The organism is Pseudoalteromonas sp. SG44-17 (assembly GCF_014164235.1).
In the GTDB taxonomy this organism is placed as follows: Bacteria; Pseudomonadota; Gammaproteobacteria; order Enterobacterales; family Alteromonadaceae; genus Pseudoalteromonas; species Pseudoalteromonas rhizosphaerae.
In genome coordinates this window covers 1-57,671 of record NZ_JACJEV010000010.1, presented here as the reverse complement: position 1 = coordinate 57,671, position 57,671 = coordinate 1, and the positions used below count along the sequence as shown (strand labels likewise).

The window sequence follows — 57,671 nt, the reverse complement described above, 5'->3', positions numbered from 1 at the left end:
TCATGGTTATACCAATTAGCTTAAAAGCATGATCTCTATTTAATGCAATTGGAATTATTATCTAATTCAAAGGGTTTAATTTAAAGCCCTAAATGTAGCTTAATTTTTTGTAATTCAGCTTTTAGCTCATCAATTTCAGCAAGTAACTCATTCAACTCGTCAGCTTTGAGTGCTGGCAATTCAGGTGGTTCTACTGCAACAGCACTTTGTGGATCAGCAAATAAATGGCTGTAACGGCTTTCACGTTTGCCGGGTTCTCGCGGGTGTTTAGTCACATGTTCGGCAGTCATCAAGGCATTTAATGCCGACTCAACTTCAGCAACATTATTAAACTCAGCGAGCCGATTACTTCGGGTTCTTAATTCACCAGGGGTTTGTGGGCCACGTAGCAGCATTAAACAAATAATAGCGCGCTGTTGCTCCGTTAACTGTAAATTACCAAATTCAGTATTGCAAAAGCGATGTGCGAACTTAGTTACGCGTCCAGATAACCCTTCATCTAATGTAACTAACCGCTGGGAAACTAGCGAGTCTAGCGCCTCTTGTACTTCAGTTTCGCTGAGCGTGAGCACTGGCTCTCGGTTCGATTTTTGATTGCACGCATTGGTCAATGCATTTAGTGACAGCGGGTAATGCTCTGGTGTGGTGCTTTGTTTTTCAAGTAGGCAGCCGATCACACGTTGTTCAATAGCAGTGAGTTGCATAATAAATCCTTCTTTTTGTTATGCCTTAGCTTACACCTTTATTGTTTACCAAGCCATTGTTGCAGTTTCGGATTAAGCGCATCAAAATCGAGTGGTTTGGTTAGGTAATCAGTCATTCCTGCACTGAGGCATTTATCTCTATCGCCTTGCATAGCATTTGCGGTTAACGCAATAATAGTTACGTTTTTGTAGTATTCACCCGCATCCCCATTACGGATAGCCTTAGTTGCTTGGTAACCATCCATTTCTGGCATCTGGCAGTCCATTAACAATAGCTTGTATGGTTCTGTGGTTTTGTTTTTTAGTTTTTCAATAGCTTCCAGACCATTTTCAGCGATATCAAAACTTATGCCTGCTTGTTTTAGTAATGCACAGGCAACGACTTGATTTACTTTATTGTCTTCTACCAGCAGGATTTTGTCTTGATTTACAAAGTGTGTATTGTTGATTGCAATACTTGCTGGTAGTGCATTGTTATTTTGTTGTTGCTCGATAAATTTTTCATTCGCCAAAGAATCAAACAAGTCCGAAGGCGTCAGTGGTTTAAAAATCATGCAATCGGCTTCGATTGGCAAGTTTGCATGTGCTTCTTGTGAGAAACTCATTGGTGCCATAAGGATCAGTTTTACGTGATGCTCGCTTAGGTAAGTTTTCAATGCATTAATTGCAGCGGCGCCGGCTTGCTGAAAAAAGCTATAATCAAGCAGCACAGCATCAATCAATTCATCGCTCGAATTGAGATAGTAACTCAAGGCTAGGTAGTTTTTGAGGATATGCGCACGTGCCCCCCACACATTCAGTTGTTTTTGCGCAATTGAGCTATTTAACGGACAAGTATCGACAATTAAAATATGTTTGTTTGTAATTAAATGACTCGGTAAGTCTTGTTCTTTACCCAGTAGCGGCTGTACTTTAATGGAAAAAGTAAATGTACTGCCTTGGCCATAAACACTCGTGACATTGATTTCTCCATCCATCAAATTACACAGCTGCTTAACAATCGCCAGGCCCAAGCCTGTGCCGCCATATTGGCGAGTAGTTGAGGTATCGGCTTGAGTGAAAGAATCAAATAACGAAGCTTGTTTGTCGGCTTTAATACCAATACCGGTATCAATAATTGAGCAATCTAAAAAAGTCCCGTTAGTGGTATTTTTTAAGTTTGCGCTCACGATAATTTCACCATTATGAGTAAATTTAACGGCATTACCGAGTAAATTATTAATAATTTGGCGAAGCCTATTTGGGTCACTAACAATCTTATTTACATTAATTTTAGTGGCATCTAAAATCAGTTTAGTATTATGTTGCTCTACTTTAAGGGCAAATGACTCGACCACTTCACCGAGTAATTTCGGTAAATTAAAGGCAATCTCTTCGATATCTAATTTACCAGCTTCAATTTTTGAAAAATCCAGAATATCGTTAATTATATTAAGCAGCGATTGCGCTGATGATTGTGCTAATTCAATATGATGCGCTTGCTGAGGATCTAACTTAGTCTGTTGCACAATATTAAGCATCCCGAGCACACCGTTCATCGGGGTGCGAATTTCGTGGCTCATGCTCGCTAAAAACTCACCTTTAGCGGTTACAGCTTGTTCCGCTGCTTCTTTTGCTGTGACTAATTGTTGCTCGGTTTCTATACGTTGCTCGCTAGAATATAAACTGCCAATTAAAGCGGCAACGGCAATTAAAAAGCTTTCTTCGTTACGCGACCATACCCGCGGATACTGACAATGCTCAGCACAAACAATACCAATCGCCCCGCTTCCTGTAGGGATAGATACACAAAGCATTGATTTTATGTCGAAAGGAGCTAAATAGAGCGCTGTAAGCGGGGCTGTAAATTTATTGCTCAGTGCATTTGAAGCGCGGATCACAGCTTGGTTATCAATGGCTGTAAAAAAATTATTTAACTCAGTTTGCTGCCATGCTGGTAACACGGTGTTATCTGGGCCGTGTTTACCATGATTGGCAAATGATTGCAGTTGATCTCTTGCATCATTGAACAGCCATATACTGGCACGTTCAACATTAAATGCATCGCAAATTGATTGTGTAATAATATCTTTTGCTTGTTTTAAATTACCAGTCAACACAGCGTTATTAACGGTAAGTGAGGCGAGTACCTCATTGTGCAAAGCGGTTTTACTGCTTTCTAATTCAATGCATTTACGGACGTTTATATCTTGTAAAGAGCCAAAAATCTTAATACAGCGGCCATTACGGATTTCGGCCTCACCATGCACTAACACCCATAAAGCATTACCTTTAGAATCGATAACTTCGAGCTCAACTTCGTAACTTTCACCATATTTAATTGCTCGCTCAACGAGCTTTTTTATCGTGTCACGGCTTTCGCCTTCTTTAAAGTAAGAAAAGTTCGTTGGCCAATCAGGTTGTTCGTCTAGTGGATATTTGAAAATGTTTTTGGTCATATCTGACCAATATACTTGTTGTGTTTCAAGGTTAAATGACCAAGCGCCAATTTTTGCAAGACTACTCATTGTCACTAGCATTTTTTCATTTCTTAGCTGGCGATTGAGCATTTTTAAGAATAATAGAAAGGCTAAAATTAATAGCCCGCAAATAGTAAATATTGCTAATCTCAGCGGCCAAATCGCAGAATTTGGAGGTTCCCAACCAACTTTAGGAGTAACAAAAATTTCCCACTCGCCACCTTGAAAGGTTAAAGTAAATTCCAGAGGGTTTCGCTCTAAAATATCCGCTTTACCGCGGAAAAACTCTCCTTTTAGACCCAAGCCATTGCGTCCTTGAATGGCAACATCATAGTCTTCTTCTAGTTCGTAGATACCCGCTTTTTTATATATTTTGTCTATGTCGAGTACTACCGAGAGCAGTCCCCAAAAATGCTTGTCAGGGGGAAGGTACACAGGGACTCGGGCAATTAATGCCTCACCACCTTGCACTAATGTAAGTGGGCCTGCCATAACTATTTCATTGTTATCACGCGCACGAATTGCATCTGCACGTTGTGCTTTGTTCTCTAAAAAGTTTAGCCCTATGGCTTTTTCATTGCCTGCCAATGGGTAAGTCATGCGGATCACCATATTAGGTGCACCACCGATATTGCGTAATTCAGATGAGGTGTCGAATAATGGCGCGGCAATTTGGGCAAAACGTTGTTGATCTAAATTAGGCTCTGCAGCAACTGCAACAGCTAAACCACGCACCAATTGAATATTCGATACTAATGTTGATTCAAGTTGAGTACGGTAGCTACTTACTTCAGATAAAATTAATAGTCGATGAGATTCTTGGGCACGTTTATAACTGATCTGATCAAGCACTAAACTGATTAATAAAATAAAAACGAGCGAGCACCAAAATATCAGTTTAAATTTGTAGACTTGTTTGTGATCATCTGTTTTTAACAATGGCATTAGCGACTTGTGCTTTTAATATTTGGCTGTTCAACTATAGTCAATTTATCACGGAAATAAAAATAGTCCGATCAATTGAGCTATTTGTTTTTTATTTAAATAACCGCACGTTATGTGGGGAAAGTATTAAGAATAACTTCATATAAGCTGGTTGTTGCTACAGTGATTTATTTTATCTAAAAACGAACTAAGCGCATTATTTTTCATAAAACTATGGTTATGATAGAGCTAATTAAGAGTGAAAGGACTGGTTCATGTTTAAAATTATCAAGTGGTTGGTGTTAGCAATCGTAATTTTAGGATTGGCTGCAACAGCAGTTATTTATGGTGTACTGTCAATTAGCTTACCGGCGCTTGATGGTAATGGGCGTAGTAACCACGTCAGCCAAGCGGTAAAAATCTCCCGAGACCAACTGGGTCAAGCAGTTATTTCAGCTGAGAACCGCCTTGATGCTGCGTATGGTTTAGGTTTCGCACATGGTCAAGACCGATTTTTTCAAATGGATTTGTTGCGCCGTAATGCTGCAGGTGAGTTGAGTGAACTGTTTGGTAAAGCAGCATTAGGTTTGGATAAAAAAATGCGCTTCCACCAGTTACGAAAACGCAGCGCTGCGATTGTTGAGCAATTGCCTCAAGCAGATCAAGCATTATTAACAAGTTATGCCGCTGGCGTTAACGAAGGCTTAGCACAGGTAGGTTTTAGCAGTTTTGAATATTTACTAACAGGCGCTGAGCAAAAGCCTTGGCGCAGTGAAGACAGTTTGTTAGTGATTTACAGTATGTACTTAGATTTACAAACGGCGACCTTTGAACGTGACCAAGCGTTAATTCAAATTGCCGATATTTATGGCCCAGAAATGGTCAGTTTTTTAACTCAACCCAGTCAATATCAAGCGGCTTTAGATGGCAGCACACTCGCACCTTATAATTTAACTATTCCTGAATTTCCTAAGCAAACCTTACAAGCTTTACTCAGGATTGATGTAAATCAAGAACGTGGTAGTAATAACTGGGCGGTGACTGGGCAGTTAACTACCACAGGTGCTGGGATGCTGTCGGATGATATGCACTTGTCGATGGCGGTGCCGGTTATTTGGTATCGTGCGCAACTTAACTATGCAATGTCAGGAAAAGTGAGCCAAGTGACAGGGGTTTCCTTGCCTGGCGCACCAGCAATTGTGGTGGGAACTAATAACAATATTGCGTGGGGATTTACTAATGGTTACCTCGATACTGCCGATTGGGTAGCATTAACTGATAACAGTAAAACATGGCAAGAAGTTGAGCAAATAGCACTACCCGATGGGTCAATTGAAGAATATAAGCTGACATTGAGTGAGTATGGTCCAGTGCGAGAAATAAATGGCAAGCCTTATGCGCTTAGCTGGGTTGGCCATCAACCTTATGCAGTCGATATGGATTTATTGAAATTAGAACAAGCAACCACTGTCGATGACGCGCTGCTGATTGCCAGTGAAGTGGGTATTCCAGTACAAAACTTAATGGTGGTAGATAGCCAAGGCAATGCGGGTTGGAAAAATATGGGAGCCATTCCAGGGCGTATTAAGCCCAGTGAACTAGCTGTTCAGGAAAATGACTACTCAACACTTTGGCAGCATAATGAACAGCAAAGGCCGGAAGTTAAAAATCCTGTTGATGGCCGTTTATGGACTGGGAACTCTCGCGTTGTATCGGCTTTGGATGACCAGCGTTTTGGTAATGGTGGTTATGCCTTGGGAGCACGATCTAGTCAAATTCGTGATAGATTGTATGAAAAGCAACATTTTAATGAAGCTAATTTTAACCAGTTGCAGCATGATAATCAGGCGCGCTTTTTACAACCGTGGCATAGCTTATTGCTGCAACAGCTTAATAGAAATAGTTCGGCTAATCAGCAGTACATAAAAGAGTTAGAGAACTGGCAAGGTTGCGCCTGTGCAACGTCAATAGGCTACACGCTGGTTAGGCGTTATCGTGATGAAGTTATCAATAGTGTATTTACGGCTATGCAAGCAAATTTACAGGCTCAGGGCGGTTCATTAAAGTATGTTAAACGTGATTTAGAGCCGGCAATATGGCAGCTTATTGAACAGCAACCAGATAGCTGGTTAAATCCACAATTTGCTGATTGGGATGCACAATTAACTGATTCATTTAGTCAAGTTGTCAGTAATTTAAGTAAAGAGTTTGGCAGTAACTTAAAAGGTTGGCAGTGGGGGACAGTTAATGAATTGGTTATTGAGCATCCATTCGCACAGCAAATACCACAACTAAGTAAATTATTAAATATGCCGACAGCGCCAGGATTTGGCGACAGTTATATGCCAGCAGTGCAGGGGCGTAGTTTTGGTGCGTCACAGCGATTTATTGCTCAACCTGGGCATTTAGAAAACGCCATAATGGCCATTCCCGGTGGCCAGTCAGGTCATCCACTATCGCCATTTTATCGCGCAGGATTTGATGACTACGTAGCTGCAAAACCAACGCCGCTATTACCGCAAACACTAATGCATGAGATCACAATATTACCTGCAAATGAGCTTTAAATGAGTAAAGCCACCTTGTTTTGAGGTAGTGGCCGCTTGATTTCGGCCATTACTTTTACTCTTATAAAGTGCAATTAACCTAAGCTTTAGGTCGAAAACCGCTAAACCAGCGTTAATGTTAGCTGAGCAAAGAGGTGTAAAACTAAAAATTTATACCTACTTATACTTACTTCAACACTGTTGTTGGTGCTATCTTAAAAATAAACCAGCGCTAGGTATGCTGCACTAAGCAAGCGTTCAGAGCTGATCACGTATTATGCGCGTATTGAACTATCAAATTTAATGTCCTACGCCTAAAGGAGTTGTGTATGTCGGCAGAAAAAACCCATCTTGAGATTTGTAATTTAACTAAAGAGCAGTATCCACAAGTAAAAACTTTGATGGATCAGGCTTATCCAGATTTAGGTGGTGCATGGCCAAGCCATACTATATTTAGACTGATTGACCAGTTCCCTGAAGGGCAGTTGGGCATGGTGGATGATGGCGTGCTGGTAGGGATTGCGTTGAGTGTGCAAGTTGATTACACGCGCTTTTCTAATCCGCACACCTATGAAGATATTGTTGACGGCCATGACCGGGTATTTAGTGACCCCGATGGTGATGCGCTGTATGGGTTAGATGTGGTTATTTCGCCTACTCATCGTGGTATGCGTTTAGGGCGCAGGCTTTATGATGCGCGTAAAGAATTATGTCGTCAGTATAATCTGCGGGCTATTTTGGCGGGCGGACGTATTCCGCGTTATTACAATCATAGCAGTGACATGAGTCCAACAGAATATATTGCCAAAGTCGATCATAAAGAGCTGTATGATCCAATTTTAAGTTTTCAATTGTCGAATGATTTCCAGGTTAAACGCTTACTTAAAAAGTATTTACCGGAAGATCAAAATTCGGTGGGTTATGCCACGCTACTTGAGTGGAATAACATTATGTTTGAACCGACCGACACGGTACTTGAATCAACGAAGTCGATAGTGCGAGTAGGCGCAGTGCAATGGCAAATGCGCAGTGTTGAGTCGGTTGAAGAAATGCTCACGCAGGTCGAATATTTTGTAGACACAGTGTCTGATTACAAAAGTGATTTTATTCTTTTTCCGGAGTTTTTTAATGCGCCACTAATGGGGCTTACAGAGCAAAGAAATCAGACCGAGGCTATTCGTTATTTAGCCGAATACACGGAGACTTTTCGTGATGCGATGTCGCGTATGGCGATTGAGTATAATGCGAATATTATCACCGGCTCAATGCCGCTTGCTGAAGGCGATAAAATCTATAATGTCAGTTATTTATGCCATCGCAGTGGTAAAATTGACGAACAACGTAAAATTCATATCACGCCTCATGAACAAAATGACTGGGTGATTCAAGGTGGTGACAAAATTGCGGTATTTGATACTGATGCTGGACGCGTGGGTATTCAAATTTGTTACGATGTTGAATTTCCTGAATTGTCACGTATTTTAGCAAAACAAGGTCTCGATATTCTGTTTGTGCCATTTTGGACCGACACCAAAAATAGTTATTTACGAGTACGCCACTGCGCGCAGGCGCGGGCCATTGAAAACGAATGCTACGTGGTTATTGCCGGATCGGTAGGTAACTTACCAGAAGTTGAAAGTCTTGATGTGCAGTATTCACAATCAGCGGTATTAACACCGTCTGATTTTTCGTTCCCTCATGATGCTACGCTTAATGAAGCAACCCCCAATACTGAAATGCTGTTATTTAGTGATTTAGATATGGATAAATTAAAAGTTCTGCACAGTGAAGGCACGGTGCGTAACTTAAAAGATCGTCGTGAAGATCTGTACGATGTAATATTGAAAAAGAGAGAAAATTAATGGCGTGGATTTATTTAATTATTGCAGGCTTGCTGGAAATTGGCTGGCCTGTAGGATTAAAAATGTCGCAAGAGGGTGAACATCGCTGGTTAGGTATTGGCATTGCAGTGGCGTTTATGGTCGCCAGTGGTTTTATGTTATGGCTGGCACAGCGTGATATTTCGATGGGGACTTCCTACGCAGTGTGGACAGGCATTGGCGCGGCAGGAACATTTTTAGTAGGGATACTATTTTATAATGATGCAGCAACATTCGGCCGTATTGCCGGTGTATTAATGATTATTAGCGGCGTTATCACATTGAAAATCAGCCATTAATTCAGTGAATTAAAAAATCGAAAGGCGGCCACGTTGCAGTGAGCCGCCTTTGTTGTTTATATCGAAGGTAACATGACTAATACTGCGGCTATAGCAATTAACACCAGCCCTGCGGTATCTTGACGTTTTAAAGGCTGCTTGAGCCATAAAACTGAGATCAAGATTGTAAAAAATACTTCTACTTGCCCTAAGGTTTTGACATAGGCAACATGCTGTAAACTCATCGCACTAAACCAACCAATCGAGCCTATGCAGCTAAAAAAACTCACCGCACTGGTGGTTTTTTTATGGTTCCACATAGCGCGAAATGTTGAGCGTTCCCTTACTGTAATATAACCACATAGCATGATAGTTTGCAGGCTGATAATAAGCAGTAAAACCCATGCTGCGGAATAAGGAAACGACAGACCTGAGTTTAGGCTTGCTTCGCGTATCCATGATGAGGAAAGTGCAAATGCTGTCCCACAGGCCAAGCCTAGTAAGGCTGTTTTTAAGCTAAAGTGCTTAATGTTAGCAATTCCACTTAATAGTAATACTGCAATTGAGCCAATAAACACGCCAAGCCAGCCTAATAAAGATAGCGTTGCGCCAAAAAATAATACTCCTAGTATAGCCGCAACGAGAGCTTCACTTTTTGCAAGACCAGCACCAACAGCAAAGTTATTCATTTTAAATAACGTCACCATTAATCCTGTTGCAATAATTTGCACTATGCTCGCGCCGACAATGTAGCTAATAAAAGCTAGGTTGAAGGTGGGTAAGGGAGCATCTTGATAGAGATATAATGAAATGAGATATGCCAAAGCAAGTGGGCTTGCAAGTATAAAGCGCGCTAAGGTGACGCCTGCAACACTCACATGCGCACTTAGTTTACTTTGTAAAGCGTTGCGCCACGACTGCATAAAAGCGGCTAAAATAGTTAAAAAGATCCAAGTCATAATGAAAAAACAGCAATTCACAGAGGCGGATAAGTTACCAGTGCCAGGGCTCTAAAGCGAACTAAGATTCCATAAAATGAAAATATCTTTGCTGCGACAATATGCCACAGCTGCAAATCCAACTTTTTGGGCTATAGTTATCGCGATGTTATTGTTAGTCGCAATGCCTTGTATTTATTCATATAAGTCATTGCGGCTTTTTTATTACTCAAGTCAATTACGCGATCAGTTTAGCTGTGCTAAGTTAATGAAAACTATGATTAGGAGTAACGATGACGATATTACTTATTTGCGCACTACTTGCTGTACTGATGCCTTACTTTGCCAAGGCCCCCGTGGCATTTGCAATGAACAAGCTCGATGGCTACGATAATAAGCACCCAAGAGAGCAACAGTCTAAGCTCACCGGATTTGGCGCAAGGGCGCTGGCGGCACATCAAAATTGTTTTGAATCATTGGCCGTGTTTGCTGTAGCGTTAGCCACCGTGCTGGGCACCAATAATGTTCACCAAGTTACTGAGCTATTAGCCATTACTCATATTATTGCCCGCGTTCTATATTGTGCTTTTTACTATCTAAATTTAGACGTACTGCGTTCTTTATCATGGCTGGTTGGTTTAGCTGCTGCAGTCGCTATGATTGTTGTGTGCTTGTAATACCAATCGTGTTAAGTTACTGACCATTTATAGCGACAGATAAATACAGTGATAACAAGGCGTAAATTTTGACATGTAGTTGTTCTACTTGAAAAAATTATAACGCAGTTAGTGCTTTATTTAGCTCGCTAGAATGGTTAAATATTTAAGTCGATTGGTATAAGCTTTGTTTTTTAAAACGCTAAAGCAAGCGGCTTCAATAAGGCGCTTGCTTTAGGGTCTTGGTTGTTAAAATTTACTTAGCCGCAACAGTCACCTTTTCAATCAGTTCTTCTGATTTGTAATTACTGTCAATTGCAAAGTCTAACTGTACCAATACATCTTTAAAGCCTGAATTTGAAGGCTTATATTGCCATTGCATTAGCGCTTTTTTTGCCTCTTTATCGAATACTCTTTCAGGTTTGGCATTCACAACCGACACATTTTGTGTCTTTCCGGCTGGGCTAATATCGTATTTTAATACTACTGAACCGCTGATACCTTGTTCAGCTGCCTGTATCGGGTAAATAGGCTCAATACGCATGATGGGTGAAATAGCTTGCACCTTACTTATTGCTTCAGGTTGTTTTGCGATAGCAAAGCTGCTGATCATACCCGCTGCAAAAATAAGTAAAGCGCCTTTGGCAATCATTGAGCTATTGCCGGTGTGTTTGATTTGATTGAGTCGTTGTAACATCGTGTTTTTATCTCCATAGTGTGAGTAAGCTATTAACCCTGCACGGCTATTTGCTGCACAGTTGATCAGAGCTTTACTGTATAAAATGCGTTGTTGAGTAGTTTTATTGGTCAGTACTTTTTCGTCGCACGACAGCTCTTGCAAGCGTCTAAAGTTCATGTAGCCAAGCCAAGCCAGTGGATTAAACCAAATCAGCAATGTGGCCATTAATGCCAGCGTATTAAATAAATTATCGGCGCGTTTTATATGTACTTTTTCATGTTCAATGATCAGCGTTAACGCAGTGCTATCAATGTGTTGTGTATAGGCGGTTGGTAGGACTAGCTGATTACTGAATAGCCCTATAACCATTGGTGTACTAACGGCGCTACTTTGTAATAGTTGCATGTCGGGATGTGCGTCAATCAGCACTTTATCATCAAGATTGGTTAATCGTAATTGGTTGATAAACCGCAGGTGTACCACGATGGCAGTTAACGCCAGTATGCTAAATATAGCGCTATAAACTAGTACCCAACTAATACTAATCGTTGTTGAAAAACCTTGCTTGGGGCTGATCAGCATAGTGCTAATGACGTTGTTTGGCAGCGGCTTAAAATGCTCTGGCATATTTGCTAGCAGTAATGTGATTGGTAACATTAGCCATAACTTATAGACAAAGTTAGCATTGAGCCATTTTAGTGAATAGCGTTCTAAAACGAGCAAACTGAGTATCAGTAAGCTGATTAATAGTTGCTGCTCAAGAAGCCAGTTAAAGGTGTTTTCTAACATATTAAGCCCTTACTTTTGCTGTTTTTCCCAGTCATCAATCACCTTTTTAAGTTCGTTGATGTCTTGTTGAGAAAGTTGCTCAGATTTAGCAAAACCGCTGACTAACGGCGCGATACGGCCACTAAAAAAACGCTCAATAAAATTTTGACTTTCTTTTAGCGTGTATTCAGCGCGTTCCATGCAAGGAGTGTAAATATACTGGCGGCCATCTTTTTCAAAGCTGAGTGCGCCTTTTTTTACTAACCGACCGAGTAAGGTTTTAATGGTTTTTTCGTGCCATTGTTTATCATCGCTTAAACGCTCGATAATTTGGCTTGCTGTAGCAGGGTAGTTCAGCCAAAGTGCATCGAGCACTTCAAATTCTGCTTTTGATAATTCAATCATATATATATTGCCTACAGGTGTAATCTTTAACTTAAGATTACACCTGTAATCAAACTTTGCAACTATTTTATATAAAAATAATTAGTTTTTTAAAATGTCAGATTTATTTATTTTACGATAGGTATTTTCTGGCAGGCTTAGGGTGGCCAAATTAAGCTCGGCAATTTGTTCTCGGTAAAGATCAATCACTTTATAGCCACAGTAATGGGCCATTTTTCGGATTTGGCGATTCAGCCCTTGCTTTAAAATAATACTAAATTGGCAGTCGGCTACTTTCTCCACGGTGCATGGCAGTGTGATATGTTTATCAACAGGCACACCATTTGCCATTTTTTGGCTAAAGCCATCATTAAGCGGTTTATCAACAGTGACTAAATAACGTTTTGGCTGGTGGAAGTCAGGATGGATCAGCTGATTACAAAATTCACCATCATTAGTCAGTATTAACAGACCACGAGAATCTTTATCTAGCCTGCCAATGGGGTATACGCGGGTGTCTGTTGGTAGATGGTGAATTAAGCTGCTAGGGTCATGTTGATTGAGTTTACAATCAATTCCTACCGGTTTGTGATAGGCATAATAAACGCGCGTTGCTTTACCTTGTACGCGCGTGTTATTGACGCGTATATCGTCGTTATCATCAACGTGATCAATATGATTGGCTGGGCGGTTATTTACGCTCACCACACCTTCATCAATCAGCCGCGAGGCTTGTTTACGAGAACAAACGCCAGCATGGGCAAGGTATTTAGCTAGACGAGTTTTCTCGCTCATAAATTAAGTCGCTTCGGTTTAAATTGATCAAAGTATATCAAAGCAACGTACAGATAACTTAATCCACTGTAAAAAGGGTTTCACCATGGCGATAAAATTATCAGAACTTAAAAACCATCAGCCTTTGCAAAAAGTTATTGTTCACTCATTGGAAATGGCTTTATACCAAGTGTCGGTGATGATCAACAATGTTGAGTATTATGTAACGGATGAGCAGGGGGAGTTTATTCGTGGCTTAAGCCCATTGCATATTCAAAAACGACTCGACCACCTTAGTTATGCGCAAATGGTATTGCGTCATACCAGCGCATACGATGAAATGTGTGGCCAGCCTGAAAAAGTGGGCAGTAATATGCTTGAGGTGCCTTACGGTAAAAATCATTTATATTAACTTATTAGTCATTTAAACTGACCTTTTAACTTGGTAAAAAAGCGACCATGTATCAGTTTGAAAATGATGATTCACAGGTATTAGAACAGTTATTGCGTGAGCAAATAGTTGCTTATAATCAAGCTCACTTTGATGCACAAAGACTGCCATTGGGGTGTAAATTTGTTGATGAAAATCAGCAAGTCGTGGCGGCTGTAGCTGCTCAATTATTTGGTAACTGGTTACAAATAAATTGGCTTTGGTGTGATGAAAAAGCACGCGGTCAAGGCCTAGCTAGTAAGTTACTTAGCGCGATCGAATTAAAGGGTAAGCAGTTAGGTGCGCTGCAAGTTCAGCTTGATACTTTAGATTTTCAAGCTAAACCATTTTATGAACATCGTGGTTATGAAGTTAAATATCAACTCGATAATTATCCTCGCTCTGGCACCCGCTACTTTATGGAAAAATCACTTAGTTAGCTGTTAATGGTTCGCCATCAAAAGTAATGCCCAAGAAGGGGGTTACTTCTGGTGCTAACATAAATGTGCGAATGTTCATGTGATCGTGCTCATTAGGATTGCCAAGTACATCATCACGATAAAACGCGCCAAAGCAATCTAGAGTATTTTGTTTACTTAGTTGGTTTAGTTTAGCAAAAGCAAAAATTTTACATGAGCCATTATTTTCACCAACGGCACTTTTTAAGCCGTGGTTATTGAATGCGCAGGCTGTAAAAGTATAGTTTGCTTCAATCACTGCCATCGTATCGGCAAATGCAATGGTGTGTGGCTCATTAGCCAGACGGCTTAAAAAATCGTTGAGTGTCATAGTCATCCTTATTTAGCTAACTCTAGCTGATTAGTTTGTTGATTAATATTAAATTTAAACAACTGTAAAAAATTCATGCCGAGTAATCCATACCCACTATGGTTATCAATTACTAACACTTCAAAGTTTTCAATATATTGCTGGCCAATTAAAATTGAATCAAGTTGGTAACGTTTTGCGATTACTTGGCCGTTGGCGGTATTGATGCTTAAGCTATCAATATAGTCGGGTATTGGCCGTAATGCTTGAAATACGTTATTTGGTAATACGGTAAAGCTTGCCCCGGTATCTATCATTAGTTGGGTGTTGAGCGCATCGTTGATTTGCATATCTAATAAATAGTGTGCGCCGTATGGACGTAATGGCACCAGATCAATACCGCTTTGCGCTTGTGCTATGCGTGTTTGTAATTCAGCAACTTTCGCTTGTAATGGATGCTCCAAAGGAAAGCGATCTAATGTTGCTTGCGCGCTTAGCAGGTCACCGAGATGGTAATACGCATTAGCGAGTGCGAATAAGTAATTAGGATTTTCGTTATCATAATCAAGCCACACTAAGGTTTGATTAATGGTTTTTTGCCACGCGTGCTGCTCTGTAAGCGTTTTTATTTGTGCCATGGTCAATTGTATTAAACGCATATTAATGGCTGCTTGCTGGCTTTCATTGGCAAGTGATTGCAATGATAATAACGCAACAATAGCTTGGTGTAGCTGCTGGTTTTTCACTAAACGTTCGGCATCAAGCTGTAACATATTTATATCGTATGGATAGCTATTTAAAAATAATTGCAAAAAAGTCTCAGCAACTGTGAGCTCATTATTTTTTAACCAGTTATCGAGTTTATCTAACCATAAAAAGTAAAGTTGTTCAGCTTGTAATGGCTGGCTTGTAGTTAATGCTTGGTAGCTGGCTAAGGCAGCCGTAAACTGTCGCTGATTAAATTGCTGTAGAGCTTGCTGATAGAGTGATTGCTGATTGTTTTCAACGATAACTGATGGCGACAATTTAACGGCTGCTTGTGGGGCTGTTGCTTGCTGTTGTGGCCACAATAAATAGCCATTAAGTGCCACTGATAGCAGTAGCAGCAGCGTGATAAATTTAGTAACAGCAGTCCCTTTCATTGCTCGCTCCTAGAATATTATGGCTGGCTTAAAAAGTGTTTAAGCGCTTGAATATCAGTTATTTCAATATCGGCTAAGCCTTTGTAGGCATATTTAGCTGGTTGGTCATTTAACCAAAGTGACTGACAACCCGCATTATGCGCACCTTGTACATCGGTGTCTAAACTATCACCAATGTGCAAAATGTGCTGGGTTGGGACGCCAAGCGCGGCGGCGGCCTGTTCAAACATCGTGGTATGAGGTTTAGCTTTACCGTGAATACCTGCTTGTAAAACCAGTTCAAATACACCATTTAAGTTAAAACGTTCAATTTCTACATTACCATTGGTAATAGCAATTAAGCGATAGCGTTTACTCAGTTGTGAAAGTAAATCGAGCACTTTATCATCCACTACAATTTGGCTGCGGGCATCAGCAAATGCTTGATAAGCATTATTAGCATGGTGTTCGAGCTCTGCGTTTTGATAACCGAGCTTTGCCAGTGCTGTACGCAGAGTGCTTTTGCGCCACTGCGTAACATTGTCGACTAACTCGGGGTTATCAAGTAGCGCCTGCTCACGGCACTGTTGCCAATAGTCTTTACCTTGTGCTTGCCAGTTTGGCAATGCATTTAGATAATTTATCTGTGCTTGAACGGCTGCTGTAATTATCGGATGGTTATTGTATAAGGTGTCGTCTAAGTCAAAACTCAATACGGTAAAAGGTGAAATGGCACGATTAAAGCGGATCATATAAGCTCCTTGCTAGTCGGTATTTGAACGTTTTTTAGCGCGAGGGTGCGTGTTGTCATACACTTTAGCTAAATGCTGAAAATCTAAATGGGTATACACTTGGGTGGCCGATAAACTGCTGTGACCCAGTAACTCTTGTACTGCTCGCAAGTCACCCGATGATTCTAAAATATGTGATGCAAATGAATGGCGTAATTTATGTGGGTGTACTTGGCTGCTAATACCTTGTTTTATTCCCCACTCTTGCATGCGAAGTCGAACGTGACGTGCTGAAATACGGCACTTTTTGCTACTGACAAATACTGCAATTTCTTCTGGATGAGCAAATTGAGGGCGTAGTTTAAGCCATTTATTTAATGATTCTAGCGCTTTGCCTCCCACTGGTAACAGGCGTTCTTTGTTGCCCTTACCGCGGACTAATATTTCCCCCGCACTGCGATTTATATCTTGTATATTGGCACCAACTAACTCACTAATTCGTAAGCCAGACGAATACATCAGCTCCATCATCGCCTGATCGCGAACTGCAAGAGGATCATCATCGTGAATATCAAGTAACCGTGCCATTTGGTCTACATCAAGGTTTTTAGGCAGGGGTTTGGCAAACTTGGGGCCTTTGATTGCTTCTGCCGGATTATGATAATGGTTTTGTTGACTGTTATCTTTGGTCTTTAAAAACTTATACAAACTGCGAATGCAGCTGAGCTTTAAACTAATCGTACGGCCACTTAGTTGCTTGCTTCTAAGCTGCATGCTGTAACGGCGTATATGCTCACCCTGTACGCTTGACCAATCATTACACAGTTTGCTGAAATACAATGCAGCGAAGTTAAGTTGGCTGGTGTACTGGCTGATAGTGTGTGGTGAGTATTGTCTTTCGAAGCGCAGATAATCACTAAATAATAGGATTGGCGTGCGCCACTTATCGCTTAGTTTGTCACATAATTGATCAACATTTGGCGGCTGCTGCTCGCTCATGCCCGCTCTAGTTCCAATTCCAACAGTCTAAGTTGCAGTGAGCGAACAAACTCAAGTACAAATAAACTATCTTTTGCCGGTTCGAAGTGGTTTGCATCATCACTGCCAAAGGCCAAAATAGCGATAGGGTGCTGACTGTTACCAATTAAATAGAGCGCAGTTGATTGTGTAGCAGGGCTGAACAGTAAATCTCGCTCTTGCTGATTTACGCGACCTAGATAAACGCCATTATGCTCTAAGCGGTGTTCAATTAGTTGCGCAAACTTTTTATCATACTTAAGCAAGTGGCATTCATTAATCGCCGGATTAGTACAAATAATATTGCGTAAGTTTATTGCTAAAGTTTTAAAGTCGTAGTTAGTCCAAAGCTGGCGATGACACTCGCTGAACAAGCTATAAATTAGCTCATTTTCTTTTGCGTGCTTAATTAAGCTGTCAATTTTGCTTTTCAACATGGTGTTGTGTTCACGCAATTGACGCTGTTGAATATGCACTAATGAGGTTGCGCCTTGCGCTTGCTGCAGCTCAAGTTGGGCTAATAGTGCTGGATTTTGAGCTAAAAACAATGGGTTTTGTTGTAAAAACTCACTCACTTGCTCACTAGTTACTTTGTCGTTTGAGTTACTCATAAAGCGACCTGCCCATCAAATACATGCTCTGCAGGGCCAGTCATTCGCACTGGATGGCCTTCACCTTGCCAGCGAATTTGCAAACTACCGCCCGGTAAATCGACCTGTACTGTGGTGGATAATTTACTTTGAATTTGGCCAATTACCATTGCTGCACATGCGCCTGTACCGCAGGCGAGCGTTTCGTTAACGCCACGTTCCCAAACTCGCAATTTAATATGCTCAGAATTAATCACTTGCATAAAGCCCACGTTAACGCGCTGTGGAAAACGTTCATGATTTTCAAGTAGCGGGCCTAAAGTGCTGACGTCAGCTGTCTCTATATCATCAACTTCAAGTACACAATGTGGGTTACCCATTGATACTGCACCACTAAATACGGTGTGTTCTTCTGCTCGAATAATATAAGTCAGTTCACGCTTAGTCGCTTTGAGTGGAATTTTGCTCGGTTCGAAATTAGGGTGACCCATGTTGACGGTGACTTGGCCATCTTTTTCGATGTATAAGGTTAAATTACCTGATTTGGTAGATACGGTGACTTTATGTTTATTAGTAAGGCCTTTCATCCGTACAAAACGGGCAAAACACCGAGCACCATTGCCGCATTGTTCTACTTCGTTACCGTCAGCATTAAAAATACGATAATGGAAATCAAGATCGGGAGAATAAGGCGCTTCAACCATTAATAGTTGGTCAAAGCCGATGCCGAAATGGCGATCTGCCAGTTTTTTTATTTGGTCTCGTGACAAGAAAACGTTTTGTGTAATGTTATCAATTACAACAAAATCGTTGCCCAGGCCGTGCATTTTTGAAAAATTAACTAACATAGCGCTCTAATTCGGGTTGCTCTGCGCTAATCATGCCACAGAGCAGCCTCGTTACAAAAAGTTTATGGTAAAATTTTCTCGCCTTGCCATAGACTTTCCAGAGTTTCACGCGCGCGGATCAAATGACTCTGCTCGCCATCGACCATGATCTCTGCCACACGTGGCCGTGAGTTATAATTTGAGCTCATGGTAAAGCCGTAGGCACCAGCGCTGCGCTGGGCAAGTAAATCACCTTGTTGTAAGGCTAACAGGCGATCTTTACCTAAAAAGTCACCGGTTTCACACACCGGACCGACAATATCAAAGTTGTATGTGGGTGTGTCGTCATTACGAGGCGTTACCGGCACAATTTTTTGCCATGCTTGATATAAAGCAGGGCGCAACATATCGTTCATACCGGCATCAACGATTGCAAAAAACTTATCTTGGTTTTGTTTTATAAACTCAACTTTTGTAACCAAAATACCCGCATTGGCAGCAATCGCACGGCCCGGTTCAAAAATAAGCTCTAAGTGCTGATAATCAGTTAAACGATCGGTGATATGTGCCACATATTCACTTGGATGCGGTGGCGCTTCGCCATTGTATGGTACGCCTAAACCGCCGCCAATATCTAAATGGCTGAGTTCAATACCGTTGGCTTTTAAATCGTCAATTAGAGCCAGTACTTTGTCTAGTGCTTCGAGAAATGGTTTGATTTCAGTCAGCTGTGAGCCAATGTGACAATCAACCCCGGTGATTTTTAGGCCAGGCAATGACGCAGCATACTGATAAACACTTGTTGCAGTAAGAATATCTATACCGAATTTATTTTCTTTTAAACCCGTTGAAATATACGGATGGGTTTTCGCATCGATATCAGGGTTTACACGAATTGAAATTGGCGCGACTAAATTAAGTTCACTGGCAACGTGTGAAATACGATCTAGCTCTGAGACAGACTCAACATTAAAACATTTAATCCCGAGCTTGAGTGCGTAGGCAATCTCGTCTGCTGTTTTGGCAACCCCTGAAAAAACCACTTTACTAGCGTCGCCTCCGGCCGCAATGACGCGGGCAAGCTCACCTTTAGAAACAATATCAAAACCTGAGCCCAAGCGTGCCAGCACATTTAAAACAGCAATGTTTGAATTGGCTTTTACAGCATAGCAAACTAAGTTTTTATGATTGGTCGCGGCCTGTGCAAAGGCAAGGTAATGACGCTCAAAGGTTTTGCGAGAATATATATAACAAGGCGTACCGTATTGTGCGGCGAGCTCCTTGACAGCGATGTCTTCAGCATGCAGCTGATTATTTTTATAGTCAAAAAAGTCCATTATTGGTCCTGTTTCGATTCAGTTGTTGATGACTGTGTTTGCGTAACTGGAGTTGTTACTTGTTGTGGTTTATTTGGCTCGGCTTTATCTTCTGGCAAATATAGTGGCCCGCTTTGTCCGCAGCCAGCTAAAGTGATGAGTAGTACACCAAGTGGGGAAAGTCGTTTTAATTGTTTAAGATGCATCTCTTTCATTAGATTAATCGTGTTGCTGGCTTTATAATCGCAGATTAACAGAATATCTAAAAAATGCAGCTATTCGCGGATGAATTTATTCCTGTTACACTAGCTGCATGCAATTCGTACCGAATATCTGGCTAAATGCCCGTAAAAGGAAACAATAATGACTGATCATGAATACCACCAATTAGCCGAAGCTCTTATGTTTACCATTGAAGAACAAGTGGATGACTGTGAAGCTGACTTAGACTATGAATCTGCACAAGGTATTTTGGAGATTATTTTTGCTGACCGCAGTAAAATTGTGATTAATAAGCAAGCTCCTTTGCATCAAGTATGGGTGGCGACTAAGTTTAATGGTCACCATTTTGAATTGCGTGGCGATAAGTGGATTGATAATCGCTCGGGCGCAGAATTTTGGCAGTTTATGAATGAAGCAACAACGCGTCAAGCTGGCCAAACGGTAGAATGGCAATCAGCACTATGAGTTTAGAGTTTGTAGAATACGCGGCAAAAGGCCAGCATCAAGCAACGATTATTTGGTTACATGGTTTAGGCGATTCAGGCGATGGATTTTTACCTGTCGCATCGCAACTTGCATTGCCTGATGAATTAGGTGTGCGGTTTGTGTTCCCGCATGCTCCGGTACAACCGGTCACCATAAATGGTGGTATGGCAATGCGTTCTTGGTATGATATTAAATCTATGGATCTAGACAAGCGCGCTGATGAAACTGGGGTACGCGAATCAGCGGCGAAGGTTGAGCAGTTGATTGAGCAAGAGCTTGGTAAAGGTATTCCTGCAGATAAAATAATATTGGCTGGTTTTTCTCAAGGTGGCGTTATTGCGCTACATTTAGCACCGCGTTTAACTCAGAAACTGGCAGGTGTAATGGCGCTTTCGACTTATATGTGCGTGCCAGATAAGTTAACTGCTGAAGCTAAACATACAGATTTGTCGGTATTTATGGCTCATGGTAGCCAAGATCAAGTAGTACCTTATGATGCAGGTCGTCATGCGTTTGACATACTTACAACGCATAACATGGATGTAAGTTGGCAAGATTACCCAATGGGCCATCAGCTCTGCGGGGAAGAACTAATGGCTATTCGCCACTGGTTGATCGCGCGCTTAAGTTAAATAGTGTTGAGTAGCCGAGGCTAAAATGAAACAAAAAATAGTGATCACTGCAAGTATGAGTCGAGAGGCTGCACCTATCGCGCCTGAGGTAACCTATCAATGGCATTGGCAGCGCATTGTTACCGTTACGCTACTTATGATATTTGCGTTAGTTATTTTTACTTATAGCCTGTTGAGCTCCGTAAATGCTGAGCAAAATGATCAACAACAACCCCTTGATAGCCCCGAGTCTGTTGCACAGACAAGCGAAGAAGACGCGCCTTTAGCATCTTCAACAACGGTAGCAGACAATACAGAGTTTGAGGTAGTCAGCGAAGCGTCGACACTCACTGATATTAATGCTGATGATGGTAATGATGCTAGTGTAGTGGATGATAAAAGTGAATCGCTAGAAATGGCGATGATAACTGATAGCCCAGAACAGCAAATTGTTGATAGTAATCAGCCCGAACAAAGCCAAGCACTTGCAGCTAATACTATTGTTGCTACAAATACCAATAATGAGCCAGTAGAAAGTGACGTTAGTGCGGAGCAACCAGATAGTTTTGCTACATCCGCACATATTGCCAGCGTTGCTCTTGGTGCAAAAATTGATACCGACAAAGTAAGCCGCGCAGTATTGACCCGTGAAGTGGTTGATCGTGAGCCCGTTAATGTTTTTAAAGCGGATGTGCGTTTAAATGAATTTACTGAAACAATGGCATTTTTTAGTGAGCTTAAAAATATGCAAGGGCAGACGGTCAAGCATGTTTGGCGCTATGAAAATGAAGTGCTAGCTAGTATTGAGCTTGGTGTAACGTCTCCTCGGTATCGCACTTACTCTAATAAAACTATTTTACCTGAACAAGTTGGCAACTGGCGTGTTGATGTTGTTGACGAACAGGGCCATTTATTGGCACAAAAAGAATTTCGCATTTTAGCTGAGTAAGTGTTTATTCACCTTTAGGCTCAGCAAAGAAAATTAATTGGACTCCTTTTATGACTGAAAACGTGACAAAAAAACCTCAACTTATTCGTATCGCTACGCGTAAAAGTGCATTAGCACTGTGGCAGGCTGAATTTGTAAAGGCACAGCTAGAGCATTTCCATGCCGGCATTACTGTTGAGCTAGTACCAATGTCGACACAAGGAGATATTATTCTTGATACACCACTTGCAAAAATCGGTGGCAAAGGACTATTTGTTAAAGAGCTTGAGCAGGCCATGTTAGATGGCCGTGCAGATATCGCTGTGCATTCAATGAAAGATGTACCTGTTGATTTTCCTGAAGGGTTAGCACTGCATACAATTTGTGAACGTGAAGATCCACGCGATGCATTTGTGTCAAATACCTTTGCCAACATTGCACAGCTACCACAAGGTGCTATTGTTGGTACATCGAGTTTGCGTCGTCAGTGTCAAATTCGTGAACTGCGTCCTGATTTAGAAATTCGTGATTTACGCGGTAACGTCAATACTCGCCTAGCTAAGCTTGATGATGGCCAATATGATGCGATTATTTTAGCTGCTGCTGGATTAATTCGTTTACAGATGCATGACCGTATTAAAGCATTTATTGAACCAGAAGAATCGTTACCAGCGAATGGTCAGGGCGCTGTAGGTATTGAATGCCGTATTGATGACGAGGTTACCCAAGCGTTACTTGCACCACTTGAGCATAACGAGACACGTATTCGTGTTAATGCCGAACGTGCAATGAATCGCCGTTTAGAAGGTGGTTGCCAAGTGCCAATTGGCGCTTATGCTTTAGTTGATGGCGAGCAAGTACATTTACGTGGTTTAGTGGGCGCAATTGATGGCAGCGAAATTTTACGCGCTGAGATCAGTGGTAAAGCAATTGATGCTGAACAGCTTGGTGTGCAACTGGCTGAACAGTTACTTGCTTTAGGCGCAGATAAAATTTTAGCTGAAGTATATAGAGACGCATAAATGTCACAGATCCTGATAACTCGCCCACATGGAAAAGGCGCCGACCTTGCAGAGCAACTGTCGCAAGGGGGTTATCAGGCGACTTTATTTCCGGTTTTGAAAATTGATTACTTAACCCCAGATAATACTCAACTGACCCCTTTACTGAATGCAGATAAAATTATTTTTATCTCCCAAGATGCTGTCAAAGCATTGTTGGCACTTAAACCCGATATCAATACTAAAGCGCAATTTTATGCCGTAGGTGAACAAACGGCAGAAGCCATTTGGCAGGCATTTGGCGTACGAGCAGCCGTGCCTAAACTGCATGATTCTGAAGGATTACTGGCTTTAAAATCATTACAGCAAGTTGATGGTCTAAATATAGTGTTGGTCAAAGGTAAAGATGGCCGAGCAACGATTGCAAAAAACTTAAAGCAACGTGGGGCATTTTTAAATAATTTAGTGGTTTATCAACGAGGCCCTGTAGAAGGTAATGCAACTGACTGGCTAGACCACTGGCAAAGCCTTGATGTTAAAGGTATAGTCATAACAAGTAATGCGGCAGTTGATGCGATTTTTCGTGAACTGGGCGCAAAACAATTAGAGTGGATCAGACAGTGCCAGTTTTATGTTGCCAGTGCTCGCATTAGTGAATACCTTGCGGCGCAACAGATTGACTCGGCAAATATACACATTGCTGCAGGTGCAAGCGATAGCGCTATGTTTACTTGTATTAGCGAAGGTAACATTATGAGTGAAGATACAAAGCCAACATCACAGCTTGCTGACCCTAAAGCAACGCCAAGCAGTTCAACCAAGGCGAGTGCTAAGGTTGCAGACTCTCCTTCGGCAACAAAAAAAGACTTTGCTATGAAACAAGAAACGAACCAAAACAACAAACAAAAAATAAGTAAAACTGGCAGCTTAGCATTACTTATCTCGTTGATTGTGGCCTCTGGTGTTGGTTTTCAGTTTTACCAAAAACTTCATACACAACAGCAAGCAAATTTGTTAGTTAATCAGTTATCAGCTGACAACCAATTACTCAGTAAAGAGCTGCAAGCAGTGAAAGTTGCGCAGCAAACCTTGCAACAAGCGCTGTTTAATAGTGAGCAAAAAGTTGCTGCTAGCTTAGCTGAAAATGCAGATAACACGGCAAAACAATTAGCAGCCGCCTTGCAGCGTGCAGAGCAACAAACATATAGTCTTAATCCACAAGAGGTGACTAGTTTGCAGCGTATGGCTGAGTTTAAACTGTGGGCTGAGCATGATTATAATGGAGCGGCGGCAGTATTAACTCGATTAGATACGTTATTAGCAGAGCATCCAGGAACTGGCGCTATTCGCCAAGCAATATATCAAGATTTGCAAGCGCTTAGCACTGTTGAGCCGGTTGCAATAGAAGCAATTTATTTAAAGCTGCACGGTGTACTTGGGCAAGTAGATAAGCTCGTTTTCAATGCGGTGGCATTACCACAAGAAGTAGATCAAAAAGAGCAACATGTATTGAGCGAAAACGTTAGTGATTGGCAGCAAAATTTAGCTAATTCGTGGCAGCAATTTAAAGATAACTTTATTAAAATTCGCCAACGTGAAGATATCGCTATTGAACCTTTATTGACAGAGTACGAGCGTCATTTGATCCAACAGCGATTAAGTTTATATTTATCGCAAGCTCAAGATGCGCTTTTGACTAAACAAGCCAGTATTTATTTTACTGCTCTGAGTCAAGCCGAAGTATTAGTAAAAGATTATTTCCAACATGATGAAGCACTAACTAAAAGTACGCTTAAAGCGCTGCAGGAGTTGAGCAAAGAGCAGTTAAACTTTAGTCCAGCTATCACTTTGCAAAGTACTGAGCAGATCAAGGAGTGGGCAAAATGATCCGCTTAATATTGGTTATTATAGCAGTTGCTGTATTACTTGCTTTATCGCCTATGTTAATAGGTGAAGTGGGTTATGTATTAATTTCGTTTAATCAAACTACTATTGAAGGGTCTATCGTCGCTTTTTGCGTGACCATTTTGGTTATCGCGCTGGGTTTGTATTTAACTTATAAGCTTATTCGTTATATTTTGTCTTTATACAGCAATACTCGCCATCGTTTTTTTGCCCGCAGTGAAGAGCGTAAACAAGCGGCGATTGAGCAAGGTGTATGGAGCTTAATTAATGGTGATAGCGAGCAGCTAGAACTGGCATTGGGAAACAATAGCGTGGCTGATAATTGGCAAGATGTGCGCTATGCGTTACTAGCTAAAGCGGCTTTACAAAATAATGACACAAGCAAAGCGATTGGATTACTTGAGAAAATATCGCCAGCAAACCAACTAAAAGCGGCTAAACTCTGGTTAGCCAGTGGTGATTGCAGCACAGTAAGCAGTGAATTAAAAGCGTTAGCGGAAGCTAAAAAAGCCACCGCGCTGGAGCTGAAATTGTATGCCGAAGTACTTGTGCAACAGCAAAAATGGACTGCGCTTGAGCAGTTTATGCCGCGTTTACTAAGTAAAAAAGCGTTAACAGATAGCCAATGGTCGATATTATTAACCACCTACTTTATGGCACAGCCAGAATCGCAATTAACCGATAAGTATCAGCAACTATCTAAAAACGTAAAAGTAAAAGCGCATAGCTGTTACTTAGCTGCGATGGCAAAAGCTGGGCGTTTAAATGAGATTGAATTAAGTTTACTTAAAATGCTGAAAAAACCAGAGCAGCATATTGAGCTTGCACATATATTAAAAGTGTCCGCCCCTGGAGACGCATTAAAGTTACAGGCGAGTTTACAAGATACTTTAAAAAAAGAGCCGGATAATCAAGCATTGTTACTGGCACTTGCATGCTTAGCTAATGCTCATGGTGAGTATGAGCTTGCTGCTCGGGTGTTCGATAAAGCGTTAAACACAGAGAACAGCAAAGAATATTTAGTACAAGCACAGCTTAGTTATAGTAAAAGCGCACAACCACAAAAAGCACTCGACCTTTATTTGTAATTACAGTTAGTTGAGGCCTGAATAGGAGCGCCAGAGCATTGCAAAATATATTTACTCTGACGTTTGGTTTAACTTTTGCTTATTTTATTACTGGGTTTTTCAGTAATTCGCTGCTCGCTATTGATGGTTATGCAGTGGCTTCGTGGCCACCATCAGGCATTGCCCTTGCAGGGTTTTTATTGTGCGGGCGACGCGCCTTAGTTGGGGTTTTGCTCGGTGCTTTACTCACCAATATGATTCATCTCGATCGTGTTGCTGATATTCTGCATTGGCAGGTTTTCTTACAAGCTTTAGCTGTCTCTTTTGCAGCCGTTTTGCAGGCCTGGGTAGGCTGCTATTGCATCGTTAAAATAATTAAAGCTCCGCTAGACTTATCCTCTTTAAAACACAGTGTACAAAGCTTGATCATTGCAGGGCCTGCTTGCTGTGTGATTGCTGCAGCGATAGGCACTAGCTTATTGGTGTCCAATAATATAATACCGGTACATACCGCTTTTGATAACTTTGTGGCGTGGTGGATTGGCGACAGTATTGGGGTGTTAATTTTTACACCGTTAATATTGGCGGCTTTTAATTACGAGCAGATGCGTCATCGCTTACAAGTAATTTTACCTTCAATCCTTATTTATGTCGTTATAAGTATTAGCTTTTATGCTGCGGCAAGTGTGAAAAAAGACAAAGATATTCAAAAGCAAGAAGCAAAAGTAGCTGAAGTGCGGTTGGAAATAAATCATAAATTAGATGAGGTATCGGCGCATTTAGCTCTGCTTTCTACTTTTTTTGCCAGTAGTGATGAAGTCAGTTACGCTGAATTTAAGCGTTTTACTACAACTCAACTTGATTATAGCAATGAAGTACTTGCCCTAGAATGGGTGCCAAATGTACCGTTATCAACGGTTGCTCAATACCAACAACAAATTCGTCTAGAAGGCTTTAATGAATTTTATATAAAAGAGCAATCACCCGAGCAACAATGGCAGAGTGTGACGAAACGGGACAGTTATTACCCTGTACAGTATGTACATCCGATGTTGGGTAATGAAGAGGTAGTAGGTTTTGATTTAGCCTCAAATGCGCAAATCCGTAATGTGATGATGATGTCAAAAGCATTGAATGAGTTGATTATTAGCGAACCGATGAAGCTTGTACAAAGCAACAATGATGATACTGGGGTATTGTTTTTCTTTCCGGTTTTTGGTGACTTAGATATTCAAGGTGATTTTAGGGGCTTTGTGGTTGGCGTTATTAACTTAGCGCGCTTGGCTGATACTTTGCAGTTTAATCATCGTAGTCAAGTAAGTATGCACTTCTACGATGTGACTGATGCGCAGCAGCGGCAACTAATCTACCGTGCATCTCGCACCGATAGCAAACTGCTGAGTGAATACCAGTTAGTTATTGGGCAGCGAGTTTGGCAAGTTCAGCTATTTGAGCCAACAACACAAACGTCATGGATAATGTACTGGTTTGCACAAATATTAGGGATGTTATTTGTTTGGTTACTGATCACTTTTTTAATCTCAGTGACCGGCACCAATATTCAGGTGCGCGAGCAAGTTGCTCAACAAACACGAGTGTTGCGTCAAGAAAAACAAAAAGCAGATGAAGCAAGTCAAATCAAAAGTCAGTTTTTAGCGAATATGAGTCACGAAGTACGTACTCCGATCAATGGCATTAAAGGTCTGCATTATTTAGCGTTGCAGCAGCAAGATTGGCAACAAGCCCGCCATTATATTGAACAAGCTGATGGTGCGCTGAGTGTGTTGCTGCGAGTATTAAATGATGTACTCGATTTCTCTAAAATGGAAGCTGGCAAACTCGATTTAATACAAGAGCCTATCGAGCTAAATCAGCTTATTGATGAATTAGTTAATTTGGTGCAATTCGACGTTGATATTAAGTCGCTGAAATTAATATTAGAACTAGATAACAGCGCAGATCTACAGCTAGATAGCGACCCAATACGTTTAAAGCAGGTCTTGCTAAATTTATTAAATAATGCGATTAAGTTTACCGCTACAGGCACAATCACACTCAAAGTATGGCAGCAGCAAGACGTCACTTACTTTAGTGTCAGTGATACTGGTATTGGTATTAGCCAAGTAGCTCAACAGCAACTTTTTCAACCATTTGCACAAGCCGATAGCTCTACCTCGCGACAGTTCGGCGGTACAGGTTTGGGGTTAAGTATTTGCAAAAAGTTGGTTGAATTGATGGGAGGAAATATTAGTTTAGTAAGTGAGGAAGGACAAGGTTCAACTTTCACTTTTACCTTACCACGTATCTCGCCTCTCACTAAAGCCGAGCAATTAGAGCCTCTCTTTGCTGAGATTGACACGAGTACTTTATCGCTTGCTGAATTTAAGATCCTATTGGTGGAAGATAATCCGCTAAACCAACATGTTGCTACCGCTATATTAAAAACCAAAGGGTGTATTGCTGATGTTGCCAGTGACGGTTTTGAAGCCATTGAGAAGGTCTCTGAAACCCGTTATGATTTAGTGCTTATGGATATTCAAATGCCTAATATGGATGGTTTGCAAGCCACTAAAGTGATTCGTGATGAGCTATTTATACATCAGCTTCCTATTATTGCTCTGTCAGCAAATGCTCATGATGATGATGTTAAAAAAGCTCTCGCAGCTGGTATGGATGGCTATTTAACAAAACCAATCGATGCCGAAAAGCTATTTAAAACCATATGGCATTACCTACAACAGAGTACTGATTAATTTTTAGTACTTTTATCGAGCGGGGCTGACAAATGACCTCAATAATACAAACAAAATCATCTAAACTTGAATTACCGATTTAAGTGCGTATGATCCGCGCAAATTAACTGAACTGAGTGCTAATTATGATCAATAAAAAACTCCCTTTGCTAGATATCCATCGCCATTTAGATGGCAATGTCCGCGCGCAAACTATTCTTGATTTAGGTCGTCAGTTCAATATTAAGCTGCCTGCTGATAATGTTGCAGACTTAATACCGCATGTGCAAGTTATCGATCCTGAGCCTAACTTAATGGCCTTTTTACAAAAGCTTGACTGGGGCGTCACGGTATTGGGTGATTACGATGCGTGTCGGCGTATTGCCATCGAAAATATTGAAGATGCGCAAGCACAAGGTCTTGATTATGTAGAGCTGCGTTTTAGCCCTTACTACATGGCACAAAGCCAAGGCTTACATCCACAAGGTGTGGTTGAAGCTGTAGTTGATGGTATTAAAAGTGCGACTCAAAGTAGCACGGTTAAAGCTAATCTGATTGGTATATTATCACGTACTTATGGCACTAAAGTTTGCCAGCAAGAGTTAGATGCCTTACTCGCGTTTAAAAATGATTTAGTTGCAGTGGACTTAGCTGGTGATGAAATTGGCTTTCCGGGCGAGTTATTTGTCGATCACTTTAAGCAAGTACGTGATGCTTACCTTAGCGCAACGATTCACGCCGGTGAAGCTCTGGGAGCTGCCAGTATTTGGCAAGCAATCAATGAGCTAGGTGCTGAGCGTATTGGCCATGGTGTCAAAGCTATTGAAGATGCCAAGCTAATGGACTACCTACGTGATAAACGCATAGGTATTGAATCGTGCCTAACTAGTAACGTGCAAACCAGCACAGTAGCCAGTTTAGATGTGCATCCACTGAAGCGCTTCTTAGATCATGGTATTTTAGCGTGTATTAATACCGATGATCCCGCAGTGGAAGGCATCGAAATTGAACATGAATACATGGTTGCAGGACCTGCTGCAGGACTGACTCAGGTTGATATGGAAAAGGCGCAAGTTAATGCGCTTGAGATTGCATATTTAAGCGATGCAGAAAAACAAGCCTTACGAGATCTAAAAGCCTCGTCTACTTATTAATTTAAGTTTTATGATTGAAATGCGCTATCTAGCGCATTTTTGCAATATCAACAGGAAAGAAAAACATTTATTGCACTAGAAGAATGGCGCTTCTAAATAAAGTAAGGATGTAATTCCCTTAAAGGACCTGACTATGAAATTTTTCACGATATTTTTTACTCTTTCGATTTTAGCAAATAGTTATTTTGTAAAGGCTGAATCATTCATACCTGCGAAACTTATTAATAATCACAATACGCTAAATAAAACTCAAAGCGCCACTCGTTTAGAAGGCTGGGCTTACGTAAGTTATGTAATTGATATCGATGGTAAAGTGAGTGATATTGATATTATCGATATTTCTGATAAAGAATATTTTACTGCACGTACAAAAAAATACTTTGAAAAGCTCGAGTTTTCGCCAGCAACAGATGGGCAAGGCAGTATTGCGTCTGGGCAAACGCTGTTACTTCGCTTGACTAAGGAAGGGATTGGTATTGGTAGATACGCTGTTACGCCCGGTTTTTATACTCGTTACGAGCAAGCAAGTGAGCTGCTTTCTCAGCAGCGGTTCGCTGAAGTCGAAAAATTATTGACCGATATGTCATCAGATAATGCCAAAAACTTACAAGAGCAGGCTTTACTTTATTGGATTCAAGGTCGCTATTATTACGCGCAAAAAGAGTGGGATAACTACGGTCAAAGTATCGAAAGAGCAGGCTATCTTCATACAGACTTACCACCATCACTTGCCTCTAAAACACTACAAAATTTATATAGTTGGCACTTATATAAAAATCAGTTTTTTAATGCTGGGCAAGCTATTAAGGCAATGACTCAATTAGAGAATGTTGAAATTAGCGAACAAAGCATGGATTTTTTACAGCAGCCTATAAATGAGAGTCTATCAAGTGATAAAGAGTTTAAGTTACAACAAACAATGCTTAAAGGGCAAAGTTGGGTATATCAGCCTCTAAAACTCAATTTTACAATTTCAATGAATGCTGAGCAGATTAGTGAAATAGCGCTAAGATGCGCAAATAGAGTAAACGATTTGACGTTGAGTGACGTTGTTAAAGTGACGTTAGCACCACCAGATAAAAACTGCGCAGTATTAATAAAAGCCAAAGATGCGGCGGTTATAAATATTACGGAGCACCCCTAGCTTAATTAACGCACATTAAACAAATGGCAATGCCTTGTTCGCTTAGCGTCAGGCATTGCTTGAAAAACACATTATTGCTGGCAGCTTAGGTAGTTATCAAACATGGCTTTAAGAATATCACTACGGCCTATCATGCCTATGACCGTAGTGCCTTCTACAACAGGGTAGTTTTTCGGCTTACCGGTTTTCATTTGCTCTGCAAGTTCCATTATGTTGGTGTCGCCGTTGACGGTTACAACCTCGGTTTGCATCAGTTGTGAAACCTTAACCACACCGTCACAAAAATAACTATTTTGCATTAACGGTTTTAGCAGTTCTTGCTCAGAAATAAAGCCCACTAAACATTTATTATCATCAAACACTGGCGCTCCCAGTAGTTTGAATTTTTGTAGTTCTGCAATTGCTGTGGTCATCTCGGTTTCAGGGGTTATATGCGGTAACTTGCGCTGCATAAAATCTTTTACTTTGGTGTTTAACATTTGGGTCTCTCCCAATTAATGAGTTATACAAAGTATGGTTAAGGATTGGCCGTTTGTGAAATTGTTTATGTTGATTGCGCTGATAGGTAACAACAATCACAGCTAAATTTAATTATGAGCCAGACCATCAGAGTGAGTTTGGTATTTGGCTTTCACTAACTCCATATAATGCGCTAAGCTTTTTTGTGAATTAGTATCAAATGCCTTGGCGAGTGGAATAATGCTTTGAATACGATCTAAGCGAAACTCTCGGTAGTCACTGCGCAACTGACAATAAGCGATAAGAGTCCACTTTGCTCCCCAATATACCAGTCCTAAAGGGTCGACAATACGCTGAGTTGGTCGTTGGTTTACATCCAGATAATGAAATTCAATGCAGGTTTTATTAGTGATGGCTTTACGAAGTATTAAAGTGGTCGTTTGGTGGCTTTTATCGTGATGAAATGCAGAGACTAAATACGGCAGCTCTGCAACGCGTTGCTTTAACTTGTTAGGCAACACTGCATTAATTTTAGTCATTGCAGTTTGAGCATTCGCCGCTAACTGTGGATCAGTCCAAGCGCTCACCATTTTACTACCTAACAACAGTGCTTGTAGCTCCTCAAGAGTAAACATCATCGGTGGTAGATCGTAATCGGTAATTAAATAGCCAGTGCCTGCCTCACCTTCAACGGGCACGCCCGAGCTCTGTAAGTGCTGAATATCGCGATAAATTGTTCGCTGAGATACCTGTAATTTATTGGCAAGTTCGTTTGCAGTGATCGCAAAGCGGCGACTCTTAAGTATGTTTACTAATTGAAATAGCCGCTCTGATTTGTGCATTGGTTATCCTTGTTTTCAAAAATACAGTGTTAGCTTTGTTGGCAAGCTGTTTGGCTAAGCACTTCAAAACGATCCTGCTTTATCGATTCTTTTGCAATGAGAGAAGTGTACTGTTGGCAAATAGCATTATCAAAAAATGTATCACGCAGTTTTTGGGCATCAGCAACCGTAGCAAAATAAATTATACTACTATATTGCTGGGTATCGGCTTGTTTAGCAAGGGAGCGGTAAAGTACGCCTGATTGGTTATCAATATAACGCTGAAAATCATTATTAGCGATGTGGAACTGCGCTAAGTTTGTATCAGTCTTTAGTTTGAAATTTACAACTTCGATTAAATTTGTGGTCATCATAGTTCTCCTTGTTTAAGAAGAGCTAAGTAAATCATAGCGGGCTGTCAGGGAGTGTCAGTAACCAGCTTACGGATAAAAATTAAGCTGGTTACTCTGGTTATACTATTTTATAAATGCAAATGCATCGGCGAACATGTTTTCGCGAATTGCACCATGTGCTAGGAAATCATCGCGCACAATACCTATCATGTCAAAACGCCCTGCCATGTAAATATCATATGGGGCAAGCGATACGATATCGTTCATCACCGCTTTATGTACGTAGCCTGTGTGGCCTGTCCAGCTAGCTGTTGGGTTTTCCACTACTGGTATAAAGGTAAAGTTTTCACGGCTATCGGCCCATGTTTGCATTTCAGTATGCGCATATAAGGCTGACTCTTCACGCACACCCCAATAGAACAATACCGGACGCTCACAACCGATTTCACTTAAATGATCAGCCATAGATTTTGCGTATGAAAACCCAGTGCCGCCAGCGAGTAAAATAATTGGACGTTCGCATTGGAGACGCAACTGTGAAATGCCTAAGCCAGCTTCAATCAACACCTGAGTTTTCTCAGCATGGGCTTGGCGAAGATGCTCTAAAGTTTGCATTGCATATGAATCAACTGCAGATGCGCCAATATGGAGTTCTAGCTCATCAGACTGTGAAGGGCGGCTGGCAATTGAAAACGCGCGCTTGTCTTTTTCGCCAAGTACTACTTGCAAATATTGGCCAGCTTCAAAGGTGACGCTTTCAACAGGTTTTAAAATTACTTTGTGAACAAATTCAGTGAGTGGGCTGATAGCGACAACTTCAGCGTGTAATGTTTGCATGTTTTACCTTAAATTAGCGGATACGCACTTTATTTGAACAATAATAACATATCCGCATAGTGAGTTTATAGCCTCTAAAAGAGCTGTTAAAGAATATCTAAGCTTTGCCAGATTTCATCGACGCGATCTTTAGTCGCTTGATCCATCACAATGGGTTCGCCCCACTCACGAGTGGTTTCGCCGGGCCATTTATTAGTGGCATCCATACCCACTTTTGAACCAAGACCTGAAACCGGTGATGCAAAGTCTAGATAATCAATCGGTGTGTTTTCAATTAGAGTCGTGTCGCGGGCGGGATCCATACGTGTAGTAATCGCCCAGATCACGTCATTCCAATCACGTGCGTTAACGTCATCATCACAGACAATGACAAACTTTGTGTACATAAACTGACGCAAGAACGACCATACCCCCATCATCACGCGCTTGGCATGACCTGGATATTGTTTTTTCATTGTCACTATCGCCATACGATATGAACAGCCTTCTGGCGGTAGATAAAAATCGACTATCTCAGGAAATTGCTTTTGCAAAATAGGCACGAAGACTTCATTGAGTGCGACCCCTAAAATTGCCGGCTCATCTGGTGGACGACCAGTAAAAGTGCTGTGATAAATAGGATCTTTACGATGTGTCATGTGGGTCACGGTCATAACAGGGAAGTTATCAACCTCATTGTAATAACCCGTGTGATCGCCATAAGGGCCTTCAGGTGCCATTTCGCCCGGCATTATATAGCCTTCAAGAACTATTTCAGCACTGGCTGGAACTTGTAAATCATTGGATATCGACTTAACTACTTCTGTTTTGCTACCACGTAGCAAGCCGGCAAAGGCGTATTCACTCAAGGTATCTGGCACTGGCGTGACGGCACCTAGGATTGTCGCCGGATCAGCACCCAATGCTACCGATACCGGATAAGGTTGGCCTGGGTTTTCTTTACACCATTCTTGAAAATCGAGAGCACCGCCACGGTGTGATAACCAGCGCATAATGATTTTATTTTTACCGAGTAATTGTTGGCGGTAAATACCTAAGTTTTGGCGTTTTTTGAAAGGCCCTTTGGTGACGGTTAAACCCCAAGTGATTAATGGAGCCACATCACCAGGCCAGCAGTGTTGAATTGGCAGCTTAGTTAAATCAACATCATCGCCTTCTAGAATAACTTGCTGACAAGGCGCTTTTTTAACTTCTTTGGCAGGCATATTTAATACTTGCTTAAACACTGGAATTTGGCTAAATGCTTCTCTAATGCCTTTTGGTGGCTCTGGCTCTTTTAAAAATGCCAGCAACTTACCGACTTCTCGCAGTTCGCTAACGTGTTCTTTACCCATTCCCATGGCAACACGCTCTGGTGTACCAAATAAGTTAGCTAGCACGGGGATATCATAACCTTTAGGGTTTTCAAACAATAAAGCGGGTCCCTTAGCACGTAGTGTGCGGTCGGCAATTTCGGTCATTTCAAGATAAGGATCAACTTCTTGGTGAATACGCTTCAGTTCACCTTTTTTTTCTAATAAATCGATAAAATCACGTAGATCTTTGTATTTCATTGTGGGCCGCTTTAAAGCTTAAAAGACTGTTGGCATTATACTTAAATAAAGACGTTAAGCGAATTAATGAGGTGTTTTTAGAGCACATTTAAACGATCATTTTTGTTACATTATAAGGTGAGTAAGCTATAGTTTAGGACAAATGTTTGAAATGAGTTTTTGATTAATGGGTGGGCTTATCGTAAAAACATTTATCAAGGCTGTTATTATTTGCTGTGTAATTACCTATGTAGATCAAGTAAGTGCTAAGCAATCATTAAATTCCGTGATCAATATGCCGCTTTTTAATGAGCACAGTGCCGTGATGTTAGTGGTAGAACCGCAAACGGGTGAAATTAAATTTGCTAATAAAGCAGCGGCTGCATTTTATGGTTACAGTATTGCGCAATTGCAAACAATGCGTATCCAGCAAATTAATATATTTACTGAGCAACAAGTTGCACAGGAGCGCCAAGCGGCTCTGACTAAAGGGCAAAACTATTTTGTTTTCAAACACCGATTAGCGAGCGGTGAAACACGTACCGTTAGCGTTTATTCAGCCCCATTTACAATTGAAAATAAAGATTTTTTATTTTCTGTCATACATGATATTTCATCTCAACGTAACCTTGAAAAAGCGCTTTGGCATTATCAAGAAAATCTTGAACAATTGGTTGCCATTCAAACTAATGAAATAGAACAAAAACGCACCGATCAATTGCTGTTAGCGCTAATATCTATTTCTGTACTGATAATACTGCTAGCGACTTTAACTTGGTTAGTTTTGCGATTACGCCGAGCTAAAAAATCGGCGCAAAAAGACAGTGCGACGCTAAAAGCGATTTTCAATAGTATTGATGATCTGCTCGTTTACACGGATGCCGAGCATAGGGTCATTACAGCTAATACTGCGGCTGTGCAAAAGTTAACGGCAGGCGAGCCACTGAAGGATAAAAATATTTACTCATTTACTGAGTGCCCGAAAGGAGTTGTTGGAGTTGATAGTGAGTGTCAATTTCACGGAGCCAAAGAGGTATTTTGGGGAGAGGCACGAGTAACCGCAGTTATCGACGAAAAAAATAGCAAAATTGGTGAAATACACTTAATTCGTGATATCACTTTAAAATTAAAAGCACGCCAGCAGCAACGACTCGCGAGCACGGTATTTTCGACAACTAATGAAGGTATTTTGGTTTCTAATCGTGATAATGAAATTCAAGCTGTAAATAAAGCCTTCACACAGATCACCGGTTATCAAGAACAAGATGTGCTTGGTAAAACACCTGCAATATTAAATTCGGGCCATCATAAACCATCGTTTTTTAAAGTGTTATATCGACGTTTAAATGAGGTAGGGCATTGGGAAGGTGAAATATGGAACCGCCGCAAAGATGGTAGTATTTATCCGAGCTGGGTCAATATTTCGGTAGTATTTGACGAGGAAAAAGACATTGAAGTTTATGTTGCCTTATTTAACGACATTTCTTTACGCAAAGAAAATGAACAGGAAATGTGGCTACAAACTAATTTTGATACCTTAACGGGTTTGGCAAATCGCTATCATTATAATAGCAAGCTAGATCAAGAAATGATCCGTGCGACAGCTGATAATAAGCGTTTGGCAATTTGTTTTATTGATTTAGATCGGTTTAAAAGCGTTAACGATACCCTAGGGCATAATAGTGGTGATTTACTATTACTTGAGGCTGCCAAAAGGCTTAAAGCATGTATGCGCAGCTCTGATGTAGTTGCCCGTTTAGGTGGCGATGAGTTTGCGCTATTACTGCCAGGGATCAATACGTTAGCAGATATTGAGCGACTAGCTACAAAAACTCTGCTGGCGCTTAGTTCTTCATTTAAAATTGGTGAGCAAGATGTATTTGTATCCGGCAGTATGGGGATCACTATTTTCCCCGACGATGGAGTCGATCGCAAAATATTATTACGTAATGCTGATAGCGCCATGTACAAAGCTAAAGCACAAGGGCGAAACTGCTTTGAGTTCTTTACCAGTGGCTTGCATGAACAAGCGACTGCTCGCAGTAGGCTCGAAAATGCTCTTCATAAAGCGCTTAGTAATAACGAGTTTACCGTTTATTTTCAGCCAATTATTAGCCACGATAAAAAAACGGTCGGTTGTGAAGCTTTATTGCGATGGCATAGTGCGGAGCTTGGCGATGTGTCGCCGGCACAATTCATTCCTGTATGTGAAGAGTTAGGATTAATCATTCCAATTGGTGAGTGGGTACTCAGAGAAGCATGCCGCGAAGCTGCTAAATGGTGTAGCAGTTTCGGTGATCAGTTTTTTGTTACGGTAAATATGTCTAGCGTGCAATTTATTCGCCAAGATATTGAAGCGTTAGTTAAAAGTGTTCTACAGGAAACGCAGTTATCAGCTCAGTGTTTAACCCTTGAAATTACAGAAACGCTACTTGCTGATAATAGCTCAAATATTTTGCAGCAGTTGCAAGCATTACGGGCAACCGGCGTGGGTTTAGCAATTGATGACTTTGGCACCGGTTACTCGTCGTTGAGCTATTTAAAGCGTTTTCCGCTGAGTAAGTTAAAAATAGATCGGGAGTTTATAAAAGACTTACCCGATGAGCTTGAAGATTGTGCGATGGTCAGTGCAATAATTTCAATGGCTAGTAATCTACAGCTCAAAGTTGTTGCCGAAGGAGTTGAAACCTTTGCACAGCTGGCTTTTTTAAATGCTCTAAATTGTGATTATATTCAAGGTTTTTTATACAGCAAACCACTGCCAGCGGCACTATTTGATAAATACATTAGGGAGTTTATCGCGGAGCAAAATAATAAATAAGCTGCTACACGCCACTGCAACGTTATTTCTGTGGCGTGTATTTATCATTATCACAATAGCTGCAGATGGATTTTATATTCAGAGTTAGAACTTAAACCTTTCTACCGCGCTGGTTAATGAGTGAGCGAGTTGGTTAACGTCTTCACTTTGGTTGGCGAGAGACTTTGCATGTTCGGCATTCGTTTGTGCTTGAACCGTTACCTGCGCCATAATCTGTTTTATTTCATTGCTGTTATCAAGCTGGTGATGTGATGAACTGGCAATTTGCATACTCATTTGGTTAATTGTCACTAAGGTACTTTGTATTTTATCCACGGCTTGGTTTAATTCACTACTATTTGCTACACATTCTTTTGCTTGTTGTTGCCCATCGTTAATTTCATGATGAGCAGTGTTGGCCTGATGTTGCAGTGTTTGGATCATTGTATGTATTTCGCTAGTCGAGTTTTGCGTTCGTGCAGCTAAAGAGCGTACTTCATCTGCCACAACAGCAAAGCCTCGGCCATTTTCTCCTGCACGGGCAGCTTCAATTGCAGCATTGAGCGCAAGCAAATTAGTTTGCTCAGCAATACTACTAATTGTATCCACGATCGCGCCAATTAATTGTGTGTGCTGGGTTAGCTCATTAGTACTTTGTACTGCTTGATCAAGTCGAGTAAGCAACGCTGCGATACGCTGGCTGTTACGATCAGCAATCTGGTTTACATCATGGGCAAACTGCGAAGCGTTAGCAACTTCATTAGAGGTGTTATCCGCTCGTTCACAGACCGCTTGGGAATTACTATGCATGCTATGCGCCACCGAGTCGGCCTCTGCAATACGATCTAATTGCTGCTGTGCTGCTTCGGTCATATGTTGGCCTTGTGCACTGGTTTGAATTGCTGATTGATCTAAGGTGTGGGCGTTATCACTTATCGCACTTAGTAATGTACTTAGATCATCGCTTAATTGATTGATATTGTTTAAAAGTACACCAAATTCATCATCATTATGGGGCTTTGTACGTTTCGATAAATCCCCAGAAGCGATACGTGATAGTGCTTTATTTACAGCATTTAGTGGTTTTAACATTGCTTTGGTGGTTAAAAAGCAGATCAAGGCTGCAAATGAAATAAGCACTAAACTTATAATAATCGCGAGTCGCGAACCGGTAGTGATCACCGACTGAGCATCTGCCTGCAAGGTATCAAAGCGTTTATCGGCTAAATGATTTAACTCAATAATGAGCTGCTCGGTAAGTTGAAACTGTTGCTGGAATACAGCAAAGGCTTGCTCGGTCGCAACTTTACTGGTCAAAAGAGTACTTTGTTGCTGGTACAGTGTTGCCAACTGTTGATTAATTAAGCTGAGAAGGTCTTTTAGGTTGCTGAAATTTGTTTGATTTTTTAACTCACTCGCTTGCTGTTGTAGGTATGTAAAATTAGATTGGATATTGTCTAATAAAAAAGCGGTATCTTGTTGGTGCTCTGTGAGTGTTTGTAGGGAGCTAATGTGGTTGATGCTCTTAACATTATTGCCTAAAGTGAATAGCAAGTCGTCAATGCGGGTCGCGGTACCAACAATAGCGGCTAATAACGACTGTTGCGCCGGTGTTACTTCGATTAGTTCTAAATCAAGTAAGCCATTACTTAAATCAGCGAGATTATTAGCGTAATCATTTGCTAATAAGGTAACCTGAGTTGCTGCTGTTAGGCCTTGTTGTTTGGTGTTAAACATTGTTGCGCTAGTGTCAGTAAATTTTTGATAACGTTGTGTTATTTGTGATAGTAATTGCAGCATTTGTGGTTGGTCGTGCAGCTGAGAGCTTAATTCTTCTAGCTTGGTTTTAAATAAAGTTTGTTCTTCATGAGTGCTCTGTTGCTGCTGTTGCAAACTGGCTTTACTTGTTTGGCTGTATGCAACAGCATTAAATTTGGTGATTGATAACAGCGATAACCGCAAGGCATGACTTTGCTGTTGTACAGGTACAGCTAAAGTTTCTATATCCGAAGTGGCGTGATTAATTTGTCCTAATGACCAGTAAAAAAAACTACTGCTGGCGAGCATTAAAAAACCAATTGTGGCAAAGGCAAAAATTAGTTTCGTTTTAATAGCAATAGCGCGCATAGTGAACCCGTAAATACTTAATTATTTATGAGTGTAGCAGTATTTTTATAAATTATAAGTTTGGCGAGCGATTGTATTACTCTAAATTACAATGATATTTGTTGCCATCAATTATCAACATTGCTTCATTCCCTTTGGTCCAAAACAGCACATCTTCATTGGTATATTTTGCGCCCGAGGCGCTGATTTGTTTGGTCAGCGAATGATCTACTTGATTGTAATTTAGCGTGGCACTTTCTTCATCATTACTGGTAATAACGGCGCTTAGTTGGCTATCGCAGGAGAAAGACTGACTATTTAATTGTTCTGTGCATGCACTGAGGCTAATAACACCGAGTGCAATTAATAGGATTTTATACATAAACAAGTACCTTGGCTAAGTGTGTTTAGCAACTAGCATAGCAAACGAAAATTAACCTTTGGTGAAAATACTTGTTTAGGCTATGTTGATTATTATAAATTTTTTAACTGCAAAGGAAATGAGATGGCAGGTACTAACCTATTGACATTATTGGACGATATCACCACTTTATTAGATGATATTGCCACTATGAGTAAAGTCGCCACGAAGAAAACTGCGGGTGTGTTAGGGGATGATTTAGCCTTAAACGCGCAACAAGTGACAGGAGTCACTGCCGATCGTGAGCTACCAGTCGTGTGGGCGGTAGCGAAAGGCTCATTTTTAAATAAAGCAATTTTAGTTCCTGCAGCGTTATTAATAAGTGTTTGGCTACCTTGGCTTATTACACCTTTATTAATGGTTGGTGGATTATTTTTGTGTTTTGAAGGTGCTGAAAAGTTAGTCGAAAAGTTATTACCAGCTACGAAAAATGATGATGTAGATGCTATCGAAAATTTAGATTTAGTTGAGTACGAAAAACAAAAAGTAAAAGGAGCTATTCGAACCGACTTTATTTTATCGGCAGAAATAATAGTTATCACTCTAGGCACCGTGGCGGGTGCAAGTCTACTAAATCAAGCGTTAGTCTTAAGTGTTATTGCGGTGATCATGACCATAGGCGTTTATGGGTTAGTGGCAGGGATTGTAAAACTCGATGATGCTGGTTTGTATTTGCTTAACCAAGCACAGCAAACAGGAAACCGTTTTAAAGCATTATTAGGTAAAGGTTTATTAGCCGCAGCACCACGCTTAATGGCGTTTTTAGCATTTGCAGGTACGGTAGCGATGTTTTTAGTGGGTGGTGGAATTTTAGTGCATGGTATTAGTGTGTTGCATCATTGGCAAACCGCTGTTGCTGAGTTTGCACTAGCAAACTTAGGTACGCTGGGAGAGATTATTGCGCCTTTACTGTTCGATGGTTTATTCGGTGTATTAGCCGGTGCGGTTGCTGTGTTGGTTCATCATGGAATTGCCAGCATGAAAGCAAAAAAGCCAGCAAAGTAAATTTGCTGGCAATGAATTAGCAAGGGAATGCTATGAAAGTTATTTGCTTGAATTAATTAGTGTTCATGTTTTGATTCAGCAGCTATACCTAACCAGGTAATTTGATTAGGGATAAAATCAAGGTTAAGAATAGTTTTAGTCGTTTGCTCATGCGTGTCGATACTTAATACTGTTTGGTTGTTTGCATCACTGATATATAAAGTATCGTCGGCCGCAGAGGCAGCGAGTGCATAGTTACCAGCTGGGTTTTCGAGTACTTTAAAGCGTGCACTGACTTGCCAATCATCTTCAGCATGTAGCACCGACAAGAAACCGTCACTTCCAAGCACATAAAACTCGCCAGTAATCCTATCGAGTGCACTTGCTAATACGGTATTTTCAGTATTTTGTTGCCATGAAAGCTGTGTCATTTCAGCTGATGCTGGGTCGATGGTGTAAAAAAGCTTACTTTGTGCAATACCTAAAAATAGTTCGCTGTGTTCACTCGCTTTAATTGTGCCAATACGCGTACCTTCAGCAAAGCTGTTGAGATTAGCTACTTTGGCTGCGTTAAACACACCACCTTTTTCAGTTATAACTAATACACCATCGCTACAGCCAAAAGCGATATGCTGGTGATTTTGCGCACTGCCATGTAGTGCAGGGCAATCCAATGCAAACCGCTGTTCTTGATGAAAGTGATCACCATGAATATGCAGTTGTTCAACATAATTTGGCAGCACGCTAGTTATATCTTCGCTGCGATAAGTTGTTATTACCGATTCACCGCGAATTTGCGCTGTACCATGCATGGCATTAGTAAAGCTATGAGCTGCAAGTATTTCGCCATCTTCAATTGATGTATCAGTTAAAATAGCAAAGCTTGCTGGGATCCCCGCATCTATATTGCCATCAAAAAACAGTGCCGCTTGCTGTTCGCTTATATCAAAATGAGTTGGCTTATCATTTGTTAATGTAAAACCTGAAAAGGAAGGTAGTTGTTTGTAATCATGCAGGTGATCATCATGATCTTCTTGGTATAAACCACCATCAATAAATTCTACATAGTTATCCGCGCGTTGTATAAGTACCGCAAAACGATTGTTAGGACTTGCATATAAGCCGCTAACAATATTTGCAGTATTAAACATTTCAAGTAGCGTGTCATTATCAGTATCGAAAATTGATACGTTTGCAGTATCAGCATGACTAATGGCTAAACGCCCTGTTGAGGTGATTCCGATATGATCATGGTTATCTGCCAGCCCAGCATTTTTATCTGCAAGATCATCAATTTCACTGTTACAAGCACACAGTACGGTGACCATAGATGCGATCAGGCTAGTTTTAAAGTTAGGTAAAATCATTAACATTCCGGTGTTTTGTTATAATGTATCGGCAATGTTATAATGTAACTTAATCAAAGTAAATAAGTACTCTTCGTTCTTTACTTAAGCATTTGGATGGATATCTATTTAAAATCTTACTGGGTACAATTGCAAAAAATATAAATATGAATATAAATGTAAATATAAAAGGATGTTGTATGGGTAAGATAATGCAGTTTATTGTTGTTATTGCTTTGTGTGTTGTCAGCTTCATGAGTGATGCAAATCAATCAGCTCCAGCAGTCGATGACTTCAGCCGCAGCAGTGAATATAGCCAAGTTAAAATCTCTCCTAATGGGAGCTACCTTGCAGTAATTATGCAACCTGAAGGTAAAAAGGTGCTAGTTATTTTAGATGCTAAAAAATTTACAATTCACCACGCTATTAATTTTGAGAGCAATGCCCAAGTTGGTGCTTATCATTGGGTAAGTGATGATCGGGTTGTAGTTGCAAAAGAATACTTACGCGGCTGGCAAGATCACCCTGAATATTATGGGGAATTATATGGCGTGAATGCTGATGGCTCAAAAGCTAAGTACTTAGTTGGCTATCTTGGCGAAATGCAAACTGGCTCTCGTATCAAAAAGGCCACACCACTTTATGGCACCTCTTATTTGCTGGATCCTTTAATCCACGATGAAGATAAAATGCTTATAGTGACTTACCCGTGGACATCAAGTAGTGAACCGCACACGGTTGTTTATGAGGTTGATATCTTTTCAGGGAAGCGTCGTAAAGTTACGCGCTCCCCGTCACGTATGGCCAACTTTTTGACTGACCATGAAGGAAATGTCAGAGTGGCTGTTTCCAGTGATGATTACATTAAGCCTACAATACATATCCGTGAAAAGTCAGGTGGAGATTGGCAAGCGCTTAATTTAGCTGGTTTGACTTACAGTGATGTTGAGTTGCACGCTTTTGATAGTAGTGGTGATGCTGTCTATATCACAGCATCAATAAGTGGTGAAGCTCAAGGCTTATATAAATTGAATCTAAAAACCAGAGCAATTGATTTAATTCATAAGGAAGAGAAAGTCTCACCAAAGCAAATATGGGTCGATGAAGCATCAAAAGAGCTATTTGCGATTGAAACCGAACTAGGTTATCCAACTTATGCTTTTGTCGATGGGCAATCAGATAAAAGCATGCGTTTAAAATCATTAATCTCCGCTTTACCTGGTGAACAAGTGCAACTCGTTAGTAGTACTGAAGATGGCGACACTAATATTATTTATGCCTCTAATGATCGTAACCCTGGACAATATTATTTATTCGATGCCAAAAGTAATAACTTACGATTTTTGTTTGCATCCCGCAGTTGGATTGATGCAGAACAAATGGCGCAGACCAAGCCTGTAAGTTATACCAGTCGAGATGGTTTAACTATTTATGGCTACTTAACAGTACCGAATAACACCATAGAAAAAAACTTACCTTTAGTGGTTATGCCACATGGTGGTCCACATGGCCCGCGCGATTGGTGGGGATTCGACCCTGATGCACAGTTGCTTGCAAGCCGTGGTTTGGCCGTACTAAAAGTTAATTTTAGAGGTTCAGGTGGTTTTGGCCGTAACTTTGAGCATGCTGGGCATCGAAAATGGGGAGCTGAAATTCAATTTGATATTATAGATGGTGTGAAGTATTTAGTTGAGCAGGGTACAGTTAATAAAAACAATATCTGCATTATGGGCGCGAGCTTTGGTGGATACTCAGCGTTACAAAGTGCGATTTTAGAACCTGATATGTTTAAGTGTGCGATTGGCGTTGTTGGCGTTTATGATTTGCCCTTAATGTTTAAAGAAGGGGATGTTGCGGAGCGCGATAGTGGCCAACGTTATTTACAGAATGTTTTGGGTACAGATGAAGCGCAACTAAAGGCTTTTTCACCTAGCTATAATATTGATAAGTTAAAGGCTCCAGTGCTGATAGTGCATGGTGGTGAAGATCAGCGTGCACCGATTGAGCAAGCCGAATCACTGATTGCGGCTCTTAAAAAAGCTAAACATCCTTATATATATGAACTGCTTGAAGATGAAGGGCATGGTTTTTATAAGCAAGAACATCGCACTCGTTATTATCAAAAAGTGCTGACCTTTTTAGACCAACACTTAACAATGTAACAGTCGTATTTACGTGTTAAATGGCAAGCTAAAAGCTTGCCATATTTATATCCACTTGTTGTGGGTAGTTTGGCTATATTAACAGGAATACTCAAGGCACAGCTCTTTGAGTTGTACTTTGGCTTTGTGGTTATTTTGCCTGGCAGCTTGTTGATACCAATAAATAGCTTGGCTGATATCTTTTTCTACCCCTTCACCATCACGATACATTTGCGCAGTATTAAGCTGACCCCATTGTGAGCCTTCTTTGCTGGCGAGTAAAAAGCTTTCGAACGCTTCAGGAAATAACCCATCTTTGTAATAGATGATGCCTTGCTGATTATTTTTATTAAGCTTCAACCCTTCATATAGCGGTTTAGGGCGTGGTGGGAACATCACAAAACCACCATATAAGCTATATGCATAAGGGCGTAGTACATCATAAATAGCGCCTTCAGCATATAAACGCTGTACTTCGCTGCGCGGTAAAATTATTGTTTTTGATGAGAAATAACCTTTTTGTATCAATAAGCTGGTACGCATAGCCATAGTAATGCCGCTGTCGCGTTTATAGCGATAATTGCTGATTTGAAAGGTGATATTTTGGTCATCAAACTCGAGTACTTGGGCTACTTTTAGGTTTTCAGGGCGCAATGGTTCGTTAGAAAACTTATCAGCATGTACCAAGTAAGTATCGAATGCTTGTGGCTGGCTGAGTATTGCTTGCTTGGCTTTTAGCTCATCAAGATGTTGTGTATAGAAGTAAATTGATAACCAGATAAGTAATATCGAGCCTATAAAATATTTGATCAAAGAAAGCTTTTCTAACCATGGCAGTTGCATAATTGAAAGCTGCACATTGTGCTGACAATGGCTACACTGGTATTGGTAATGCCATGCTAATGGCAGCATAGGGACAATTGAAAAACGCAAAAAGCGGCTGTGGTTTTGTAGTCGATAGTCATCGTGATGACAGTATGGGCAGGTTTTTGTTTGGCTGAAAAACGACAATGAATCGCTGGTATTGAATAGTAGCATATGGCCTTTTTTCCCCTTCCTTGTTTTACGTTAAATTAAAACAAGGAGGGTTAGATGCAAAGTAAAAAATTGTAATAAAGTATGTTTGGTTAGCTTATTTACTCGCTACAGGCTTTGCTTTAATTGTAGTTTTAGCATCAGCTGCCATAAACGCAAATACAGCATATGCTGCGGTATTTTGCTTAAGTTTAGCCGGATCGATCTTATCAAGCGTATCATCAGCAGTGTGATGGTAGTCAAAGTAATCAGTACCGTCTTGGTGCAGCTCAAAAATTGGCGCGCTGGTGGCATTTTTAAATGGAATTAAATCAGGCCCACCATTAGCGCTATTTTTACCTATGTATTCAACATTTAGCGGCGCAAGTTGCTTGGCTATTGCACGCACTACTGGCAACGAGGCTGCAGAGACATTCGATTCAAAGCCATACACTACATCAGCACCAAAGTCAGATTCAGCGGCGGCAACAATTTTATCAAGTTCATTTGCATGCTTTTTAAAATAAGCTTTAGCGCCCCATAATCCTAGCTCTTCAGCGGCAAATAACACTACACGAATACTGCGTTTAGGACGTTTTATTTCACTAATATGTTTGGCAGCAGCCATGGTTAACGCAACGCCTGCACCATCATCAAGTGCGCCAGTGCCTAAATCCCAAGAATCTAAATGACCGCCAATCAGTACGTACTGTTCAGGGTTTTGTGTGCCATTGAACTGACCAATCACGTTATAGCCAGTACCTTGGCCGCGATCTTCAGTTTGCACATTGATATTTACGGTAACATTTTTACCTAGTGCAACTAAGCGAGCTAGCTGATCTGCATCAGGATTAGCAATGGTCACATTAGGGATTTTCGTAACACCTTCTTGATAGTGACTGCCACCGGTATGAGCAAAGCGGTGGTGTGCGGTGCTAACAGAACGCATCATATAACCAATCGCGCCTTTTTTTGCAGCCTCAACTGAACCTGTTGAACGAGCACGAACAGCAGGACCATAACCATTGCCATCAATATGACGGTTCATATGGTAATTTATATAAGCTATTTTACCTTTTAAGCTGTTTGCTGGTGCTGCGATAAGTTCATCAAGCGTTTCAAATAATACGACTTCAGCGGTAATGCCATCTTTCGGTGTGCTAACGCTGTGGCCTAATGCTGTTAGGTGCAAAGGTTGCTCGCTTGGCGTTAAAATTTTGCCACTTTCACTAAAACGGCGCCATTCAGGAAAGGTTGCTTCTTCTAGCCATACTTTATCAAAACCAAGCTCTTTAAATTTAGCTTGGGCCCACGCAACGGCTTTTTTATCGTTTTCTGTGCCAGGTAAGCGAGGTCCTATTTCAGTAGTAAGCGATTCAAGCAATTGATAGCTTAACTCGCTGTTACTGGCATTAGTTCTTAGTTCGGTGACTTGCTGAAGTTGCTTTGCGGTAAATTCAGGCTCGGCGGCATTGGCTAAAAAGCTGCCGGCGAGCAGTAATCCGGTGATGATTTTTTTCATTATTGACCTGGTTATATTTTCAAGTGAGAGTTATTAAAGCATTTAATACTGAGCAACAAAAGTAGATGAGATAAATGCCTATCGGTGGCGATGTTATGGTGAATGTTTATTGAGAATATGGTCAGCTTAATGGTAGCAATTTGTATATTCTGCTATTATGCAGCATAACTAAGTCGGGCATCTGCAGCGGCTTTTCATGTTTACTTATTGCACTGGAAATTACTTTGACCGCTACAGCTTTTTCATCACTCGCTTTACCATCAGGTTTGGTCGATAACTTATCGACTTTAGGTTACACCCAAATGACCGCTGTACAGGCGCAAAGCCTGCCGCCAGTGCTTGAAGGTAAAGACATCATTGCACAAGCTAAAACTGGCTCAGGTAAAACTGCCGCATTTAGTTTAGGTGTGTTGGCCAAGCTTAATGTTAAGCGTTTTCGTATACAGTCTTTAGTGCTTTGTCCAACCCGTGAGTTGGCTGAGCAAGTAGCTGTGGAAATGCGTAAATTAGCGCGTGGTATTCACAATATAAAAATATTAACTCTATGTGGTGGCGTGTCGATTGGTCCACAAATTGGTTCACTAGAGCATGGTGCACATATTATTGTTGGCACACCTGGGCGTGTAGATGATCATATTCGCAAAGGTACGCTACGTTTAGATGATGTAGACACGCTAGTACTTGATGAAGCCGATCAAATGCTTGATATGGGCTTTCAAGACACTTTGGATGCAATTATTGAGCGTATTCCAAAACAGCGTCAAACTTTATTATTTAGCGCCACTTTTCCGCGCGCAATAGAAGCGATTGCCAAGCGTGTATTAAGCAATCCTGTTATGGTGAAGGTTGAAGAAGAGCAAGAAAAAAGTACTATTAAACAGTACTTTTATAAAATGGATAATAACAAACAACGTTTTAATACATTAAAATTGTTGCTGCTGAAGTTTCAACCAGAAAGTTGTGTGGTGTTTTGTAATACCAAGGTCGAAACTCAACAGGTGTGTGATGATTTAGCTGATGAAGGCTTCAGTGCCGTGTCATTGCATGGTGATTTAGAGCAGCGAGATCGTGAGCGCACCTTGATCCACTTTGCTAATAAAAGCGCCTCGATTTTAGTGGCCACTGATGTAGCCGCTCGCGGTTTAGACATCGATGATATGGATATGGTGATTAACTACCACCTTGCCCATGACCCACAAACCCACGTACACCGTATTGGTCGAACTGGTCGTGCTGGTAAAAAAGGCATTGCATGCTCTATTTATGGCGATGCAGAACAATTCAAAGTGGCACAAATTGGTGACCATTATGAATGTGATTTTTTACCAGAACAATTACCGCCGTTTAGCCTACTTGAAAAGCCACCATACAAACCACAAATGGTGACACTAATGATCGATTCAGGTAAAAAGCAAAAGGTACGCGCAGGTGATATTTTAGGTGCATTAACCGGTAAAGATGGTGTTGCCGGACGTCAAGTCGGTAAAATTAATGTGCTTGATAATGTGGCTTTTGTGGCTGTCGAACGTAATAGCTCAAAGCCCGCGCTACGAAAATTAACGGAAGGTAATATTAAAGGGCGTAAAATTCGTGCCCGTCGTTTAACTCGTTAATTATTGCTTATGATGTTTTTGAGCAGCTTGCTCTAAGCTGCTCATATTCATTTTTTAACTGTTTAAACTGCTCTGCATTACCATGTTGTTTATCTGGATGATATTGTGTTGCCAACTGCCGCCAGCGCTTTTGCAATGCCTGCATAGAAAAATCGTCAGGTAATTCCCAGCGCTTTAATAATGTCTGGCGTTGTTGTTGATCAAGCGTATTTATTGTTGGTGATGCACGAAAAGTACGCCAAAAGTCATCTAACAGTGATTTAACTTCTGTTATCGAAGCATCGTAATTTTGCCAATCTAGATAGTACGTTTGTAATGAGTCATGCGCTGCAATAGTTACCTTATCTGGATTATCGGTGAGCTCTATATGTAAACTGGCTACCAATAAATATTGATTTGGCAACAGTTGTTGTTGCAGTTGATAAAGTGCATTCATAATTAAAAAGTTACGCTTAAACAGATCACGGTATGGATCTGTATCTAAGTTATTAACTACACCTCGCTTAGATAATTCCAACGCTAAAGTGTGAACCTTCCAAATGTGCTTCGTTAAAATTAACTCGAAAATCTCATCAATCAGTGGGTTAAGCATTGTTTACAGTCTAGTTATTGGTGTATCTTGACTAAACTATCATAGCTTCTACTGCTAACAAAATTCCAAGGAAAAAATTATGCTGGGTCAGTTTAAGCGCCTATTATTTATTTGCTCTATTAGTATGCTTGGCGTTTTTTCTCAATCAGGTAATGCTCAACAACAAGTAGCACTTTTTGAACAATTTAAAGTTACGGATGAATGGTCTGAAAAGCAGCTGTTAGCAACCCAGTTACTGTCTAGACAATTATCAAATCAGCAACAAGTTGCTATTTATTCTGGTTTAGCTGAGCGTGCGTTTGAGTTGAGTAATTATCCCCAAGCATTGCATTATTATCAGTTGCTTGAGCAGCATAGTACATTTGAAAATCTGCCTGAGTTACATTTTCGAGCAATAAAAATGCAGGGCGTGGTGCAATATTTTCAAGGTTTATTACAACAAGCCATTATTGATTACAGCCGTGCGTTAAACTTAGCGGTACGTTTAAAGAGTCCATTAAAACAAGCCAACTTGCTAAGTAATATTGGCCTTGCATATTTTAATATGCACAACATGGAGCTTGCTTTAGATCATTACCAGCAGGCAAAAGCACTTTATGAAATAGATGGTAGCGCGCAAGACAAAGCTGATATTCTTCATAATATTGCGGGCATCTATATTCGTTTATCTAGCTATGATTCGGCACTCGAAATTTATCGCGAAGTGCTCGATGTATTTCAGCAATTGGGTGATGAAGAGGGGATTGCTCGTTCCTATGGCAATATGGGTGTTGCTTATACTGAGTCGGGTCAAAATCAATTAGCGTTGCACTATTACCAGCTCGCTTTACGCTATTATCAAAGTGTAAATGATGCCTATCAGTTATCTGTACAGCATACCAACTTAGCTAACATAAATTTAAAAATCGATGAGTTGGATGCTGCTTTGTATCACGCACAAGCAGCTCAAAAATACGCTCAGCAGATAGATAATCAATCCTTACGGTTAGCTTCTTTACATGTTTTAGCTAAAGTGCAATTAGTGATGGGGGATATTGATATTGCGGAGCAAAATTTACAACAATCAATATCACTAGCCAAAGAATATAAAGATGAATTGCGTATTAAAGACGGCTTAGGTATCGAGGCGTTATTAAGCGCTGGTGCCGGTGACTATAAGCGGGCTATTCATCTGCACCAACAGTTTGTTGATTATCAACGTAGCATAACCAGTGAAGAGGTCATGAAAGCGTTAAATGTATTTCAGTCTCAGTTTCAGTCGAACCAGTTAAACCAAGAAATTAAACAGCTTAAACAAGAGCGTAGCCTACAAGAATTAAAGATTGAAAAACGTTCACAGTTAACTATTTTACTGTCTATTGTGCTGATGTTGGTATTGATCTGTGCAGTTGTATTATATCGCCGTGCAATCGAAAAAAAGGCTAAAGCCCAATTAGAGCAAAAAGTTGAGCAACGTACTCAAGAATTACAATATGTGGCACAAGAGCTACGTGCCGCGAATCAAGTTAAGAGCCAGTTTTTGGCTAATATCAGCCATGAAATACGCACACCACTTACCGCTATTTTAGGGCAAACAGACGACTTATTGCATGGTTTATATCAGCCCCAGCAATTACAAACAGAATTGTTAGTTATTAAAAAACATAGCGATCATTTAAAAGATTTGATTAATGATGTGCTCGATATTAGTAAGATAGAAGCAAACCGTTTAGATTTACATGTTAGCGAGTTTGACCTCGTGGAGCTTGTTAATGATGTTTATGCTATGTCAAGTATGCAGGCTAAAAGTAAAGGTTTAACGCTGCTATTAGAAAATCACTTAGGCTCGAGTTATTGGACTAAGTTAGATATGATCCGCGTTAAGCAAATACTAATAAACCTACTGACTAATGCGATCAAATTTACCGAGCACGGCAGTGTTACTCTGGATATTAATCACACCGAACAAGGCGTATGCTTTAAAGTGATTGATACGGGGATTGGTATGAATACAGAGCAAATAAAAAACATTTTTGAATGTTTTCAACAAGGCGATAATACCATCACCCGCAGGTTCGGTGGTTCAGGACTTGGTTTGAGTCTTTCCCAGCAATTAGCAATTATGATGGGGGGTTATATTAGTGTTGAAAGTGAGCATGGTAAAGGCAGTGAGTTTATTTTTAATGTGCCATGTAAAGAGTATGCGCCAACCCTTATTGCTACCGACAACTCAAAACCAGCTGCAACTAAAGGTCTAGTTGGGCGAGTATTATTAGCAGAAGATCATCCCGACAATCGTAGACTAATAACGCGCTTTTTAAAGTCGATTGGCCTTGAAGTGATCTCAGTAAGTAATGGTGAGCAAGCAGTTGAACAGTGCCTCAGTGAATTTCCAGATGTTGTTTTATTAGATATACAGATGCCAGTAATGGATGGCCTTAGTGCATTTGAACTGTTACATAAGTGTGGTTTTAATAAACCTATTTTTGCGTTAACAGCTAATGCAATGAGTCATGAAATAGATAATTACTTAGCGATGGGATTTACTGGCTATTTAAGTAAGCCAATAGAAAAAGAAGCGTTTTATCAGGCACTCGCAGCGCATTTAAATAGTACCAGCACGCTACCTTTAGCTAATCCTGATATTAGCGATTTAGTGACGAGTTTTATTGCCAGCTTTGATGATGAAATAGCGTCACTTACACAGCACCTTGCAGCAAAGGACTATATTGCATTACAGCAAGATAGCCATCGTATCCTTGGTGCCGCACAGATATTTTCATTAACTGATGTAGCTAATGCAGCGATGTGCTTAGATAAATCACTCTTATCACAAAAACATAACCCCAGTAGTGATGCAGACGTAAAAGAATTAGTAGATGATTTGATTAAGCAGCTATCACAACAGCTGACTTAAAAGAGCGATATATAAGCTTAATGGGTCGTTACATTAAGGCTATAAGTTACTACTAACCAATAAGGCGAGTTGAGCGTTTTATTGAGTGGCATTACTGCGTGCTAGATTTAAATAATCGCAGTTTTAATATTTACTCAATACTGCGCAGTCTGATTTTCGTCTATAGGAAACAGAGCAAAGAGATTAATAAAAAAAATTTATAATAGGAGTGAGATTTAGGGATAGGCAAAAAAAATGCCTGTATTAACAGGCATTTTAGAATCTAGTAAAGAGAATTATTGACGCTTCATCGAATCAAAAAATTCATCATTGGTTTTGCTCATAGAGAGTTTATCAATTAAAAACTCCATGGCATCAATTTCAGACATTTCATGAACTATTTTGCGTAAAATCCACATTTTTTGTAGTTCATCAGGTTTAGTCAGTAGCTCTTCGCGACGGGTACCTGAGCGGTTAAAGTCGATTGCAGGGAATACACGTTTTTCAGCAATCTTACGATTTAAGTGTAATTCCATATTACCAGTACCTTTAAACTCTTCGTAGATAACTTCATCCATCTTAGAGCCGGTATCGATAAGCGCAGTTGCGATAATAGTTAAACTACCGCCTTCTTCAACGTTACGCGCAGCACCAAAGAAACGCTTTGGTTTATGCAGGGCGTTAGCATCAACACCACCAGTAAGTACTTTACCTGATGAAGGAATTACCGTGTTATAAGCACGTGCTAAACGTGTGATTGAATCCAGTAAGATGATTACATCTTTTTTGTGCTCAACTAAACGTTTTGCTTTTTCAATTACCATTTCAGCAACTTGTACGTGACGGCTTGCTGGTTCATCAAACGTTGATGCAATAACTTCACCTTTTACTAGGCGTTGCATCTCAGTAACTTCTTCTGGACGCTCATCGATAAGTAGTACCATCAATGTCGCATCTGGGTGGTTATGGGTAATCGATTGCGCAATATTTTGTAGTAGCATTGTTTTACCCGCTTTAGGCGGTGCTACTAATAAACCACGTTGACCACGGCCAATTGGTGAGGCTAAATCAAGTACTCGAGCAGTAATATCTTCGGTGCTACCATTACCGCGTTCCATACGTAAACGTTCGTTTGCATGTAGCGGGGTAAGGTTTTCAAAAAGAATTTTCGTGCGAGAGTTTTCAGGTTTATCAAAATTTACTTCGTTTACTTTTAGTAATGCAAAGTAACGTTCACCGTCTTTAGGTGGACGTATGAGACCCATTATAGAATCACCAGTACGCATACTAAAACGACGAATTTGGCTAGGTGATATATAAATGTCATCAGGACCAGCAAGGTAAGAGGCTTCTGATGATCTTAAGAAACCAAAACCATCCTGTAAGATTTCTAATACACCACCGCCAAAAATGTTCTCTCCACTTTTGGCGTGGGCTTTAAGGATAGCAAAGATAATATCTTGCTTTCTTAAGCGGGCTACGTTTTCGAGCCCCATGGACTCAGCTAAGTCTACAAGTTCTTTGATCGACTTGTCTTTTAATTCGCGTAAATGCATATTGGTGGGTTCTTTATTACAGTTATCATGCTCATATAATCGATATTGATTAGTGAGAGAGGTTTGTTGGTAAACTAAGGATTAGTTGGCTTTATAAACTAGCAGGTCATTCGCTAGGCGTCCAGTCTTTATACAAAAAAAATTAAAAAAAAGGGCAGTTGCCCTTTTTTTTAGGCATATTTTTAGATGTTGTTTTCTAAAAACTCAACAAGTTGAGTTTTAGAAAGTGCACCCACTTTAGTTGCCGCAACTTGGCCTTCTTTGAAAAGAAGTAACGTAGGGATACCACGAATACCAAATTTAGGTGGTGTGCCCGCATTTTGGTCAATGTTTAATTTACCGATTACAACACGGCCATCAAACTCTTCTGCCACTTCATTAAGAATTGGCGCGATCATTTTACACGGTCCACACCATTCTGCCCAAAAATCAACTAATACAGGCTTGTCTGATTGTAAAACGTCAGCTTCAAAGCCATCGTCAGTTAATTGAATAATTTTCTCGCTCATTGCGCTCTCCGATAAGTTAGGCGAATTATTTAATGCGTATTTAAACACTCTTGTTTCTTATTGCAAGTTTAAACGTTATGCTTAAACGCTATGACTAAGACACATTTGACCGATAAAAAGTTTTCAGACTTTGCTATTGCACCGGAAGTGGTTGCCGGGTTAACCGAAAGTGGGTTTGAATATTGCACACCCATACAAGCTAAATGCCTACCTTTTATTTGTGATGGCCGCGACATTGCGGGTCAAGCACAAACAGGTACAGGCAAAACGTTGGCGTTTTTAACTGCCACGTGCCATCGGTTATTACAATCTAGCAAAGCACCTAGTAAACATCCAAGAGCCCTGATCATGGCCCCTACTCGGGAGCTTGCGATTCAGATCCACAAAGATGCAAAAATTTTAGCGCCACACTGTAATCTTAACTTAGGTTTAGTATATGGTGGCGAAGATTACGAAAAACAACGTGCACAATTAGAAAAAGGCGTTGATATTTTAATTGGCACCACAGGGCGCTTAATCGATTTATATAAACAAGGGTGTTACACCCTCAATGAAATCGAAGTAGTGGTACTTGATGAAGCCGATCGTATGTTTGATTTGGGTTTCATAAAAGACATTCGCTATATGTTCCGCCGTATGCCGGATACATCACAACGCCTTAATTTATTATTTTCAGCAACGTTATCGTATCGCGTTCAAGAACTGGCGTTTGAGCACATGACAAACCCAGAGCATGTACAAATTGAACCTGATGTGAAAACTGGCAAGCGCATTGTTGAAGAGTTATTTCATCCTTCTCAAGAAGATAAAGTTAAGCTGTTATTAACTTTGATTGAAGAAGAATGGCCTGAGAAAGCCATTGTGTTTGCAAATACTAAACATAGCTGTGAAACGGTTTATGCATGGTTAAAGTCTGATGGACACCGGGTGGGAATGCTCACTGGTGACGTAAATCAGAAAAAACGCCAATCAATTTTAGCGCAATTCTCTAAAGGTGATTTAGACTTCCTTGTGGCAACAGATGTTGCTGCTCGTGGCTTACATATCCCTGAAGTGAGTCATGTATTTAACTTCGACTTACCAGATGATTGTGAAGATTATGTTCATCGTATTGGCCGTACAGCACGCGCTGGGGCATCAGGTAAGGCAATTAGTTTTGCATGTGAGCAGTACGCATATAATCTTCATGAAATTGAAGAATACATAGAGCACAGCATTCCTTTATCACATTATGATAAAAGTGCATTGCTTGATGATTTAACTAAGCCTACTATTCAAAGAAAGCGTAATTATTCAACAGGCCCACGTAGTCGTAGTAACAACAGCGGACGTAGACCAAACAATAGTTACCAAAAAGCACGGTCGTAATTGCGACCGTCGTTATAGTCGTAGTAGTAACTAGAGGTTTTTGAACGGTGGGGCAACTTAAACCGCAAAAAAATGTTTATGCAGTAATTGATTTAGGATCTAACAGTTTTCACATGTTGATCGCTAAGTCAATTGCTGGCGGCTTACAAACAATAGGCCGAGTTAAACGCAAAGTCAGATTAGCCGCAGGGCTAAATGATGATAATTTACTGAGCACAGAAGCAATGCAACGAGGCTGGGAATGTCTCGCACTATTTGCAGAGCGTCTTCAAGATATCCCTAAAAACAACATTACTATTGTTGCCACCGCTACTTTGCGCTTAGCAACGAATGCTGATGAATTTAAAATCAAAGCCGAGCAAATCCTTGCGCATAAAATTAATGTCATTAGTGGTGAGCTAGAAGCGCGCACTATTTATAAAGGCGTTGCGCATACATCTTCATGTAGTGGTCGCCAACTAGTAATAGATATTGGCGGTGCCAGTACTGAGGTAGTTATAGGTAAGGGATTCGACGCACTACATTATAAAAGCCTAAACATGGGCTGTGTTACCTACCTAGAACGTTACTTTAAAGACTGTAAACTCAATGACGCTAATTTCAATGCTGCTATTAAAGCCGCACGAGTAGTTATTGATGATATAGCGCCAAGTTATAAAGTGGCGGGTTGGGAGATTGCATCAGGTGCATCGGGTACTGTACAAGCTATCCAAGAAATTATGGTGGCACAATCACTCGATGAAACACTGAGTTTAGATAAACTCAATAAAATTAAAAAGCAATCGATCGCCTATGAGACCATCGCTGAGCTAGATTTACCTGGGCTTAGTGAAGAAAGACGTTTAGTTTTTGTGTCAGGGCTCGCTATTTTAATTGCTTTATTCGAAGCGCTTGAAATTGATAAAATGGGATTAGCAGGAGGCGCACTTCGTGAAGGTGTGCTTTATAGCATGATCCCTGAGTTTCATAATCATGATATTCGAAAGCGCACTGTTGATGGCCTGATGAGCCGTTATCATGTCGATCAAAAACAAGCGAACCGAGTTGCAGAACTCGCCAGTCACCTCGCAGCTCAAGTCAGCGAGCAGTGGCCACTATTCAACAATAGTGGCCTGCCTTTACTAAAAGCGATTGCGCAATTGCATGAGATTGGTTTGTTAATTGAGTATAAGCAATATCAAAAGCACACCGCTTATATTTTAGAAAACACCGATATGCCAGGCTTTTCACAATCGGAGCATAAAATTATTGCGGCTGTAGCGAATGCACATCGTTCAGATCTGCAAAAGAATGTTTTTGAGTATTTAGGCTGCCATGCTCAGCTTACTCAGTATGTAACACGGTTGCTTAGGATCGCAGTGATCTTATCAATGCGTCGCCAAGATGATGTATTACCAAAATTAGTATTAACTGTTAATAATGACGCTCTAACACTAATATTTGAAAATGATTGGCTAAAAGCGCACCCGCTAATGGCAAGTGAGCTCCAACAAGAGTCTAAACAGCAAGCAAAAGCTGGTTGGAAGTTTATTGTTAAGTAACAAAAGGGCTGTAAAAGCCCTTTTATTGTATTAAAAACCACCTTTATGCACTAAATTTGTTCGAACAGTCAATTAAATCAAAAAAGATCAAAAAAAGTGTTGATCTGTTTTTGGATCTCCCTATAATGCGACCCCACTGAGACGGGAAACGCCAACGCATAGCGAGGCACGAACAACTCAGAGAGTTAAATAAAACTTCGGTTTTAAATATTCGCAAGAAAGTTTAAAACTAAGTGTTGAC

The 57,671-nt window shown here is 40.7% G+C and carries 49 protein-coding genes; 22 read left to right on the top strand and 27 right to left on the bottom strand.

Features of this window, described 5'->3' with window-relative positions; translation table 11 throughout:
- Nucleotides 1-80: 80 nt before the first annotated feature.
- Together H5182_RS09480 and H5182_RS09475 are read right to left on the bottom strand one after the other, a co-directional pair.
- A complete protein-coding gene (locus H5182_RS09480) occupies nucleotides 81-704 on the bottom strand; it encodes a YceH family protein (protein ID WP_145239982.1) in 624 nt (207 codons plus the stop codon).
- A gap of 38 nt (nucleotides 705-742) precedes the next feature.
- Entirely contained in the window at nucleotides 743-4,108 is a 3,366-nt protein-coding gene (locus tag H5182_RS09475) for a response regulator (RefSeq protein WP_182759932.1), read from the bottom strand.
- Between the two features lie 254 nt (nucleotides 4,109-4,362).
- On the opposite strand from H5182_RS09475, the gene H5182_RS09470 reads away from it, so the two are divergent.
- The 3 genes from H5182_RS09470 (at nucleotide 4,363) to H5182_RS09460 (ending at nucleotide 8,812) form a co-directional block, all read left to right on the top strand.
- Nucleotides 4,363-6,654: a penicillin acylase family protein gene (locus H5182_RS09470; RefSeq protein WP_182759931.1), complete on the top strand. Its 2,292-nt coding sequence runs from the start codon at nucleotides 4,363-4,365 to the stop codon at nucleotides 6,652-6,654.
- Between the two features lie 308 nt (nucleotides 6,655-6,962).
- The gene (locus tag H5182_RS09465) at nucleotides 6,963-8,495 is read left to right on the top strand and encodes a bifunctional GNAT family N-acetyltransferase/carbon-nitrogen hydrolase family protein (protein WP_145239976.1); all 1,533 of its coding nucleotides are present in this window, start codon (nucleotides 6,963-6,965) and stop codon (nucleotides 8,493-8,495) included.
- The gene (locus H5182_RS09460; RefSeq protein ID WP_149982191.1) at nucleotides 8,495-8,812 is read left to right on the top strand and encodes a multidrug efflux SMR transporter; all 318 of its coding nucleotides are present in this window, start codon (nucleotides 8,495-8,497) and stop codon (nucleotides 8,810-8,812) included. Before H5182_RS09465 ends, H5182_RS09460 begins: the two co-directional genes overlap by 1 nt.
- 56 nt (nucleotides 8,813-8,868) lie before the next feature.
- Here the strand turns inward: H5182_RS09460 and H5182_RS09455 are convergent, their stop codons facing one another.
- Nucleotides 8,869-9,750 carry a DMT family transporter gene (locus tag H5182_RS09455; RefSeq protein WP_145239974.1) on the bottom strand — a complete coding sequence of 294 codons (882 nt, stop codon included), beginning with the start codon at nucleotides 9,748-9,750 and terminating at the stop codon, nucleotides 8,869-8,871.
- A 272-nt stretch (nucleotides 9,751-10,022) separates the two neighbouring features.
- Between H5182_RS09455 and H5182_RS09450 the strand changes: the two genes are divergently transcribed.
- Nucleotides 10,023-10,406 carry an MAPEG family protein gene (locus H5182_RS09450; protein ID WP_182730742.1) on the top strand — a complete coding sequence of 128 codons (384 nt, stop codon included), beginning with the start codon at nucleotides 10,023-10,025 and terminating at the stop codon, nucleotides 10,404-10,406.
- A 235-nt stretch (nucleotides 10,407-10,641) separates the two neighbouring features.
- Here the strand turns inward: H5182_RS09450 and H5182_RS09445 are convergent, their stop codons facing one another.
- From H5182_RS09445 to H5182_RS09435, 3 genes are all read right to left on the bottom strand, one after another.
- A complete protein-coding gene (locus H5182_RS09445) occupies nucleotides 10,642-11,853 on the bottom strand; it encodes a TonB family protein (RefSeq protein ID WP_182759930.1) in 1,212 nt (403 codons plus the stop codon).
- A gap of 9 nt (nucleotides 11,854-11,862) precedes the next feature.
- On the bottom strand, nucleotides 11,863-12,237 hold the full coding sequence (locus tag H5182_RS09440) for a BlaI/MecI/CopY family transcriptional regulator (RefSeq protein WP_145239968.1): 375 nt from the start codon (nucleotides 12,235-12,237) through the stop codon (nucleotides 11,863-11,865).
- Nucleotides 12,238-12,318: 81 nt separating this feature from the next.
- Entirely contained in the window at nucleotides 12,319-13,011 is a 693-nt protein-coding gene (locus H5182_RS09435) for a pseudouridine synthase (protein ID WP_145239966.1), read from the bottom strand.
- Between the two features lie 85 nt (nucleotides 13,012-13,096).
- Between H5182_RS09435 and H5182_RS09430 the strand changes: the two genes are divergently transcribed.
- Nucleotides 13,097-13,402, top strand: coding sequence for a DUF6482 family protein (locus H5182_RS09430; RefSeq protein WP_182732290.1), 306 nt, complete (start codon nucleotides 13,097-13,099; stop codon nucleotides 13,400-13,402).
- 47 nt (nucleotides 13,403-13,449) lie between these two features.
- A complete protein-coding gene (locus H5182_RS09425) occupies nucleotides 13,450-13,860 on the top strand; it encodes an N-acetyltransferase (protein WP_145239962.1) in 411 nt (136 codons plus the stop codon).
- On the opposite strand, the gene H5182_RS09420 is transcribed toward H5182_RS09425, so the two are convergent.
- The 8 genes from H5182_RS09420 to H5182_RS09385 form a co-directional block, all read right to left on the bottom strand.
- Entirely contained in the window at nucleotides 13,853-14,209 is a 357-nt protein-coding gene (locus tag H5182_RS09420; RefSeq protein ID WP_145239960.1) for a HopJ type III effector protein, read from the bottom strand. The genes H5182_RS09425 and H5182_RS09420 overlap by 8 nt on opposite strands.
- An 8-nt stretch (nucleotides 14,210-14,217) precedes the next feature.
- Entirely contained in the window at nucleotides 14,218-15,330 is a 1,113-nt protein-coding gene (locus tag H5182_RS09415) for a retroviral-like aspartic protease family protein (protein ID WP_145239958.1), read from the bottom strand.
- A 17-nt stretch (nucleotides 15,331-15,347) separates the two neighbouring features.
- Entirely contained in the window at nucleotides 15,348-16,061 is a 714-nt protein-coding gene (locus tag H5182_RS09410; RefSeq protein WP_149982187.1) for an HAD-IA family hydrolase, read from the bottom strand.
- Between the two features lie 12 nt (nucleotides 16,062-16,073).
- Entirely contained in the window at nucleotides 16,074-17,039 is a 966-nt protein-coding gene (locus tag H5182_RS09405; RefSeq protein ID WP_145239954.1) for a tyrosine recombinase XerC, read from the bottom strand.
- The gene (locus H5182_RS09400) at nucleotides 17,036-17,668 is read right to left on the bottom strand and encodes a DUF484 family protein (RefSeq protein ID WP_182759929.1); all 633 of its coding nucleotides are present in this window, start codon (nucleotides 17,666-17,668) and stop codon (nucleotides 17,036-17,038) included. Before H5182_RS09400 ends, H5182_RS09405 begins: the two co-directional genes overlap by 4 nt.
- Nucleotides 17,665-18,495, bottom strand: a complete 831-nt coding sequence (dapF, locus tag H5182_RS09395) for a diaminopimelate epimerase (protein WP_145239950.1) — start codon at nucleotides 18,493-18,495, stop codon at nucleotides 17,665-17,667. Before dapF ends, H5182_RS09400 begins: the two co-directional genes overlap by 4 nt.
- Nucleotides 18,496-18,557: 62 nt before the next feature.
- Nucleotides 18,558-19,811: a diaminopimelate decarboxylase gene (lysA, locus tag H5182_RS09390; protein ID WP_149982184.1), complete on the bottom strand. Its 1,254-nt coding sequence runs from the start codon at nucleotides 19,809-19,811 to the stop codon at nucleotides 18,558-18,560.
- On the bottom strand, nucleotides 19,811-20,005 hold the full coding sequence (locus H5182_RS09385) for an LPS translocon maturation chaperone LptM (RefSeq protein ID WP_149982183.1): 195 nt from the start codon (nucleotides 20,003-20,005) through the stop codon (nucleotides 19,811-19,813). The genes lysA and H5182_RS09385 overlap by 1 nt, the downstream gene beginning before the upstream one ends.
- 148 nt (nucleotides 20,006-20,153) lie before the next feature.
- Between H5182_RS09385 and cyaY the strand changes: the two genes are divergently transcribed.
- From cyaY to H5182_RS09340, 9 genes are all read left to right on the top strand, one after another.
- The gene (gene cyaY / locus H5182_RS09380) at nucleotides 20,154-20,477 is read left to right on the top strand and encodes an iron donor protein CyaY (protein WP_145239944.1); all 324 of its coding nucleotides are present in this window, start codon (nucleotides 20,154-20,156) and stop codon (nucleotides 20,475-20,477) included.
- Nucleotides 20,474-21,130, top strand: coding sequence for an alpha/beta hydrolase (locus H5182_RS09375; RefSeq protein ID WP_149982182.1), 657 nt, complete (start codon nucleotides 20,474-20,476; stop codon nucleotides 21,128-21,130). Before cyaY ends, H5182_RS09375 begins: the two co-directional genes overlap by 4 nt.
- A gap of 25 nt (nucleotides 21,131-21,155) precedes the next feature.
- On the top strand, nucleotides 21,156-22,058 hold the full coding sequence (locus tag H5182_RS09370) for a DUF2914 domain-containing protein (RefSeq protein WP_145239940.1): 903 nt from the start codon (nucleotides 21,156-21,158) through the stop codon (nucleotides 22,056-22,058).
- A gap of 62 nt (nucleotides 22,059-22,120) precedes the next feature.
- Entirely contained in the window at nucleotides 22,121-23,059 is a 939-nt protein-coding gene (gene hemC / locus H5182_RS09365; RefSeq protein WP_149982317.1) for a hydroxymethylbilane synthase, read from the top strand.
- Entirely contained in the window at nucleotides 23,060-24,925 is a 1,866-nt protein-coding gene (locus H5182_RS09360) for a uroporphyrinogen-III C-methyltransferase (protein WP_145239938.1), read from the top strand.
- Nucleotides 24,922-26,031 (top strand): heme biosynthesis HemY N-terminal domain-containing protein, encoded by a 1,110-nt coding sequence (locus H5182_RS09355; RefSeq protein ID WP_182759928.1) that lies wholly within the window; start codon nucleotides 24,922-24,924, stop codon nucleotides 26,029-26,031. The genes H5182_RS09360 and H5182_RS09355 overlap by 4 nt, the downstream gene beginning before the upstream one ends.
- Before the next feature lie 38 nt (nucleotides 26,032-26,069).
- The gene (locus H5182_RS09350; protein WP_182735755.1) at nucleotides 26,070-28,763 is read left to right on the top strand and encodes a CHASE domain-containing protein; all 2,694 of its coding nucleotides are present in this window, start codon (nucleotides 26,070-26,072) and stop codon (nucleotides 28,761-28,763) included.
- A gap of 125 nt (nucleotides 28,764-28,888) precedes the next feature.
- A complete protein-coding gene (gene add / locus H5182_RS09345) occupies nucleotides 28,889-29,896 on the top strand; it encodes an adenosine deaminase (RefSeq protein ID WP_182735754.1) in 1,008 nt (335 codons plus the stop codon).
- Nucleotides 29,897-30,029: 133 nt separating this feature from the next.
- Entirely contained in the window at nucleotides 30,030-31,040 is a 1,011-nt protein-coding gene (locus H5182_RS09340; RefSeq protein WP_182759927.1) for an energy transducer TonB, read from the top strand.
- A 71-nt stretch (nucleotides 31,041-31,111) separates the two neighbouring features.
- Here the strand turns inward: H5182_RS09340 and H5182_RS09335 are convergent, their stop codons facing one another.
- The 5 genes from H5182_RS09335 to ubiD form a co-directional block, all read right to left on the bottom strand.
- On the bottom strand, nucleotides 31,112-31,519 hold the full coding sequence (locus H5182_RS09335; protein WP_182735752.1) for a CBS domain-containing protein: 408 nt from the start codon (nucleotides 31,517-31,519) through the stop codon (nucleotides 31,112-31,114).
- A gap of 108 nt (nucleotides 31,520-31,627) precedes the next feature.
- Entirely contained in the window at nucleotides 31,628-32,341 is a 714-nt protein-coding gene (locus H5182_RS09330) for a YafY family protein (protein WP_182759926.1), read from the bottom strand.
- Nucleotides 32,342-32,370: 29 nt separating this feature from the next.
- Nucleotides 32,371-32,694 carry a hypothetical protein gene (locus H5182_RS09325; RefSeq protein ID WP_257325242.1) on the bottom strand — a complete coding sequence of 108 codons (324 nt, stop codon included), beginning with the start codon at nucleotides 32,692-32,694 and terminating at the stop codon, nucleotides 32,371-32,373.
- Between the two features lie 102 nt (nucleotides 32,695-32,796).
- Complete coding sequence (gene fre / locus H5182_RS09320; protein ID WP_145239924.1) at nucleotides 32,797-33,510, bottom strand: NAD(P)H-flavin reductase; 714 nt, start codon at nucleotides 33,508-33,510, stop codon at nucleotides 32,797-32,799.
- A gap of 86 nt (nucleotides 33,511-33,596) precedes the next feature.
- A complete protein-coding gene (gene ubiD, locus H5182_RS09315; RefSeq protein WP_182759925.1) occupies nucleotides 33,597-35,063 on the bottom strand; it encodes a 4-hydroxy-3-polyprenylbenzoate decarboxylase in 1,467 nt (488 codons plus the stop codon).
- Between the two features lie 166 nt (nucleotides 35,064-35,229).
- On the opposite strand from ubiD, the gene H5182_RS09310 reads away from it, so the two are divergent.
- Nucleotides 35,230-37,863: an EAL domain-containing protein gene (locus tag H5182_RS09310; RefSeq protein ID WP_182759924.1), complete on the top strand. Its 2,634-nt coding sequence runs from the start codon at nucleotides 35,230-35,232 to the stop codon at nucleotides 37,861-37,863.
- An 84-nt stretch (nucleotides 37,864-37,947) separates the two neighbouring features.
- On the opposite strand, the gene H5182_RS09305 is transcribed toward H5182_RS09310, so the two are convergent.
- Complete coding sequence (locus H5182_RS09305) at nucleotides 37,948-39,969, bottom strand: methyl-accepting chemotaxis protein (protein ID WP_182759923.1); 2,022 nt, start codon at nucleotides 39,967-39,969, stop codon at nucleotides 37,948-37,950.
- 76 nt (nucleotides 39,970-40,045) lie between these two features.
- On the bottom strand, nucleotides 40,046-40,330 hold the full coding sequence (locus H5182_RS09300; protein ID WP_182735747.1) for an MliC family protein: 285 nt from the start codon (nucleotides 40,328-40,330) through the stop codon (nucleotides 40,046-40,048).
- Between the two features lie 123 nt (nucleotides 40,331-40,453).
- Between H5182_RS09300 and H5182_RS09295 the strand changes: the two genes are divergently transcribed.
- Nucleotides 40,454-41,374: a DUF808 domain-containing protein gene (locus H5182_RS09295; protein ID WP_182759922.1), complete on the top strand. Its 921-nt coding sequence runs from the start codon at nucleotides 40,454-40,456 to the stop codon at nucleotides 41,372-41,374.
- Nucleotides 41,375-41,430: 56 nt separating this feature from the next.
- Here H5182_RS09295 and H5182_RS09290 read toward each other — a convergent pair whose 3' ends face one another.
- Nucleotides 41,431-42,720 carry a hypothetical protein gene (locus tag H5182_RS09290; RefSeq protein WP_182759921.1) on the bottom strand — a complete coding sequence of 430 codons (1,290 nt, stop codon included), beginning with the start codon at nucleotides 42,718-42,720 and terminating at the stop codon, nucleotides 41,431-41,433.
- Between the two features lie 179 nt (nucleotides 42,721-42,899).
- Between H5182_RS09290 and H5182_RS09285 the strand changes: the two genes are divergently transcribed.
- The gene (locus H5182_RS09285; protein WP_257325246.1) at nucleotides 42,900-44,861 is read left to right on the top strand and encodes a S9 family peptidase; all 1,962 of its coding nucleotides are present in this window, start codon (nucleotides 42,900-42,902) and stop codon (nucleotides 44,859-44,861) included.
- Nucleotides 44,862-44,939: 78 nt separating this feature from the next.
- Here H5182_RS09285 and H5182_RS09280 read toward each other — a convergent pair whose 3' ends face one another.
- Nucleotides 44,940-45,878, bottom strand: coding sequence for a tetratricopeptide repeat protein (locus H5182_RS09280; protein ID WP_182759920.1), 939 nt, complete (start codon nucleotides 45,876-45,878; stop codon nucleotides 44,940-44,942).
- 94 nt (nucleotides 45,879-45,972) lie between these two features.
- Nucleotides 45,973-47,376: a M20/M25/M40 family metallo-hydrolase gene (locus tag H5182_RS09275; protein WP_149982165.1), complete on the bottom strand. Its 1,404-nt coding sequence runs from the start codon at nucleotides 47,374-47,376 to the stop codon at nucleotides 45,973-45,975.
- 224 nt (nucleotides 47,377-47,600) lie between these two features.
- On the opposite strand from H5182_RS09275, the gene dbpA reads away from it, so the two are divergent.
- Nucleotides 47,601-48,989, top strand: coding sequence for an ATP-dependent RNA helicase DbpA (gene dbpA / locus H5182_RS09270; protein ID WP_145239907.1), 1,389 nt, complete (start codon nucleotides 47,601-47,603; stop codon nucleotides 48,987-48,989).
- A 7-nt stretch (nucleotides 48,990-48,996) separates the two neighbouring features.
- Here the strand turns inward: dbpA and H5182_RS09265 are convergent, their stop codons facing one another.
- Nucleotides 48,997-49,581, bottom strand: coding sequence for a DNA-J related domain-containing protein (locus H5182_RS09265; protein WP_182759919.1), 585 nt, complete (start codon nucleotides 49,579-49,581; stop codon nucleotides 48,997-48,999).
- 79 nt (nucleotides 49,582-49,660) lie between these two features.
- Between H5182_RS09265 and H5182_RS09260 the strand changes: the two genes are divergently transcribed.
- On the top strand, nucleotides 49,661-52,477 hold the full coding sequence (locus H5182_RS09260) for an ATP-binding protein (protein ID WP_182759918.1): 2,817 nt from the start codon (nucleotides 49,661-49,663) through the stop codon (nucleotides 52,475-52,477).
- Between the two features lie 275 nt (nucleotides 52,478-52,752).
- Here the strand turns inward: H5182_RS09260 and rho are convergent, their stop codons facing one another.
- Together rho and trxA are read right to left on the bottom strand one after the other, a co-directional pair.
- Nucleotides 52,753-54,012, bottom strand: a complete 1,260-nt coding sequence (gene rho, locus H5182_RS09255; protein ID WP_064666866.1) for a transcription termination factor Rho — start codon at nucleotides 54,010-54,012, stop codon at nucleotides 52,753-52,755.
- A 182-nt stretch (nucleotides 54,013-54,194) separates the two neighbouring features.
- Nucleotides 54,195-54,521 carry a thioredoxin TrxA gene (gene trxA / locus H5182_RS09250; protein ID WP_145239901.1) on the bottom strand — a complete coding sequence of 109 codons (327 nt, stop codon included), beginning with the start codon at nucleotides 54,519-54,521 and terminating at the stop codon, nucleotides 54,195-54,197.
- 90 nt (nucleotides 54,522-54,611) lie between these two features.
- On the opposite strand from trxA, the gene rhlB reads away from it, so the two are divergent.
- Together rhlB and gppA are read left to right on the top strand one after the other, a co-directional pair.
- Complete coding sequence (gene rhlB, locus H5182_RS09245) at nucleotides 54,612-55,889, top strand: ATP-dependent RNA helicase RhlB (protein ID WP_145239899.1); 1,278 nt, start codon at nucleotides 54,612-54,614, stop codon at nucleotides 55,887-55,889.
- A 47-nt stretch (nucleotides 55,890-55,936) separates the two neighbouring features.
- The gene (gene gppA / locus H5182_RS09240) at nucleotides 55,937-57,430 is read left to right on the top strand and encodes a guanosine-5'-triphosphate,3'-diphosphate diphosphatase (protein WP_145239897.1); all 1,494 of its coding nucleotides are present in this window, start codon (nucleotides 55,937-55,939) and stop codon (nucleotides 57,428-57,430) included.
- Nucleotides 57,431-57,671: the final 241 nt, after the last annotated feature.

Coding starts and splice junctions, on each gene's coding strand:
- H5182_RS09480 (WP_145239982.1), bottom strand. CDS start 704: ATGCAACTCACTGCTATTGAACAACGTGTGATCGGCTGCCTACTTGAA.
- H5182_RS09475 (WP_182759932.1), bottom strand. CDS start 4,108: ATGCCATTGTTAAAAACAGATGATCACAAACAAGTCTACAAATTTAAA.
- H5182_RS09470 (WP_182759931.1), top strand. CDS start 4,363: ATGTTTAAAATTATCAAGTGGTTGGTGTTAGCAATCGTAATTTTAGGA.
- H5182_RS09465 (WP_145239976.1), top strand. CDS start 6,963: ATGTCGGCAGAAAAAACCCATCTTGAGATTTGTAATTTAACTAAAGAG.
- H5182_RS09460 (WP_149982191.1), top strand. CDS start 8,495: ATGGCGTGGATTTATTTAATTATTGCAGGCTTGCTGGAAATTGGCTGG.
- H5182_RS09455 (WP_145239974.1), bottom strand. CDS start 9,750: ATGACTTGGATCTTTTTAACTATTTTAGCCGCTTTTATGCAGTCGTGG.
- H5182_RS09450 (WP_182730742.1), top strand. CDS start 10,023: ATGACGATATTACTTATTTGCGCACTACTTGCTGTACTGATGCCTTAC.
- H5182_RS09445 (WP_182759930.1), bottom strand. CDS start 11,853: ATGTTAGAAAACACCTTTAACTGGCTTCTTGAGCAGCAACTATTAATC.
- H5182_RS09440 (WP_145239968.1), bottom strand. CDS start 12,237: ATGATTGAATTATCAAAAGCAGAATTTGAAGTGCTCGATGCACTTTGG.
- H5182_RS09435 (WP_145239966.1), bottom strand. CDS start 13,011: ATGAGCGAGAAAACTCGTCTAGCTAAATACCTTGCCCATGCTGGCGTT.
- H5182_RS09430 (WP_182732290.1), top strand. CDS start 13,097: ATGGCGATAAAATTATCAGAACTTAAAAACCATCAGCCTTTGCAAAAA.
- H5182_RS09425 (WP_145239962.1), top strand. CDS start 13,450: ATGTATCAGTTTGAAAATGATGATTCACAGGTATTAGAACAGTTATTG.
- H5182_RS09420 (WP_145239960.1), bottom strand. CDS start 14,209: ATGACACTCAACGATTTTTTAAGCCGTCTGGCTAATGAGCCACACACC.
- H5182_RS09415 (WP_145239958.1), bottom strand. CDS start 15,330: ATGAAAGGGACTGCTGTTACTAAATTTATCACGCTGCTGCTACTGCTA.
- H5182_RS09410 (WP_149982187.1), bottom strand. CDS start 16,061: ATGATCCGCTTTAATCGTGCCATTTCACCTTTTACCGTATTGAGTTTT.
- H5182_RS09405 (WP_145239954.1), bottom strand. CDS start 17,039: ATGAGCGAGCAGCAGCCGCCAAATGTTGATCAATTATGTGACAAACTA.
- H5182_RS09400 (WP_182759929.1), bottom strand. CDS start 17,668: ATGAGTAACTCAAACGACAAAGTAACTAGTGAGCAAGTGAGTGAGTTT.
- dapF (WP_145239950.1), bottom strand. CDS start 18,495: ATGTTAGTTAATTTTTCAAAAATGCACGGCCTGGGCAACGATTTTGTT.
- lysA (WP_149982184.1), bottom strand. CDS start 19,811: ATGGACTTTTTTGACTATAAAAATAATCAGCTGCATGCTGAAGACATC.
- H5182_RS09385 (WP_149982183.1), bottom strand. CDS start 20,005: ATGAAAGAGATGCATCTTAAACAATTAAAACGACTTTCCCCACTTGGT.
- cyaY (WP_145239944.1), top strand. CDS start 20,154: ATGACTGATCATGAATACCACCAATTAGCCGAAGCTCTTATGTTTACC.
- H5182_RS09375 (WP_149982182.1), top strand. CDS start 20,474: ATGAGTTTAGAGTTTGTAGAATACGCGGCAAAAGGCCAGCATCAAGCA.
- H5182_RS09370 (WP_145239940.1), top strand. CDS start 21,156: ATGAAACAAAAAATAGTGATCACTGCAAGTATGAGTCGAGAGGCTGCA.
- H5182_RS09360 (WP_145239938.1), top strand. CDS start 23,060: ATGTCACAGATCCTGATAACTCGCCCACATGGAAAAGGCGCCGACCTT.
- H5182_RS09355 (WP_182759928.1), top strand. CDS start 24,922: ATGATCCGCTTAATATTGGTTATTATAGCAGTTGCTGTATTACTTGCT.
- add (WP_182735754.1), top strand. CDS start 28,889: ATGATCAATAAAAAACTCCCTTTGCTAGATATCCATCGCCATTTAGAT.
- H5182_RS09340 (WP_182759927.1), top strand. CDS start 30,030: ATGAAATTTTTCACGATATTTTTTACTCTTTCGATTTTAGCAAATAGT.
- H5182_RS09335 (WP_182735752.1), bottom strand. CDS start 31,519: ATGTTAAACACCAAAGTAAAAGATTTTATGCAGCGCAAGTTACCGCAT.
- H5182_RS09330 (WP_182759926.1), bottom strand. CDS start 32,341: ATGCACAAATCAGAGCGGCTATTTCAATTAGTAAACATACTTAAGAGT.
- H5182_RS09325 (WP_257325242.1), bottom strand. CDS start 32,694: ATGATGACCACAAATTTAATCGAAGTTGTAAATTTCAAACTAAAGACT.
- fre (WP_145239924.1), bottom strand. CDS start 33,510: ATGCAAACATTACACGCTGAAGTTGTCGCTATCAGCCCACTCACTGAA.
- ubiD (WP_182759925.1), bottom strand. CDS start 35,063: ATGAAATACAAAGATCTACGTGATTTTATCGATTTATTAGAAAAAAAA.
- H5182_RS09310 (WP_182759924.1), top strand. CDS start 35,230: ATGGGTGGGCTTATCGTAAAAACATTTATCAAGGCTGTTATTATTTGC.
- H5182_RS09305 (WP_182759923.1), bottom strand. CDS start 39,969: ATGCGCGCTATTGCTATTAAAACGAAACTAATTTTTGCCTTTGCCACA.
- H5182_RS09300 (WP_182735747.1), bottom strand. CDS start 40,330: ATGTATAAAATCCTATTAATTGCACTCGGTGTTATTAGCCTCAGTGCA.
- H5182_RS09295 (WP_182759922.1), top strand. CDS start 40,454: ATGGCAGGTACTAACCTATTGACATTATTGGACGATATCACCACTTTA.
- H5182_RS09290 (WP_182759921.1), bottom strand. CDS start 42,720: ATGATTTTACCTAACTTTAAAACTAGCCTGATCGCATCTATGGTCACC.
- H5182_RS09285 (WP_257325246.1), top strand. CDS start 42,900: ATGGGTAAGATAATGCAGTTTATTGTTGTTATTGCTTTGTGTGTTGTC.
- H5182_RS09280 (WP_182759920.1), bottom strand. CDS start 45,878: ATGCTACTATTCAATACCAGCGATTCATTGTCGTTTTTCAGCCAAACA.
- H5182_RS09275 (WP_149982165.1), bottom strand. CDS start 47,376: ATGAAAAAAATCATCACCGGATTACTGCTCGCCGGCAGCTTTTTAGCC.
- H5182_RS09265 (WP_182759919.1), bottom strand. CDS start 49,581: ATGCTTAACCCACTGATTGATGAGATTTTCGAGTTAATTTTAACGAAG.
- H5182_RS09260 (WP_182759918.1), top strand. CDS start 49,661: ATGCTGGGTCAGTTTAAGCGCCTATTATTTATTTGCTCTATTAGTATG.
- rho (WP_064666866.1), bottom strand. CDS start 54,012: ATGCATTTACGCGAATTAAAAGACAAGTCGATCAAAGAACTTGTAGAC.
- trxA (WP_145239901.1), bottom strand. CDS start 54,521: ATGAGCGAGAAAATTATTCAATTAACTGACGATGGCTTTGAAGCTGAC.
- rhlB (WP_145239899.1), top strand. CDS start 54,612: ATGACTAAGACACATTTGACCGATAAAAAGTTTTCAGACTTTGCTATT.